Genomic DNA, 57,671 nt, shown 5'->3' with positions numbered 1-57,671 from the left:
GTGTAATTGATGGATTTTCGGACTTACGTGCCACTTTATCAATCTCATCAATATAAATGATTCCTTTTTCCGCTTTCTCTACATCATAATCAGCTGCTTGAATTAATTTTAGTAAGATATTTTCTACATCTTCCCCAACATATCCAGCTTCTGTTAAAGATGTTGCGTCCGCGATTGCAAATGGAACATTTAAAATACGCGCTAACGTTTGTGCCAGTAATGTTTTACCACTACCTGTTGGCCCGATAAGTGCGATATTACTCTTCGCTAATTCTACATCATCAATTTTGCTGTTAGAATTAATGCGTTTGTAATGATTATATACCGCTACCGCTAGTGCTTTTTTCGCGCTATCTTGCCCGATGACATACTCATCTAAGATTTCACGAATTTCTACCGGTTTCGGTACATCTTTGAATTCTACTTCTTCGTCCTTCGCAAGCTCCTCTTGTACAATTTCAGTACAAAGTTCGATACACTCGTCACAAATGTAAACACCTGGACCTGCCACTAACTTTCGAACTTGCGTTTGTGTTTTACCACAGAAAGAACATTTTAATTGCCCTTTTTCATCATTAAATTTAAACATATTTTCACACCCCTTACAAAGTGCTAACCTCTTGCCTTCGTATGTACACGATAAATGTATCGTATGTAAATACATATTATGTCACTACGTGGCGAGAAATACAAATAATATGACTAGTTATGTACAAATAAAAAAATTTTAAAACTTTTGAAATATGTATATTCGACTTGTAAAGGAACATTTCCTTCTCCATCGAAAAGTTTTATAAATATATTTCTATATTTATAAAACAAGGCACGATTAAAATCGTGCCTTGTTATTTTATTATGCAGCGTTTTCTACTAAGAAGTCTACAGCTTTACGCACTTTAAGATCTTCAGCTAAAGCGTCTACACTTCCAAGAGCTTGCTTGATAGCGTCTACTGGCATACCGTACATTTCAGCCATTTTTTCAACTTCTGCAGTTACTTCTTCTTCAGTAACCTCGATGTTTTCAGCTTCAATGATAGCTTCAAGAACAAGATTGATTCTTACACGTTTTTGTGCATCTTCTTTCATTTGCTCTTTTAATTTGTCAGCGTCAGTACCTGTGAATTGGTAGTAAAGCTCAAGGTTCATACCTTGTTGGCTTAAACGTTGCTCGAATTCACGAACCATACGATCTAACTCAGTGTTGATCATAGCTTCTGGAATTTCGATTTCAGCGTTAGCAGCAGCTAATTCTACTACTTCGTCACGTACTTTGTGCTCAGCTTCGTGCTTTTTGCCTTCTTCTAAGTTTGTGCGAAGTTTTGCTTTTAATTCATCAAGAGTTGCAACCGCTTCGTCTGCTTCTTTAGCGAACTCGTCGTTTAACTCAGGAAGTTCTTTTGTTTTGATTTCGTGAATTGTTACTTTGAATGTTGCTGGTTTGCCAGCTAATTCAGCAGCATGGTACTCTTCTGGGAATGATACTTCAACGTCTTTAGACTCACCAGATTTAAGACCGATTACTTGCTCTTCGAAACCTGGGATGAATGTACCAGAACCGATTGCTAGAGAGTAGTTTTCGCCTTTTCCGCCTTCAAATGCTTCGCCATCAACGAAACCTTCGAAGTCGATTACAGCTGTATCACCGTTTTCAACAGTTCCTTCTTCTTTAACAACTAGTTCAGCTTGACGCTCTTGTAAAGATTTTAATTCGTTCTCTACATCTTCGTCAGTTACAGTTGTTTCAACTTTTTCTACTGCTAAACCTTTGTACTCACCTAATTTAACTTCAGGTTTCACTGTAACTTTTGCAGTGAAGATAAGGTTAGCATTTTTTTCGAACTTCTCGATGTCGATTTCAGGATGATCAACTGGGAAGATACCAGCTTCTTCAATCGCTTCACCGTATGCTTTTGGTAAAATGATATCTAAAGCATCTTGGTATAAAGATTCAATACCAAAGCGTTGTTCGAATAATGGACGAGGCATTTTTCCTTTACGGAAACCTGGTACGTTAATTGTTTTTACTACTTTTTTGAACGCAGCGTCGATAGAGTTGTTTACTTCTTTAGCATCAACTTCGATTGTTAAAACGCCAACGTTACCTTCTAATTTTTCCCATTTTGTAGACATTTATTCTTTCCCTCCAACTATAATAATGTATGCACATACCTCTATAGATTAAAATCTTCATTATCTCTTTTTTGAAATAACAAATACACAAATAACCCTCTAGCAAAAGCTTTCAGATATAATGTTCCAATCTACTAATTGCCCAGAAGACAACTACGGTATATTTTGTTCGAGAATAATATGAAACATATTAAGTAAGAGAATTGCACTTCTCTTCTCTTACAAACAGGCAGATTTCTGCCTTTTGCAACCCTTACATTATAACATAGAATATGCTCGTTTCAAGAACTGAACGATTCTTTTTCATAATTATACGGGCAAATATCCTTCTCTTTCAACACGTAATAACCATTGATAGGCAATATGAAACTCTTCCAATTCGATATTATATGCTGCCATAAGCTCTTCTTCATCAATAGCCAATCCGAAACGCTTTCTTCCAATTCTCTCTAAAACAGCTGACCAAATCTCTTCTTTATCCATTAATAGAGCGAATGGGAAAACGCTAATTTGCAACTCTTTCCAATATGTAACCATCGCTTCAAATATATCGGGATAATTTTGCTCTAATCGGCTTGATAATTTATGTATAATGTTATTGGATTGCTCCTCATTATGACCTGTAAATGCTGGAATCACCTTAATCGTATTTCCAAACTTTTCTACCTCTATTTCTTCTTCTACCTGACTTTCTATCATTTTATACAAAATAGAAGTTTTCAAATAGGGGTGCTGCTCTTCGTCTATTAAAAATTTCTTTAAAACAGGTAATGCAAGATCTAAATCTTTTAACGAAAGTCGCTGAATCGCTCTTAGCTTCTGTCCAAAGTTTTCTCCAAAAATTTCATTAGTAAACTCATCCAATTCAAAGTTTGAATCCACTAGCGATGCGTCTCCCTCATTTAGCATACCTTCTGCAAATAAAGCAAGCTGCGCTAATTTTTCCTTTTGATCAGGCATTATATCTTTCGTTTGTAAAACCTTTTCAACAGTTTCAATAACACCTTCATAATCATTTGTTTGAACTAAAATTGTTACGTACGTTTCAAGAATATCACCAAATAAGACAACTCCTGTTTTAAGCAACTGTTCACATTTATCTTTCGCTTCTTCCATACGTTTTAATTCGAGTAAACAAATAACTGAAGCTAATTCCGTTTGTTCCGTTTCCGCATTATACTGACGTAATATTTCAAAGCAACGCAATGCATCTTCGAATTTCCGCTCTTTCAGCGCTAAAAAACCTTCATCAATATAGCGCTCTGATAGTTGTGGAAACAATACGACCGTATTTTCTTTTTTATCCATACGTCCGCCTCTTTTTCTTGATTTTAATTATGCTCAAAGTAAATATATCAAATGCGTAATGAGAACACAACATCCCTAAATCATTTGTTTGAAATATAAAAATATTTAATTTTTATATTCCGATACGAGTAAATCTCCACTAAAAATTAAAATTGTACAAATAAAAATCCCCAGCAACAAGCGCAGAGGATTCATCATTAATGGAAAGCTTTTATAATTGTGGGGTATATTACAAGGGTAATAATTTGGAGAACAATAATTGCCATAACAATCATGCTAAAATAGAAGATTGGTTTACTTCGCTTCATTAAAAACATAATAATAAGCATCGTACAAGCAAACAAACTTAAGAAGAACAAACTTGTTGTCGAACTAAGTATACCACTTGGGACAAAGAACAATAACACTACACTACAAGTACCTATAATTCCAAATAACCATTCCATTCATTCACTCATTCCCTTTCCCTCTCATAGCTGTTTTCTCTAAGCAATCAAATGTTTCACAACATCGACTACATACGTTAATTTCTCATACGCTACAAATCCAAAAGCAACCGTTAAGCCCGTTACAACTAACCCTTTCATCATTTCTTCCTCCTCGTTTTATCGTTGTTATCTTCATTATAAAAGATTAGCAATTTCTTACCATCGAACTACCTTACAGTTACCTTACAGAATTGTAAGATTTCAAAAAGGGATTGAAAAACACCTCATATCGCTTGAGGTGCTTTCACGAAATTTCTCTATAATCACTTGCAAAATTAGCTTTTTTCTCTTGGTTACTTTTCGGCGAATCGACTCTTAGACTAATAGATTTACTAAATAATTTAGGATCAAAATAATTATGCGTTACTTTTCTTAACTTACCTTCAGATATTTTCGTATTACAAGAAAACAAAAAATGAAAATCATGTTAATATATTTTTGTACAATTAAGAATTTAATTTACAAGGGGGATTATATATGTTCAAAAAAGTAGCTGCTGATGTTTTAGGGTTAAGCGATGTAGGTTCTGTCATTACACCGAAAGATTACGATAAAGTTGATGCTGATGATTACGTGATGCACGAAGATGAAGAGAAAATTTATTTTCTAATTAAATCCAAATCAGATGAATATTGCTTCACAAACAAAGGATTACTCCACCTAGATGGTACAAGCGCAACAAGTAAAAAACGCACACTGCGCCGCTATAGCTATAGTAAATATCAAATTAAAAACGTAGCACTTGAAACTGCAGGAACGATTGATTTAGATATAGAAATTAAGTTTCAAATGGGAGATGAGCATTACTCAATTGATGTTCATAAAAAACATATTGAAGAATTAAAAGATTTATATAAGGCTTTACTTAAAATTGAAGAAATTTCATACGACAACGACATTACATTACAATATGCACATAAAAGTTTAGATATGGCATCTAATGCTTTCAGCCGTATTTCAAACGCACAAGTAAACTTAGCAGAGCAATTTAAAGAGATGAACGAGATTGCCTTTAACTGGCTTGTTGATACGAAGAAACAATACAATGTGAAAGATTATGGTTTTGTATTTGAGAAGTTTATTAATAACTAATTTAAAACAAAAAACCTTGTTATCAAAAGATAACAAGGTTTTTTTAGCGTCCCAGGAGAGATTCGAACTCCCGCTCCGCCCATTCCATACTATTTTATATATTTTGATCGCAGTCTTAATATATCTTCTCCTTCGCGAATGCCTGCCGATCCCTTCCTCACATTTTTTACGACAGTCCAATTCGGATTAGTTTCATCACCGATGTTCTGTACTGTAAAGTTGCCGTCACCATATTTCCGTTGACCTTCTGCCAATTTCTCCGTTAAATCATTCTCTTTTGTTCTCGCCATCTTTGCGCCATCTCCCTTTTTATACAACCTTCTTAAACTGTCCAACTAATCACACGTCCAGTCAATTGGAGATTCTCGTTTTCCGCTTCTATTAATTGTAACACACTATCAGGGATAAGTTCCGATAACGGCTACTCAATCACACTAGAATGGTAAAAACTTTTATAACATTGCAAGTGAACAATTAGGAGAATCTGGATATGGATTTGAGTTCTACCATAAGCCTATTGATTCTTTAAATTAAATATGAGGAACAGGGCGCATAAAGTGTAACTTTAATCAACCCTCACCAATCGGACTTTTATGGACAGCCCGACCCCACCTAACTTCTTTGCTTCCGCTGAATTTTGAGGTGGGGGTCTTACTGCCCGGCAAATAGCGGGATAAACGGCGCTCTTTTTATTTAAGAAAAAGAAGTACATATGCAACTGCTTAATATCGAAGGAAAGGTCGCAGATATTAAGAATGAACTACACTTATAACCCAAACATCAATTTTTAGACAAACAAAAACCTTGTTATCAAAAGATAACAAGGTTTTTGTTAGCGTCCCAGGAGAGATTCGAACTCCCGACCGTACGCTTAGAAGGCGTATGCTCTATCCGGCTGAGCTACTGGGACATGGAGCGGGTGAAGAGAATCGAACTCTCGACCAGAGCTTGGAAGGCTCTTGTTTTACCACTAAACTACACCCGCATATGTTATTTTCTTTTCTTCGTTAGCGCCGTTGCCCTATCGACAATATTTATTATATGTATAACCATACATAAAGTCAACACCTTTTTTAAAAGAGGATAAATTTTATTATCCTCTTTTAAAAACTGCTTGTTCAACTAGTTGTCCGTCTAATGTTTCAAAACGAACTTCCATTTGATTTTCATCCATTTCTAATACAGCAAATGTCTTTTCTACACGCTGACGTGGTAATAAAATACTGCCTGGATTAATAAATAAAACGCCGTCGATTAATTCCGCACCTAATACGTGAGAATGTCCGAAGCATGCAACTTGCGCTCCTACTTCTTCCGCATGGTACGCTAGCGTTTGTAATGTCATTTTCACATTATGGCGATGTCCATGCACAACTAAGAAGCGAATTCCATTTACATCAGTTACAATTTCATCTTGAAAGTTAGCATAATCACAGTTTCCTTTTACAACACGGAAACCTTGCATTTCTTCATGAGCAGGCGTTAGCTCTGAATCACCGCAATGAATCATGATATCTACTTTCCCTTCATATTTCTCTTTCAACTGCTGTAATTCCTTCACAGAGCTATGACTATCGCTTACGATTAAAGCTTTCATCATACTCTCTCCCTTATTCTCCTAAAAACCATTCCGGGATTTTTTCTTCTAACTTACGAAGAGCACGACCACGGTGGCTAATAGCATTTTTCTCATCTGAACTTAATTCCGCCATTGCTTTTTTGTATTCTTCCACATAAAAGATCGGATCGTATCCAAAACCATTTTCTCCGCGGCGTTGTTCTAAAATAAATCCTTCACATGTCCCATTTACAATGACAGGCTTTTTATCACCTTCAGGGAAAGCAACTGCTAATGCACAATAGAAACGTGCTTTACGCTTTTCAAAGTCAATGCCATTTAATTCTTGTAACACTTTATCGATATTTGCTTGATCATTTTTCGGTTCACCAGCAAAACGCGCTGAATACACTCCTGGTTTTCCGTTTAAAGCATCTACAATAAGACCCGAATCATCCGCAATTACGATCGAATTCAGCTGTCTACTCAAACTATCCGCTTTTAAGATCGCATTTTCTTCAAATGTTTCACCTGTTTCTTCAACTTCTTCAATATGAGGAAAATCGTGTAATGATTTTACTTCTAAATCAAATCGCTCAAATAACTCAGCAAACTCACGTACTTTACCCATATTTTTTGTCGCTACAACAACTTGTTTCATACTTTCCACCTCTACTCTATATGAGATACGATGTCGCCTAAAGCTTCTTTTTGCATATCAATCAGTTGGAAAATGCCTTTTTCCGCAGCATCAAGTAGTTCATTTAACTGCGCTCTACTAAACGTCGCTTCTTCTCCAGTTCCTTGCACTTCAACAAATTGGCCTTTTCCAGTCATAATCACGTTCATATCAACGTCTGCTTTAGAATCTTCTGCATAGTTTAAATCTAAAACAACACCTTGCTCTTCAACAATCCCTACTGACGTTGCTGCTAAATAATCTTTTACTGGAATTTTAGATACTTTTTCTGCTTGTAATAACTTCTCAAAAGCTAGTACCATCGCTACATATGCACCTGTAATAGACGCTGTTCTCGTTCCACCATCTGCTTGGATAACATCACAGTCAATCCAAACTGTTCTCTCGCCAAGCGCTTCTAAATCAACTACCGCACGTAATGCTCGTCCAATTAGACGCTGAATTTCCATTGTACGTCCTGTTACTTTCCCTTTGCTTGACTCTCTAATTGTACGTTGTTCTGTTGCACGCGGAATCATCGCGTATTCAGCTGTTACCCAGCCCTTTCCTTCTCCACGCATAAACGGTGGTACACGCTCTTCAATTGTCGCTGAGCAAATCACCTTTGTATCCCCAACTTCAATTAATACAGATCCCTCTGGATGTTTTAAATAATTCGTATGAATATGTATATGGCGTAATTCTGTTTTCTCTCTACCATCTACTCGCATAAAAATAACCTCCTCTTAATTACTACTCGTTAGTATAGCCAATTTTAAATGTATGATATGTATACAATAAAAGAAGGAGAACCCAAAAAGCAATTCTCCTTTCTTACTTAAGTATATCAAATTATTCAAGATTAAAAACTACCTGTATTCACGTTTTCTGGACGATCTACAGGTTTTATTAACTTTCCGCCCTTTTCATCTATAAGATTTGCTTTTCCATTCACTTCAATAGAAACATTTTTCACACCTTTCTTTTCTGTTAAAGATAAAACTAACGACTTCAATACGTAATTTGAAATCATATTTTTATCTGGGTTTACAAATATATTTTCATTAAAGTTTAATGTAAGATTTCCGTCTTGTAATTTCGGATTCGTAATAAGCTTAACGCCTGGATTAAAATCATTCAGGAGCGATTGATGAATCGGACCTTTTACAAGCTCATCTATAATTGCTGCATAATCATTTTCTTTTCCTTCAGCAACGCGGCGCGTTACTGGTACGTAATATTGCTGTTTATTATTATTTTGCGCCATAAAATACAGTGTGACTGGTTTTGTATTTGTTACATCTGCTACTTGTTCATCATCGAAGTTAATACCATTTGCACGGCTCACTCCTTCACCAAGCGGTGTACCACCAACAGGCATCTTTGCCAATTTCTCACCATTTATTTGGAACTGCACTTGTTTTATCTCTGTAAATTGCGTCAACGTCCACGCTATAGATTCAACGATTTGCCGCTCTTCTTCTTTCACATAGTTTTTCATTTCTTTAGAGAAATCAATAACTGCCGTCCCGTCCTTTTTCAAATCTAAGGTCATCGTTGTATTCGCCGGAATGACTGCACGAAACCCATTCGGTAATAAATTCGTTACTGGTCCATCTTTCACAAGGTATTCTAACGTTTGCTTCACAGTCTCATTTGCTTTCGGAGTAGGTATAGCTAATGTTTGTGGTACAACATAACCATTTTTATCAACAAGGTATAGTTCTCTATTTACCATTTGCCCTTGCTTATCTTTTTTAGCTACTTCTTTCTTCCCACCCTCTGTATACGTAACTTGTTTTGGCGGATCAATTTGTTCAGTTGCTTTCTCCTGATTTATAAAGCCACACCCTGTTAGTAAAACAGCGCTCACAGTAGCACCAACAACCCATTTAAAAGTGGATTTAGGCATGCCATTCCCCCCTAAAATCTAAGTTTGTACTATTATGTATACGAGCCGTTTCACATTTTAGAACAAGCTGTGCCTCTTATATAGTGAAACTTTAATCAGTGGGAGTTTTGTTCATTCCCCACATAACTTCTTTTCTTCCGCTGAATTTTGAGGTGGGGGTCTTACTGCCCGGAAAATAGCGGGATAAACAAAAACTCCTGATTTCTCAGGAGCTTACTTATATGAATTCTACTATTATTCTTTTTCTAAATGAATATGCTTCACATTTTCAATCGGTTGACCGAACCATTTTGATGCAATTTCTTTAAACAAGCCTATTTTTCCTGTTGTTAAGAAGAGATGATCGCTTTGTTCTTCTCCTTCATTCAACATTTTACTATGATATAAGATTGTACTTACTTCACGTGCTGTTTCATCACCAGAACTAATTAGTTGTACTTTATCTCCCATTACTTTTTTAATAACAGGTCCTAAAATCGGATAATGTGTACACCCTAATATAAGAGTATCAATATCGGTACTTTTCAGTGGTTGCAGCGTTTCTCTTACAACTTCGTACGCCATTTCACTTTCGAAATTCCCACTCTCTACAAGTTCAACGAAAGGTGGACAAGCTAAACTTTCTACCATAACACGGTTATTAATAGACTTTAACGCCTCTTCGTATGCACCACTTTTCACGGTTCCAATCGTTCCAATAATCCCAACATGATACGTGTTTGTCACTTTTAAAGCTGTACGTGATCCTGGGTGAATAACTCCTACTACTGGAATTGGTAATTGTTTTTGCATCTCTTCTAATACAACTGCAGTTGCTGTATTACACGCAATAACTAACATTTTAATATTTAAATCTAGTAAATGCTCCGTCATTTCCCACGTAAATTGACGCACTTCTTCTCGAGAACGTGGACCATAAGGACAACGTGCTGTATCTCCTAAATATATGATACGCTCTTTCGGCAACTGACGAATTAATTCCTTCGCTACTGTTAAACCGCCAACTCCTGAATCGATAACACCGATTGCTCTATTCAACTTCATCACCCGTTTTCTCATTCATCATCTTTTATGTTTATCATTATATTTTACACACTTTAAGTTCGCTCACTTCAAATGCTTCTGTATGAAAATTTTCATTTGCCCATGTATAGACTAGGACCTTTTTTATTTTGCTCCTTTTTTTCGTAATTTGCAAGACAGAAAAATAACCGACCTTCTATAAGAAAGTCGGTTTCTTCTATATAAGGTGCATATTCATTGCTCCATCTTTTTTTGAAAAGAAGACATTCCCATTAATAAGAAGAAATGAGCAGAAATTAAAATGACGAGCAAAATAAAATTCAATCGATAACTATTTGTAGATTCCATAATTTTGCTCGCTACAGCTGGTCCAAATGCCATACCGAAAAAGTTAATTAAATTATATAAACCAAGACCAACTCCAACTTTAGCTGGATTTAATGTTTTGGGTATAAATGTGTTTAATGATACTTGAATTGCCGAATAACTCATAAATGTTAAAATAACCGCAAATAAAATAAAGAGTAAGTTCCCATTCGGAATAATCCCTAAAATTAAAAAGCCCATGATCATAACTACAGACGCTACATACATCATCCTCACATTCCCAAACGAAGGAATAATCTTTCCGGTAATAACACTAGATACAATACCAAAGAGAGATGCAACAAACAATACAATTCCAATAACGAATGGAGACAATCCGTGTCCTCTTCCTAACAGTAATGGTAATAATAATAAACTAGCACATAACGCCACATTAATGATAAATCCGACCGCTATTAAACGAAGTAATGGTTTATTTGTAAACAACTCAATATCAATAAACGGCGACTCTGTTCTCTTCATATGAGCCCTGAATAAAAATAGGAAAGCAACAGATAACACAAAAAGCCAACTATTAATATTCACTCCTAATAAAATGGTCGTAATCAATACAAATAATAAAACTGCTCCAATGAAATCAAAGCGAAACACTTCATCGGTATGTTGCGCCTCTTCTGGCATAAATTTTACGAGCAAGAAAATACCAATCATTGAAATAACCATAAATAAAAATAAATACGGCCACCCTAACGTATTTGTAATTGCCCCACCAACTAAAGGTCCAATACCAACCGCTAATGCAATAGAAGAACTAATCATTGCTAACGCACCCGGTTTTTTAGCTGGAGCAACTAATTTTGCCACCGCAATCATACTGAGCGCAATAAACGCTGCTCCCCCGCTCGCCTGCACTAACCTTGCGAAAATGATAATCTCATAAGATTGATTCACAAACCCAACAATAGAACCAGCTACAAATATGATAATAGAAATAATTAATAGCCTTTTTACACTGTAACGATCAGCCAGTTTTCCATATATCATCGAACCAATACCGACAACTAAAGAATACCCCACTACAACCCAACTTACTTTCGATTGACTAATTGATAAATCATTGGCAATATCCTCTAGCGCTACATTAAATAACACAGCGTTCATCGGTCCTAACAAAACAATAAAACATAATGTAAAAACAAACCATTTCGAATGGTTACTTATATCTTTCCCCATGTGTAACACTCTCCTGATTGCAATTTTAAAATTGTCAAACTATAGATGAAAAATGAAGTTATTTAAATGTTGTATCACCACTAAACAACTTCATTAAATGTATAAAAGGTACTACCTTATCGCGCGATAAAGTGAAACTTTAACCAGCCCTCATCAATCGGACTTTTACGGGCAGTTGATCCCCCACCTAACTTCTTTGCTTCCGCTGAATTTTGAGGTGGGGGTCTTACTGCCCGGAAAATAGCGGGGTAAATTGAATTCGACACGAAACAAGAATGTTGTTCGATATTCATGGAACTATCATAGTTTCAGCATTACAGTTTGTCAACGAAAAATATACAAACTAAACTAATTTAGCCTTTTTAGTTTACTTTGTTCGAAATTTATTATACACTAATTTCGAATCCGATATGAGAAGGACTGGCATGATTATTCAAATTTGCATTTTTTAACTTAATAAAACGAAACGAATACAGAACTTTTATATAGAAGAGACATTATAGGAGGATTATGATGAAGAAAAAAATGTTAGTTGTATTAACAAGTGTAGAAAAATATCCAAATTTAAATAGGGCTACCGGACTTTGGCTTGGTGAAGCTGTACATTTCGTAAAAAAAGTAGAAGAAGCGGGTTACGAAGTCGATTATGTCAGCCCACAAGGCGGTTATACACCAATTGATCCACATAGTTTAGCAATGGCGGAGAGCGTCGATTGGGAATGGTATCAAAAGAAAGAGTTTATGAATCGCCTCGGTTCTACAATGAAACCGAGTGAAGTGAATCCAGAAGACTACGCTGTTATTTATTACGCAGGTGGTCACGGGGTTATTTGGGACTTCCCAGAAAATAAACAACTTCAAAATATTTGCCGCAACATTTATGAAAACGGCGGAATTGTTTCTTCCGTTTGTCATGGAGCTGCTGGTTTATTTCATATTACATTAAGTAATGGGGATCGTTTAATTAGTGGTAAGAAGGTAACAGGCTTTTCAAATGAAGAAGAAAAATTAGCTGAATTAGATCAATTCGTTCCATTTTTAACAGAAGATGAACTCATTAAAAATGGAGGACTTTACGAAAAAGCCGCGCAACCGTGGGAAGCTTATGCTTTAGAAGATAATCGTGTTATCACTGGTCAAAACCCAGCTTCAGGTGGTCCAGTAGCCGAATTAGTATTAAAACAGTTGCAAAAATAATATGTACTAAAAAAGCAGATTTCCCTCTATTAAGGGAGATCTGCTTTTTTACGAAATCATTTGCAAAATAGCAATAACTTCTTTTTCAATTTCCGAATCATCAATTGCATCTATATACTCTGGTTTAAAAAGTTGATACTTCTTCAATTGATAAAAATCAAGTATCGCTTTCTTTAACGTAATATCGTACTGAATACAAAAAGAATGATCTATAATACGTCTTAACATCACATCATCTTGCACCATAAATAATTGTGCGTTCATCTTATTAAAGTAGCCTTGTTCCATACCCGCTTCAAAAAACATTTGCAAATTATGATTACGATTTTGTTGTGCAGCGACTAATTGATCCGACAAATGCGGATATGCTTCTTTCAAATCTTGCAAAAAAACATCCGAAATATATGTCACACATTTTAAAGAATGGATAAATGTCTTTTGGAACCGTTCTGTAAATGACATACTTTCATCTTGATTATCCGCATCACCTTCGAGTAGATAGTTCATGAAATCCTCTACTACCGCCTCAATAATTTCATCTTTCGAAGAAAAACGTTTATATAAAGTAGCTTTACTAATATCCATATATTTCGCAATTTCATCTATTTTCAATTGGCTAAAACTCGCCTTTCTAATAACGGGCTTGATTTTATTAATATAAGTATTTGCACATGCGACTTTTCTCATTTAAAAGAGCCTCCCCTTTTGTCCATACAAAATAGTATAGCAAATTCACGAATGATTATAAATGAAGTTATTATACTTATTACGCCTTTTTAGTTTATTACATTTTCATATACTATACATAAAAAACTATAATCCATTATCACCAACTGGACGGTTACAAACCAATTTTGAGGGGGGAATTTTAGGATAAAGTGAAACTTTAATCAACCCTCACCAATTGGGCTTTTACGGGCTGCTCGGCAAATAGCGGGATAAAAATACCCACTACCTTTGTTAGTAGCGGGTACTTTTTCTATAATTTATTTACAGCCCTTTTTATAGCCTTACCTATTTCCACGCTAGACTGTGGATTTTGTCCTGTAATTAAATGCCCATCTACTACCACATGCGGCGTAAAATTGGGAGCTACATAAAACAAAGCTCCTTCTTCTTTCAACTTACTTTCTAACAAAAACGGAACGCGCTTTTCTAAATGTACAGCTTTTTCTTCATCGTTTGTATAACCTGTTATACGCTTACCGGCAACAAAAAACGAGCTATCCTTATTTTTCACACCGACAAAGGAACTTACTCCGTGACAAACAGCCGCTACAATCCGGTTATCGTTATACATATTCTCAATTAAATTTGCTACATATGGATTACCTGGAAAATCTACAATCGCCCCGTGGCCACCACCAAATAAAACCGCATCATAATCCGAGAAATGAACATTTGAAATCGGCCTCGTATTTTGCAATAAAGAAGCTACATGCTTGAATTCACGAGGTATACCATTCGGAATAGACACTCTATCTATAGGTACTCTCCCGCCTTTTATTGACACAATATCAACATCAAACTTAGCCTTTTTAAATAAATGATAAGGAGCTGCGAGCTCTTCAAGCCACAAACCAGTCGGGTGTCCATTCATATCATGAGCACTTGTTGAAACTAACAGTATCCTTTTCAACTTATCCCCTCCTTATTACCTATTTATGTATGGAGTGTTCTTATCATTCATATAGCAAGTGAAGCAAACAAAAAAATAGCCGACTCTTTGTATAAAAGTCGGCTGCTTTCTTATAGTTCGAGCTCTCCCATACGAAGAAGCTCAACAACTGCTTGTGAACGTCCTTTAACCCCTAGCTTTTGCATTGCGTTTGAGATGTGGTTACGAACTGTCTTTTCACTTATAAAAAGTTCACCTGCAATTTCCTTCGTTGTTTTATCTTGAACCAGTAATTCAAATACTTCTCTTTCTCTCTTTGTGAGTAAAGGTTTAGATTGATACGCTTTTTCCTTCAACTGGTATAACCCTCCTTGCTTAAGCCAGAGCTGTGTATGTGTAAGTTGGGTGTTTATTTAGTCAAGATATTGTATGAACGAAATGTGCAGGTGGTGAATAAAAATGGGCTTTATTTCCCATGTTATTTTAGACTTTTATACATTGCTTACACTCTTTTTATCCACTTACTTTCCAACGCGCCATATTTGTTCTAGCAATATACTTACAACCGTACCTACAAATAAACCATTACCGAATATATATTGCATAACAGACGGCAAGGATTGGAGTGCTCCAGACGGTAAAAACATAACGCCACTTCCAAATAATACTGCCACTCCTAAAATCGTTACATTCCTTTCACTCATCGGCACTTGTTTTATATTATTAAATCCAATTCCAATTAATTGTACGAACGAAGCCATTAAAACAGCCGATGCGACAGCCGATGGTAAAGATGCTAAGTAACGAATAATACTTGGAAAAAGAGACATTACGACTAGTAACGCACATGCCATTAAGAACGATCGTATATATTTTTGTTTTGTTAAGCGTATAAATCCTGCCGTTGCTGGTAACGGAACGATACCTACAGTTGAAAATACGGAGGAAATGATATGCGAAATCCCTCCAACCCACGTACCATCCTTCAACTGTTTTTGTTCAATAGTTGCTTTATGAATGGTAGCTTGATTAATCGCTATAATAGCTGCCACTGTATTTGAAACTAAAATACATACCATAACGAAACTGGATACTGCCATACCAGTATTCCATTTTGGAAGTCCCCAAGCAAACATTTGTGGAAGTTGTACAAAATGAGTTACTTGAGATGGAACCGTCACTTTTCCTGCAATGAGAAAAATAATCCACCCGCTAATTAATCCTATTAAAACTGCATAACTTTTGATAAAACCTCTTCCAAAATTAGACAGTATAATAACGAACAAAAATATACTAAACGCAATTATCGCTGTAAATCCATCGATTTGAGAAATAGTAGCTGTAATTCCTAGCATTCCTTTTAAAAATACACCACTTAATTGTAAACATAATAAAAGTAAAAACGTCCCTGTCACAACTGGCGTAAATAAAAATAAAATACGTCCTATAAAACCAGTTACTCCTAATCCTATTAAAATAACACCGGAGATTATCATTCCTAACTCTAAAATTTGCAGTGTACTATGCAATTGATCTTGTCCGGCAGTTGCATAAGCAAGTACTGTAAATACACCAACCCAAGATCCAGCTGGTCCATCCGCAATTGGAAGTCTATGCCCAATCCATCCTTGTAAGAAAGAAGATATACCAACTACAAAAAACGTACGCTGCATTAAATAAAATATTTCTTCCGTCGTAAGATGAAATAATCCACCAACGACAATTGGTAGTGCGATTGAATTTGCTAATAGAAATATAAACCATTGCAAAGTTCCCATAATATGATTTTGGTTATGTTGATTGTCCAAAATGTCCATCCCTTCTAGCTTTCCTATAAAAAATATATTGTAAGAATAAAAAAGAAGAGTTCTATATTCACAATTAGAACCCTCCCCAAGGTATTTAAACGATTCTTCTACACAAGATTATTTAATTCCAGCTCATTTAAGCTTCCAACAACAATATTTCCTTTATACACAACTAAACTTTTTTCTGTTTGGCGTGCTACCGCTTCAGCAGTGCATGTCGCATTTGTCAAAACAAAGCTCGCTTCATCCCCTACATTCGGCCATACCCGCTTCCCTTCATTATTTAACGTTTCTTTTCCTCCCGTAATAAAGCGAATTGCTTTTCCTAAAGACCTTTCGTCACTCCATCCAAAACGCTCTGCTAATCGATTTGCCTTTTGAAGCATATCACCTGTTCCAAACGGTGACCAATGATCTGTAATGCTATCATTTCCTAATGAAACTTTAACACCTTTTTTATCTAATAACGGAATTGGAATTACTTGTTTACCAATTGGTACTGTTGAAGTAATATCAATATTTACAGCTGCGAGTCTTTCTGCCACTTCTTCAGCCTCTTTATCAGTAACACCACCAAGTCCAAGTGCATGACTAATTGTTACACGCCCTCGCCACCCTGCTTCTTCTGTTAAACTTGCCAATCTCTTCATCGTAAACGTTCCAAGATTATTCTCATCGTGTAAATGAATATCAACATCCGCATTAAATTCTACTGCGATATCCATAATTGTATGTAATGATTTTTCAATATCATTATCCACTGTAGCTGGATCTACTCCTCCGACTAGATGAGCACCCATACGCATCGCATCTTTCACGAGTTGCACAGAATTACTGCGCAATAATCCATGTTGCGGAAACGCAACAATTCTACTAGACACTCGATTTTTATATGTTTCTAATGCCGCTAACGTCGCCTCCAAATTACCAAGTCCAATAATCGGATCAACATTACAATGCGTTCTAATATTCGTTGCACCATTTCGCAGTAGTAACTCTAGCATATTTTCCGCTCTATCTTGAGCAGTTGCTAATTGCTTTAGTAAAATTTTTTCTTCTTCATTAAAACGTGTAAAAATACTTTCTGCTGGCTTACAAGCTTTCCAGGGGCCACTATAATATGTTTTATCAATGTGAATGTGCATCTCTTCGAAAGCTGGCAACATCAATAAGTGCTTAGCATCAAGCATTACTATATCTTCTTCTTGAACAACCCCTTCTATAATTTTTTTAATTCGTCCATCTTCAATGAGTAAACTACATAATTCTGTTTCTGTTCGCGAAATTCTCTCTTCTTCATATGTATACCTTGATTCAAGCATTACATTAGTCAACCAATATACTGTCATCCCTATTTCCCCACCCTTTATTAAAAATCACCTCATAACTACAAGTTTAATATCCACTGAAAATTAAGACAATTAATATGATCGTCTCTCAAAAAAAAATGTAATACAACCCCATAGTCTTCTCATAAATTTCCATATAGAATAAAAGTATGCAGTTTGATATAAAAAGGAGTTGATTGGAATATGTCAAAAAAGTTATGTAAATCCGAAACTGATAAAATGCTATTTGGTATATGTGGTGGTTTAGGAGAATATTTTGATATTAGCTCTACTCTTATTCGTATCATTTGGGTTATTGCTGTTTTATGTTTTGGGACAGGATTTTTAGTTTATTTCATTTGTTTATTACTTATGCCACGTTCGTACTAATGGTATCATTTCATATACTTAAGAAGAGCAAATCACCTATAGAATTCTATAGGTGATTTTTTCATGAAGAATATTTCATCGTTAAATGTAATACCGCCACTTCTTCTTCTTCATTTTTATAAACATGCTTCTTATTCGCTTCAAATTGGATGGAATCAAACTCATTTAATTCGTATACATCATTCTCCACTTGAATAGACACTTTCCCTTTCATTATCGTTACAAGCTCAATCGCACCTTCATGATGAGCTTCTGGTTCATATATACTATTTGATCGTAAACAAGCACGGTGCATTTCCATCCCTGTTTCTTTCGTATAACGGAACATCGTTTCTAAATGCCACGCTTGTCCTTCATCTACTGCAAATCCTTCTCCACAGCGCGCAACAGCTACAGGTTCTCCAACAACCATCAATCTGGATAAAGGAATTGATAACCCTTTCGTTATTTTCCAAATGACAGCTAGCGTCGGATTTGTTTCCCCTCTTTCAATTTTTCCTAATGTTAATTTACTTACTCCTGTTTTATGAGCTAATTCTTCTAAACTTAATTTCTGTTCATTTCGAATTTGTCTCAATAACTGTCCAACTTGTTGAATGACTTCTTTCGTTTGTATATCTTCATTTTCTTTCATATATAAAACCACCTTAAAGTATAAAATAGTTTACTTTTATTTAATTAAAGTATATCATACTATACATAATTATTTATTTTCGAAAGGAGTGCTATACTTTATGCGCGCAATTTTATTAGGTCTTTTATCATCTGCCTTTTTTTCTGCAACCTTTATTATTAATAGAGCAATGAATGTATCTGGAACGAGCTGGGCTTGGACAGCTTCCTTCCGTTTTTTATTTGCTCTTCCTATTTTATTCCTTATCGTTTTATTTCGCAAAAACTTTAGGGGATTATGGGAAGAATTAAAAAAACATCCATTAGCATGGATCGGATGGGGTTCCGTTGCAGGTATTGGTTTTTATTCTTTATTAAGTTTCGCAGCTGTCTTTTCTCCAGCTTGGCTCGTTGCTGGAACTTGGCAAGTTACGATTTTAGCTGGTTTACTACTATCACCACTATTTTTCGTGAAAATAGAAACAAAATCAGGTACGAAACTTGTACGTGGAAAAATTCCACTTCGTAGCTTATATGTTGCATTATTTATTTTACTTGGTGTAATTTGTATGCAAGCAACTGCAGCAGGCCATATTACAATGACTCAGTTCATTTCAGGTTTTTTACCTGTCGTATTAGCCGCTTTCTTATATCCGTTCGGTAACCGAAAAATGATGGAACTTGTTGGCGGACGCCTTGATACGTTCCAACGTGTATTAGGAATGGCTATTGGAAGTCTTCCTATAACAATTTTGCTTGGTGTATATGGATTTTCTACTACTGGCATTCCAACATCCAGCCAAATGCTTCAAGGGCTTTTATTAGCATTATGTTCCGGCGTTATTGCAACGATGACATTTTTCTTTGCTACTGACTTAGCAAAAGATAACCTCGCCTTACTCGGGGCAGTTGAAGCAACACAAGCTGGAACGATGGTATTTACCGTGCTTGGCGAAATCATTTTCTTAAATGGTTCATTCCCTGGAGGACTTTCCCTCATTGGAATGATTATTATTATGTTAGGAATGGTTGCAAATAGTATTTTAAACCGTTCTGTTCCAGTCGTTAAACAGAAAAAATCAGCATAAAAAAAGGGTATGGTTCTATAGAGATGAACCATACCCTTTTTTATTGTCCCCCTATTTCGCCTTATCAGAATAGTACTTCATTGGCTGTTTATACTAAAACTTATGTTATAATACGTTTCATGCGCATTAATAGGAGGTAAATTATGTTAAAAAAAGCAATCGCTGAATTTATTGGTACATTTGTACTTGTATTATTCGGAACTGGAGTAGCTGTCACTGGCGGCGGAATTGAAGGAATTGGAACATTAGGAATCGCTATGGCTTTCGGTCTATCTATTGTAGCTATGGCATATAGCATCGGAACAATTTCTGGATGTCACATTAACCCAGCAGTATCAATAGCTATGTTCATCAACAAACGAATGAACGCTATGGAACTTTGTTATTATGTATTAGCTCAAATTTTAGGTGGTTTATTAGGAACTGCAACGTTAGTAACAATTTTAAAATCTGCTAAAACACCTTTAGATAATTTAGGACAAAATGGTTTCGGAACTCTTGGTTTATCTGGAGCATTTTTAGTTGAGTTCATTTTAACTTTCGTATTCATTTTAGTTATCGTCGCTGTAACAGGTAAAAAAGGCAGTTCTTCTTTAGCGGGACTAGTAATTGGTTTCACATTAGTTTTAATTCACTTATTAGGAATTCCGTTAACTGGAACATCTGTTAACCCAGCTCGTAGTATCGCACCAGCTTTATTTGTTGGTGGAGAAGCACTTTCTCAACTATGGGTATTCATCGTAGCACCAATTCTTGGTGGTATCTTCGCAGCTATCGTAGGTAAATTCATTTTAAATACTGAAAAATAGAATTTTCAATATTTCTGAATAAAAAAAAGGCGAGCCCTCATTATGAGGAAGCTCGCTTTTTTATTCTTTCATTTTAGACTTTAAATTTGTAACTAATTGATCTACCGTTACATTTGCAAGTACGTTTTCCATCGCTTCTTGCGCTTGCATTAAAATAATTTCTAATACTGATTGAATATTAGCTCCTACTGGACATTCAATGTTGGGATTTTCATGGAAGGAAAATAGCTGTCCTTCTTCTACAACTTCCACTGCTTTATATACATCAAGTAATGTAATTTCTTCTAAATCTCGAGCAAGTGTCGTACCACCTTTACCAGCTTGTACATCAACAAGTCCTGCTCTCTTCAACATTCCTGTAATGCGACGAATCACAACTGGATTTGTATTCACACTACCGGCAATCCATTCAGAGGTACAGCGAGAGTTTCGATCTATCGCAAGTAATGTCAGCATATGAACACCTACTGTAAAACGACTACTAATCCCCATCTGCACACCCTCCTTTTTATTCATTCTATTAAAAGACAACTCTTATTATTATATACTATTTTTAATTTATACATAAAGAAAAAGCATGATTTCAATAGGAAATCATGCTTTTCTCTCATTATTGACGCTTTATAAATTTCGCTAAATCTTTAAATTTAACTTTATCTGAGTAATTCATTACGCCGTTTACGTAAATGCGGCTTGTAACAGCATTTAATACCGCAATTGTCGCCAATAAGACCGCTAATGTTATCGTAATTTCTAGCATACCTGCTTCACCAGCTACAATACGTGAGAAGGTAACCATCGGTGTAAAAAATGGAACGTAAGAACTTACAACAACGATAGTACTATTCGGATCACTTAATGATTTAATACTAATGAAGAATGCAGCCATAATTAAAATCATTACCGGGAAAGATACAGCTTGTAAATCCTCCGTCTTAGACACGACAGCTCCAGCAGCAGCATACATCATCGCATATAGTAAATATCCCGTAATGAAATAAACAAGAAACATGCTGATAACCTTTGCATCTAATTTCGTAAAGTCAATTGGAATACCAAATAGTGAGGCACTTTCTAAATCAACCCAACCCAACAAATATGGAATAAGATAACCACACGCCAATATGACAAGTTGCAATAACGCCGTTGAAACAACCGCTAAAATTTTCGCATACATCATTGTAAGAGGCTTCACTTTCGGAAGCATTACTTCCATTACACGTGACGCCTTTTCAGATGCAATATTCATTGCGATTGTATTTCCGAACGCTACAATAAACATATATAAAGCAAATGTAAAGAAATAGGCAATTCCGAAAGAAGATGTACGATCTTTTATCGCTTCTTGCTTTACTTGAATTTCTGTTTGTAATTGCTGTGCAATTTCTGGTGAAACATTATTTTTGGCAATCGTCACCATCGTATATTGTTGCTTTAAATATCCTGCCATAATTGCGGAAGTTGCTTGGCTTGGAAATCCATTATACATATATGTAATCGATGGAGCCCCACCCTTTTCCGTCACATGGAATAGACCATCTAAATCGCCATCTTCTACTTGCTTATGCAGTTTATCAAAATCATCCTTTGAACCCAGTGTTATTTTTGCTGATGGCAATAGCTTATTTAGCTCATCTTTTTGTACTTTATATGTGGAACTCTCTACTACAACTGCAATTTTATCTTTATCCTTATTTTTATCATCGCCTGAAGTAAAATGATTAAATGCAAAAATCCCAAACACAACTAAAAATAAAATCGCACTCGTAATTAATGATTTTTTAGATAAAAACGCTTCCCTAAAATAAAATGAAAATACGTGAGAAAATTTACGCATCGTTATTTCGCCCTCTCTACAAAGATTTCGTTTAACGTCGGCTCTAACATTTTAAATTGTCGTAAGCTAACACCTTGCTCTTGCAACTGTTGCAAAATCTCGAGAGCTTCCGCATCGCCTTGTACTTTCACATAAAGAAGGCCTTGTTGTTTTTCATACGATACATGTATAGCTTCTAATCCCTTTTCATTCTCTACTGTATCTTCAATCGTTAAATTACGGAAACCGTATTCTTTCTTAATATCACTTAGCTGTCCTTTTACGACTGCTTCACCTTTTTTCAAAATACATACATGTTGGCAAAAAGCCTCTACTTGTTCCATACGATGACTTGATAAAATAATCGTCTTTCCGCTCTGTACTTGTTCTTCAATAATACTAGCTAACATCCCGGCATTAACTGGATCAAGGCCACTGAATGGTTCATCTAAAATGAGAAGTTCCGGATTATGAAGAAGAGCAGCAATTAATTGGATTTTTTGCTGATTCCCTTTTGAAAGCTCTCCAGCCGTTTTAAATTTATATTCTGGTATCGCTAAACGCTCTAACCAGTGATCAATAGCGTGATCTACTTCTTTCTTCGACATCCCTTCTAATCTACCAAAATATCGCAGCTGGTCTATTACTCTACTTTTTGTATATAAACCTCTTTCTTCTGGTAAATACCCAATTGTTACGCCACTATTCCCAAATGCTTTTCCATCCCACGTAATCGAACCTTCATTAGGCGTTAATAATCCGAGAAGCATTTTGATTGTTGTTGTTTTCCCTGCACCATTTCGTCCAAGTAACCCTAGTACTTCACCTTTTGGTAACGAAATTTGTAAACCGTTAACAGCTTTTGATTCCCCAAATTGTTTCGTTAAGTTTTGAATTTGTAAACTCAAAGTTTAAAGCCTCCCCTTTAGTATCATTCGTACTCTCTTTCAAAGACTATGTTTATTCAAGACAAAATATAGCGCTACACTTCATCCTCTTATATGTAAACACCGTCATTAATCCATCATTTGTTCTATTTAGTTAAAATTGTAAATAATAAAGCGCTCTTTGTCAATTATAATTGTCATTACGACAATTAAACTTGTCAAAACAACTGTTATTATTTTGCTCATCTTTCTAATATAGGACATACTACTATATATATAAAAGACAATATGCAAATGTTCATATAAAAATATTATATTTTAATATATAATATAAAATGATTTTCTAACATCAAGGAGGATACATATGAAGATGAAGAGGGGCATTACCACTTTATTATCTGTAGCGGTTCTATCTACATCACTTGTAGCATGTTCAGGAACACCAGAGAAAACAGTGGCGAAAGAAGAGAAAGTAAAATTAACAGAACAACAATTAATGGCTGATTTATGGTATCAAACAGCCGGTGAAACGAAAGCACTTTACTACCAAGGGTACAACATTGGTCAATTAAAACTTGATGCAGTTCTTGCAAAAGGGACAGAGAAAAAACCTGCTATCGTACTTGATTTAGACGAAACTGTTTTAGATAACAGTCCTCATCAAGCAATGAGCGTAAAAACAGGCAAAGGTTATCCTTACAAATGGGATGATTGGATTAACAAAGCTGAGGCTGAAGCCCTTCCAGGCGCAATTGATTTCTTAAAATATACAGAGTCTAAAGGTGTAGATATTTACTATATCTCAAATCGTAAAACGAACCAACTAGATGCAACAATTAAAAATCTTGAGCGTGTAGGTGCTCCTCAAGCAACGAAAGAACATATATTACTACAAGATCCGAAAGAAAAAGGAAAAGAAAAACGCCGTGAACTCGTTTCTCAAACTCATGATATTGTCTTATTCTTCGGTGATAACTTATCTGATTTCACAGGTTTTGATGGAAAATCTGTAAAAGATCGTAACCAAACAGTAGAAGATTCAAAAGTACAATTTGGTGAGAAATTCATTATTTTCCCGAATCCAATGTATGGCGATTGGGAAGGCGCTTTATATGATTATGATTTCAAAAAATCAGATGCAGAAAAAGATAAAATCCGTCGCGACAACTTAAAATCATTTGAAGTAAAATAAAGAGGATGGCATTCGCCATCCTCTTTATTTTGCTTTCTCTGTTAAAGGCAAGATAAATACTTCCACACGTCTATTCTTTGCCTTTCCTTCTTGTGTATCGTTTGGAGCAATCGAACGGTATTCTCCGTAACCAATCGCACTAAATTTTTCTGGTTGTAATTCTTTATTTTGCAGTAATACTTGCATAAAATTAACTGCCCGCTGCGTACTTAATTCCCAATTCGACGCAAACTGTGCATTGGCAATAGGGACATTATCCGTATGACCGGATACTGTAATTTCACGAGGTGACGCTGAAACAAGTAAGCTAGACATTTCTTTTGCAATCCCTAAAGATTCTAATTTCACATCTGCTTTCCCCGAATCAAACAGTATATTTTCTAATATTGTCACCATTAATCCCTTTTCAGTTAATTTAGTTTGAAAAGAAGAGGATAATTGTTTTTCATTAATATATTGATCAATCTTTTTTTGTAATGCTTTCAATTCATCCATCTCTTTTTTTTCTTTAGCTCTAGCTTCTTCTTGTTTTTTTGCTTGTTCTGCCTCAAGGCTACTTGCCGATAATTCTTTTTCATCATTTGGCTTTTGATCACTTAAAAATTCTTTGTTACCTGTTCCCCCGGCTAATTCACTTCGAAAAGCAACTGCCATCTGTTTAAACTTCGCAGCATCTATACTACTCATTGCGAATAAAACGATAAACAATGCAAATAACAACGTTAACATATCAGAATATGGGATTAACCACGTTTCATCGATATGCTCATCATGTTTTTTCTTTTTGCCTCTTCTATTTTTCTTACTCCGCATTTTTTTCTGCTCCTTTTTCTAGCTTTTTACGCTCAGTTGCAGAAAGTGCACCTAAAATGCGGTTCTTCATAATAAACGGATATGTACCTTCTTGTAACATTAATAAACAATCAATGATTAAACGTTTTTTCTCAATTTCAGCTGAAGATTTTTGCTTTAACTTATTTGCAAATGGATGCCATAATACATACCCTGAAAAAATACCAAAAATCGTTGCAATAAATGCACCCGAAATAGCATGACCTAACTTTTCAATATCAGTTAAGTTACCAAGCGCAGCTACAAGACCGATAACAGCACCTAAAACTCCTAATGTCGGTGCATACGTACCAGCTTGTGAAAAAATAGCAGCTCCCTTTGCATGTCTTTCTTCAATTGCTTCTAATTCAGATTCCAAAATTTGCTCTAAATCTTCTGCGGATACGCCATCAATCACAAATTTCATACCGCGCAAAAGAAATTCATCTTGAATTTTGTCTAATTGTTGCTCTAAAGACAAAATACCGTATTTTCTACTTTCAGATGTCCAATGAACAAATAATTCTAGCAACTGTTCATAACTTAAATCCTTTTTATTTGAACCAAAAAGAACTTTAAATAGTTTTGGAACCCTTTTTAGTTGATTCATCGGAAATGCAATACATACTGCAGCAAATGTACCGATAAAAATAATTAATGCTGCGGCAGGATTTAATAAGGCTGTTACGTCAGCGCCCTTGACGACCATCCCTACTACCACTGCTAAAAATCCTAAAATAAGTCCAATAATTGTTGCAAAATCCATTCCCATTCACTCCTAGTCTATACAAGAAGTTCTTTATTCTCGATAATCGCTACATCTTCTTATGTATATATATTACATAAAAAATGCAATTCATGAAAGATAAGAAATGAATTATATAAAAAAATACTACAAATTCACACATTTTCTGACATTTTCTTTGCATTTCTATTACGTTATGACTCTTATATTTCTTTTCCAACAAACTAGACTTATAATAAAAAAAGATACATATTTTATTAAGAAGGGACTGTGATTACAAGGCATTATGAAAAAGATAATAATTATTTCTGCCACTACTATTGTAATCGGTATCACATCTTTCGCTTACTTTGGTTCTAAATCACCACTACATAATGAAGCGAAAGCTGTCGAAAGTCAAAAACATAATAACCACCCAAAAGAAGAGATTCCTGCTTTTCCAAAAGCTGATCATAATGCAAAGAAAATAGACAATGACTTTTCAGTTGTAACAAATCCAAAATCTAATCTTGTCTTAATTAATAAACATCGAAAACTACCAGATGGATACACTCCTGAAGACTTAACAAGACCAAACGTACCATTCACTAGTCCAAAAGATAAAGAAAAAACGCTACTACGCAAAGATGCTGCAGAAGCACTTGAAAACATGTTCAAAGCTGCAAAAAAAGAAGGGATTGATCTTACAGCTGTATCTGGTTATCGTTCATACAAACGTCAAAAATCGTTGCATGATACATACGTTAGACGTCAAGGAAAAGCTGAAGCTAATTCAGTAAGCGCAATTCCTGGTACAAGTGAACACCAAACGGGTTTAGCAATGGATATTAGTTCAAAAACAGCTAAATTTCAATTAGAGCCTATCTTCGGAGAGACAGCAGAAGGAAACTGGGTCGCGGAACACGCTCATAAATTCGGCTTTGTCATTCGTTACTTAGAAGATAAAACAGATACAACAGAATATGCATATGAACCATGGCACTTACGCTACGTTGGTAATCCATACGCTACATACCTATATAAACATCACTTAACATTAGAAGAAGCAATGGAAGACAAAAAATAAGAGAGCAAATTGCTCTCTTATTTTTCTTTCACTCTATCATTGTAGTAATTTCTTCTTCCATTCTTCAGGCCATGGTTCGCCTCTTCCTGTTTTTTTCGACGCTTGAACCATCATTCCACGACCTACTAAACAAACCTCTCCTTCTGCATTCTTCACCATATAATGTAAATCCAAAGAAGAATTCCCAACCGATCCTGCCTTTACATACACCTTCAACTGTTCATCATAATATATTTGCTTAATAAAATTACATTGTAAATCCGCAACAACGATCATCGTGTCTGATGATGTATGTGTCCACTCTTGCATAAATCCAAGTTCTTTAAACAACGCGATACGAGCTTCTTCAAAATAAGTAAAAGCAACGACATTATTTACATGTCCAAACATATCTACTTCACCAAAACGAACCTTTACAGGATTGTAAAATAAAAAACCACTTTCCCATTTCTCGAAGTCTTCAATATAAGAAATTCTCTTCAACGTTATCTCCTCTTCCTCTCAAAAAAAACAGAATAAACTGAAAAATACAGTTATAAATATTGCCCCTTCAAGATGAAGAGGCAATATTTATTAATAGTTATTATCGCTACCAAAGAAATCTTTGAACGATTGAATTGTTGTATCACGGTTTAATGCCGCAATTGAAGTTGTTAAAGGAATACCCTTCGGACATGATTGCACACAGTTTTGAGAGTTACCACAGTTCGCTAGTCCTCCATCTCCCATAATTGCACGTAAGCGATCTGCTTTATGCATTTCACCCGTTGGATGTGAGTTGAATAAGCGAGCTTGTGATAACGGCGCTGGTCCAATAAAGTCAGACTTACTGTTTACGTTTGGACATGATTCTAAGCAAACACCACATGTCATACATTTTGAAAGCTCATAAGCCCATTGACGCTTTTTCTCAGGCATTCTTGGTCCTGGACCTAGGTCATACGTACCATCAATTGGAATCCAAGCTTTAACGCGTTTTAGAGCATTAAACATGCGACTGCGGTCAACTTGTAAATCACGTACAACTGGGAATGTCTTCATCGGCTTTAAGCGAATTGGCTGTTCTAATTGATCAATAAGAGCCGTACATGATTGACGTGGCTTTCCGTTAATAACCATTGAACATGCTCCGCATACTTCCTCTAAGCAGTTCATATCCCATGCAATCGGAGTTGTTTGATTCCCTTTTGAATCAACAGGATTACGACGAATTTCCATAAGCGCCGAAATAATATTCATATTCGGACGATATGGAATTTCAAACTCTTGGTCAAACGCTTGTGCATCTGGTCCATCTTGTCTCGTAATGATGAGGCGGATTGTTTTCTCAGACATGTTGTTTATCCCCCTTCTCTTCACCCTTAGCAGCTACATCATGTTTTGAAGAATAATCACGTTTACGTGGTTTAATTAATGAAACATCAACGTCTTCGTAATGGAATGCTGGTGCATTTCCTTCTCCTTCAAATTTTGCCATCGTAGTTTTTAAGAAGTTTGCATCATCACGATTTGGGAATTCAGGTTTGTAATGCGCCCCGCGGCTCTCATTACGGTTATATGCGCCAATTGTAATAACACGTGCTAACTCAAACATATTTGCAAGTTGACGTGTAAATGAAGCACCTTGGTTACTCCATCTCGCTGTATCGTTAATGTTAATACGTTTGTAACGAGCCATTAACTCTTCAATTTTCGCATCTGTTTCTAATAACTTTTTATTTTCACGAACTACTGTAACGTTATCTGTCATCCATTCTCCAAGCTCTTTATGAAGAACATATGCATTTTCATTACCATCCATCGTTAAAATATTGTTAAATTTCTCTGTTTCGATTAATTCATTTTGCTCATATACAGTAGACGAAACAGCATCTGATGATTTAGAAAGACCTTTCATATATTCAATTGCGTTTGGTCCTGCTACCATACCACCATAAATTGCTGATAATAGTGAGTTTGCACCAAGGCGGTTACCACCGTGCATAGAATAATCACACTCACCTGCTGCAAATAAACCTGGAATACTCGTCATTTGCTTATAGTCAACCCATAGTCCGCCCATTGAATAGTGAACAGCTGGGAAGATTTTCATTGGTAGTTTACGAGGATCATCACCTGTAAATTTCTCATAGATTTCAATGATTCCACCAAGTTTAATATCTAGTTCTTTCGGATCTTTATGAGAAAGATCTAAGTACACCATGTTTTCACCGTTAATACCTAGTTTTTGCTCTACGCAAACATCAAAGATTTCACGCGTTGCGATATCACGAGGTACAAGGTTTCCGTAAGCCGGATATTTTTCTTCTAAGAAGTACCATGGCTTACCATCTTTATATGTCCAAACACGTCCACCTTCACCACGTGCAGATTCACTCATAAGACGTAATTTATCGTCTCCTGGAATTGCCGTTGGGTGAATTTGAATGAACTCACCATTTGCATAATATGCGCCTTGCTGATATACAGCAGACGCTGCTGTACCTGTATTAATAATGGAGTTTGTTGATTTTCCGAAAATGATACCAGGGCCCCCTGTTGCCATAATCACGGCATCAGCTCCGAAACTTTTAATCTCCATAGTTTGTAAGTCTTGTGCAACGATTCCTCGGCACACACCTTCATCATCAACAACAGCTCGTAAGAAATCCCAACCTTCATATTTCGTTACAAGTCCTGCTACTTCATGACGACGTACTTGCTCATCTAATGCGTAAAGTAATTGCTGTCCAGTTGTTGCACCAGCGAATGCTGTACGGTGATGTTGTGTTCCACCAAATCGACGGAAATCAAGAAGTCCTTCTTCCGTACGGTTGAACATAACACCCATACGGTCCATTAAATGAATGATACCAGGTGCTGCTTCACACATTGCTTTAACTGGTGGTTGGTTCGCTAAGAAGTCCCCACCATAAATTGTATCGTCAAAGTGGATCCATGGAGAATCCCCTTCACCTTTCGTATTTACGGCACCGTTAATTCCGCCCTGAGCACATACAGAATGTGAACGTTTTACTGGTACTAAAGAAAACAGTTCAACATTCACTCCTGCTTCTGCCGCTTTAATCGTTGCCATTAAGCCAGCCAAGCCACCGCCGACTACTATAAGTTTCCCTTTCATGCTCTCCCACTCCTTACTGATTTGCTAGCTGTGGATCGATGAACGCTAATAATGCACTCACACCTACATAAGATAGACCTAAGAAAATAGCTAATGTTACATAAGTAGAGATTCTTTGTGAACGTGGAGATACTGTAATTCCCCAGCTGATGCAGAATGTCCATAGTCCATTTGCAAAGTGGAAAATTGTTGAAACAACACCAACTAAGTAGAATGCAAACATAGCTGGATTGTTTAAAATATCTGCCATCATATCATAGTTTACCTCTTTACCTAACATTGCTTGAATACGAGTTTCCCAGACGTGCCAAGAAATGAAAATCAGCGTAACGATACCTGAAATTCTTTGGAAGACGAACATCCAGTTACGGAAATAACCGTAAGAAACCGCATTGTTCTTAGCTGTAAATGCAATATATAAGCCATATATAGCATGGTACAGTATCGGTAAAAAGATGATGAAAATTTCTAGCGCATACCGGAATGGAAGGAGCTCCATAAAGCCTGCAGCTTTGTTAAAAGCCTCTGCTCCTCTTGTTGCAAAGTTGTTTACAATTAGATGTTGCGTCAAAAAGACACCAACCGGGATGACCCCCATTAATGAGTGCCACTTACGAAACGTATACTCGCGGCCTTTCATGTCCCCATTACCCCCTTGAATGTTTGACTGCTGTTTTCAGATTAATTTATAACAATAATGTTTTTTCACTATTGGCATAAGAAAAACTGAAAAAATTATTCGAAATATTTCAGCATAATTTGATAACAAGTTCATTTTACCCCTATTTTTGTCGAAGCGTCAAGAAAACGTATACATAATTTGCATATAATTTGCCAATTCTTTTTTTCTTCTCAGATATTGAGATTTCCCTAAAGAAAAATCTGTTTTTATAAATGAAAAATGTTATATAATAATCCCTATAGAAAGAGGGGAATATTGTGAGTAAAAATACAATCGATATAACATCTTTAGAAGATGTTTCATTGAACGCCTTCGCTTATGAATTGCTACGTGAAGAATTACTACCTGATTTAATCGGCAACGATTTAGATGGTATTTTATACTGGTCTGGTAGAAACCTTGCAAGAAAATATCCGCTAGAAACAATTGAAGAAGTCATTCAGTTCTTTGAAAAGGCTGGCTGGGGCACTTTAAGCATTATTGAACATAAGCGTCGTGAAATGCAGTTCCAACTTAAAGGCACACTCATTGCAGAACGTCAAAAACAAAAAAGGCATTCTTCTTATCAACTAGAAGCTGGATTCATCGCTGAACAAATTCAAAAGCAACGGAACGTCGTTGCAGAGTCATATGAAGAAAAGAAAAAACGTTCTGACTCTATTACATTTCTTGTGAAATGGGATATAAAAGATCTCATTGAAGTGTAAGCATTACCTACAGTCAACTAGACATATCAGTTTAGTTGACTTTTTTGTATTTTCATTCACGTCAATTTATTTTAAATCTTCAGAAATTATAACAAAAAATAGAAGACATTGTAAACTACAACGTCTTCTTATCTGTTAAATACGTATAAATCGTCTCTGCAACATTTTTTGGCATACCTGCTTCGACAAATTCTGCTACAGAAGCTTCTTTCATCTTCTTTAATGAACCAAAATGTTTTAACAATACCTTTTTCCGTTTATCACCGATTCCTGGAATGTCATCCAATGCTGATTGAATGACAGATTTCCCGTGTAATTGACGATGGAATGTAATCGCAAATCGATGCACCTCGTCTTGAATACGCTGCAATAAATAAAATTCTTGGCTATTTCTCTCAAGCACCACAGGTTCCGGGGGATCTCCAATAATTAAATGGGAGGTTTTATGTTTGTCATCTTTTACAAGACCTGCCATCGGAATATATAATCCGAGCTCATTCTCTAAAATATCACTTGCAGCCGCCAAGTGGCCTTTTCCGCCATCAATAATAATCAAATCCGGTAAAGGTAAATTTTCTTTAAGCGCCCTTGTATAACGGCGTCTCACAACTTCCCTCATAGACTCATAATCATCTGGCCCTTGAACCGTTTTAATTTTATATTTCCTATATTCTTTCTTCGCTGGTTTCCCATCGATAAAAGCAATCATTGCAGAAACGGGATTTGTTCCTTGAATATTTGAGTTATCAAACGCTTCAATACGATACGGTGTTTCAATTCCAAGCTGCTTCCCTAAATGATCTACCGCTTTAATCGTTCGTTCTTCATCACGTTCGATTAAGTAAAACTTCTCTTCAAGAGCAATTTTTGCGTTTTTATTTGCTAATTCTACAAGGTCTTTTTTCTTACCACGTTTCGGCTGTGTCGCTTCCACTTCTAAAAAGCGCTCTACTAATTCCGAGTCTATACTTCCTGGAACGACAATTTCCTTCGGTTTAAAATGACTACTGTTTTCATAAAATTGGCCGATAAACGTTAAAAAGCCCTCTTCTGGTTCATCGTAAATCGGAAACATAGAAACATCACGTTCAATTAGCTTGCCTTTTCGAACGAAGAAAACTTGAACACACATCCATCCTTTATCCACTGCATATCCAAACACATCGCGATCCACTAAGTCACTCATAATCATCTTTTGTTTTTCCATAATCGCATCAATATGAGCAATTTGATCACGCAACTCTTTTGCACGTTCAAACTCTAGTTTCTCTGAGGCCTCATACATTTTTATTTCTAATTCTGAACGAACTTCTTTATGCCCACCATTTAAAAACTTAATAATTTCATCTACAATTTCTTTATTTTGTTCTTCCGTCACTTCTTTCACACAAGGCGCTAGACATTGATCCATATGATAATACAAACAAACTTTATCTGGCATATTCGTGCATTTCCGAAGTGGATACATACGATCTAGCAGTTTTTTCGTTTCATGAGCAGATTGTGCATTTGGATAAGGACCAAAATACTTTCCTTTATCCTTTTTTACATTTCGAGTAATGAGTAAGCGCGGTTGTTTCTCCGCTGTAATTTTAATAAAAGGATATGTTTTATCATCTTTTAATTGAATATTATATTTCGGATCATATTTTTTAATTAGATTTAACTCTAAAATAAGTGCTTCTAAATTCGAAGAGGTTACAATATATTCAAAATCAACAATTTCTCCTACAAGCCGCAGTGTTTTCCCATCATGTGAACCAGTAAAGTACGAGCGCACACGATTTTTAAGCACTTTTGCCTTTCCGACATATATAACCGTTCCTTGCTTATCTTTCATTAAATAACAACCAGGTTGATCTGGTAAAATAGCCAACTTTTCTTTCAAATGTTCGTGCACTCGTCTCCCTCCATTTCTACATGCTTAGCATTTTTATTTTCACTTGAAAACATACTATGCCAAAACACCCAACATACGTTCCTTTATTGTAACGGAAAGGATCTAAAAAAGAAAATAAAAAAAGCTACCATTTGGTAGCTTTTTTTATTTTAGAAGTGTTTAGAAACTAATTCTACTAACGCTTCTTTCGGTTTGTAACCTAACGCTTGATCAACTACTTTACCGTCTTTTAATACGAAAAGAGCTGGAATACTCATTACTTCGAATTGACGAGCAGTTTCTTGGTTTTCATCAACATCTACTTTTACTACTTTTACTTTTTCGCCTAATTCTGCATCGATTTCCTCTAATACAGGAGCGATCATTTTACAAGGTCCACACCAAGGTGCCCAGAAATCTAATAATACAACACCTTCGCTAGTTTCAGCTGCGAAGCTTTGGTCATTTGCGTTTACAATTGCCATTTTATTTCCTCCTTCAAGTATATTCTACCAAGAGTATATCATTAACTTATATACGTGGCGAATAATATGTATCGTTATGTATTGTAACAAAAAAATGTTCCTTTATACTATATAAAAATACGGATTAAATACTAAAAAGATGAGAGACAGGGGATCTCTCACCTTTTTCTATATATAGGGGTACTTCACTTGGAACTCAAGGGTACTTAAATCATGAATGTACTTTTAACTTTTTAAACTCTTCTGTTAAAAGAGGTACAACTTCGAACAAGTCACCGACAATACCGTAGTCAGCTACTTTGAAGATACTTGCTTCTGGATCTTTATTAATCGCAACGATTATTTTTGAGTTAGACATACCTGCTAAATGCTGAATCGCACCAGAAATACCACATGCAATGTATAAGTCTGGCGTAACAACTTTACCAGTTTGACCAATTTGTAATGAGTACTCACAGTATTCAGCGTCACAAGCACCACGAGATGCCCCAACAGCGCCGCCTAGTACGTCAGCTAACTCTTTTAATGGTTTAAATCCTTCTTCACTCTTCACACCGCGTCCGCCAGCGATAATAACTTTCGCTTCAGAAAGATCAACACCTTCTGCTGTTTTACGGACAACATCCTGAATGATTGTACGTAAATCTTTCACATCAACTGTAATAGAAGATACGTCACCGCTGCGAGACTCATCTTTTTCCAGAGTTGCAATGTTATTTGGACGCACTGTCGCAAATAAGATGCCGTCTGTTACAATCTTCTTCTCGAATGCTTTACCAGAGTAAATCGGACGAGTGAAGATAACATTTCCACCTTCAACCTCTAAAGCAGTTACGTCAGAAACTAAACCAGCTTCAAGCTTCGCTGCTAATTTTGGTGATAAATCTTTACCAAGTGCTGTATGTCCAAAGACAATACCTTCTGGATTTTCTTCAGCATGTACAGCTAAAAACGCTTGTGCATAACCATCAGATGTATATGATTTTAATTTATCATTTTCAACTGTCACAACGCGATCTGCACCGTAATGAATCAATTCATTTGCAAAAGAGGCAACGCTGTCTCCAACTAGAAGACCTACTACTTCACCGCCTTCTGCAATTGTTTTTGCTGCTGCTACCGCTTCAAACGAAACGTTACGTAGCGATCCATCACGAACTTCACCCATTACTAATACTTTACGAGCCATAGATTTTCCCTCCTGCATATATAATTTCGTATTTTATTAGATTACTTTCGCTTCTGTATGGAGCAACGATACAAGTTCTTTTACTTGATCTTGCAGCTCGCCTTGTAACACTTTTCCTGCATCTTTCTTAGGAGGCAAATAGATTTCAATTGTTTTTGTCTTTGCTTCCACATCATCTTCTTCTAAATCTAAATCATCTAATTCTAATTCTTCTAGTGGCTTTTTCTTCGCTTTCATAATACCTGGAAGCGATGGATAACGAGGTTCATTTAAACCTTGCTGTGCTGTTACTAACACTGGTAATGAAGTTGCAATCACTTCTGTATCACCTTCAACATCACGCTCAATCTTCACATTTGTACCGTCAATTTCAAGTTTTGTAATTGTCGTTACATACGGAATATTTAACGCTTCAGCTACGCGTGGACCTACTTGTCCAGATGCACCATCAATTGCAACGTTTCCACCTAAAATTAGATCTGCATCTTTATCTTTTAAATATTCAGCAAGCACTTTTGCTGTCGTGAACTGGTCACCATTTTCTACATCATCTTCAATATTAATTAATACCGCTTTATCACAGCCCATCGCTAATGCAGTACGAAGTTCTTTCTCACTATCTTCGCCACCGACTGTTACAACTGTAACTTCTCCACCTTGTGCGTCTCTTACTTGAATTGCTTCTTCAATTGCATATTCATCGTAAGGGTTGATGATGAATTCCGCTTCGCCATCGTAAATTGCACCGTTTTTAATTACGATTTTTTCTTCTGTATCAAATGTTCGTTTCATGAGTACGTAGATGTTCATTCCATTTACCCCCTTGTTTTTCAGAAAGATTCTATCAATTTTAATTTTCTGTTAATTTATATTAAAAAAATAATTGAACTACCTGCCACTAAATGAAGGTTTACGCTTTTCTAAAAATGCAGCTACACCTTCTCTTCCATCTTCACTCGTAAATACTTCACCAAAAATTTGTGATTCACGTTGTACACCTTCATAGTAATGAGACGATTTGGTCGTTTGCAATAACTCTAGTACAGCACGAGTTGTTGCTGGACTTTTTCCAGCAATTTGTTTTGCGACTTTAAGCGTATCATCTAAAAGTGATTCTTCAGAGAACAATCCGTTAACAAGTCCCCATTTCAATGCTTCTGCACCAGTAATTGGTGTACTTGTTAACATCATTTCACAAGCTTTTGCTTTCCCAACATAACGTGGTAAGCGCTGTGTACCTGCAAAGCCAGGAATTAATCCAAGTGTTAATTCAGGTAAACCAAGTTTTGCACTTTCAGTTGCAAAGCGCATGTGGCAAGACATAGCAAACTCAAGGCCGCCGCCCAGTGCCGCTCCATGAATTGCCGCAATAACTGGTTTTGAACATTTTTCAACACGCTCAAACGTAACTTGTCCAAGCTGTGCTAATTCTGTTGCTTGCTTCGCTTCAGTAACAGATGTAAATTCTTTAATATCTGCTCCTGCTGAGAAGAAACGTCCTTCACCGTGAATAACAACAACACGAATGTTATCATCCTTTTCCACTTGATCAATTAATTCAGTAACGTCATGCATAACTTGTGAAGACATCGCATTTGCTGGTGCATGATTTAACGTCGCCACCGCGATATGATCTTCAACTCTTACAGATAGGAATTTCAACATGATCCCTCCCATTATTGACGATAACCACAAGCTGCAATGAGTAGCCCATGTACCGTTTTTGAAAGTGCGACCAGATCATACTTATGATCGCTCATTACCCAATTGGTCACAACTTCATCTACTGTTCCAAAGATCATTTGTCTTGCCACGCGAACATTTAAATCTGCTTGAAATTCACCTTGTTTTATACCAGTCTCTAAAATCTCATCCATAACTTGTAAGTAGCCTTTTAATACTTCATTTATTTTAAGGCGCAAGTCTTGATTGGACTGCCTGAGCTCTAATTGCGTAACGATAGCAAGGGGATCATTTTGTGACAACAGCAAGAAGTGCGTTTCTACCAACATGAATAACTTCGATACAGCGCTTTCAATTCCTGCTGTTTTTTGACGAATTGTTTCGACAAAATCTCCCATCTTCTCTTGGAATAAGGATATTAATATATCTTCTTTATTTTTAAAATATAAATAAATCGTGCCATCAGCTACCCCAGCTTGCTTTGCGATTTTAGAAACTTGCGCTTGGTGGTACCCATTCTCCGCAATCACAATGACTGCCGCATCAATAATTTGATTGTATTTCGGTCTATTTTTCTTCACTTTACTGTCCCCTTCAAGAAGATGACTGAATGAATAGTCATTCATATTCTTATAATACTGACTATTTAGAAAAGTGTCAATCCTATTTTTTCAAAAAGAAAGGGCCTTAGCCCGTTTGCTCATCCTCATTCTTTCTCTTCTCTTCATCCATTAAAACACGGCGTAAAATTTTCCCTACTGTCGTTTTCGGCAATTCATCTCTAAACTCATATACTTTCGGCACTTTATAAGCCGCTAAATATTTACGTGCAAACTGATTTAATTCTTCCTCAGAGCACTCCGTACCTTCTTTTAACACAACAAATGCTTTAACTGTCTCTCCTCTGTACGGATCTGGAACTCCAATTGTCACTACTTCTTGCACTTTTTCATGCTCATATAATACTTCTTCAACTTCACGAGGATACACATTAAATCCACTCGCGACAATCATATCTTTCTTGCGATCTTTTACATAGAAGAATCCATCTTCATCCATGTATCCAACGTCACCTGTATGGAGCCAGCCATCTTGCAATACAGCCGCTGTTTCCTCTGGCTTATTCCAGTATCCTTTCATAATTTGAGGACCTTTCACTACAATTTCCCCTATTTCTCCTGGTGGTAATGCCTCACCAGTTTCAAGTGACATAATGATTGCCTCTGTATCTGGCCACGGAACTCCAATGCTACCCGGCACTCGCTTTTCCCATAAAAAATTACTATGTGTAACCGGAGATGATTCTGTTAAACCATATCCCTCTACTAGTTTACCACCTGTAACTTTTTCGAACTTTTCCTGTACTTCTACTGGCAGTGGTGCTGATCCACTAATACAAGCACGAATAGAAGAAATATCGTATTCTTTTAAAAGCGGGCTATTTAAAAGAGCGATATAAATAGTTGGAGCCCCTGGAAACAATGTCACTTTATGCTTCTTAATCGCTTCAAAAACCATTTTCATATCAAACTTTGGAATAAGGACCATTTTGTATCCTTGCATAATACTTAAATTCATAACAGCTGTCATACCATAAACATGGAAAAATGGAAGAACCCCAAGGACGACTTCTTCACCTTCGTTACAATTATATAACCAATGCACTCCCATCAAAGTGTTAGAAACGAGGTTTTTATGCGTTAACATAACTCCTTTTGGAAATCCGGTTGTTCCTCCTGTGTACTGTAAAAGAGCTAGATCATTTTCAGGATCACAAGGCACCTCAACATTCGTATTCACTTCTTTTTCTACTGAATTCCAAAGATGAATCGTTTCACTCTCTGATACTTTCACAACTAAATTCGACTGTTTTTTCTGCACAAATGGATACAATAGATTTTTAGGGAATGGTAAAAAGTCTGCAATACGAGTTACGATAATATGCTCAATTTTTGTAGCAGATTGAACATTCGTTACTCTTGGAAACACTAAATCGAGACAAAGAATTACTTTTGCTCCCGAGTCATGAAGCTGATATTCTAATTCCCTTTCTGTATACAGTGGATTGGTTTGTACTACGATACCTCCCGCAAGTAATGTACCGTAATAACCAATTACAGCTTGCGGACAATTCGGCAACATAATAGCAACTCGATCACCCTTTTCCACACCGAGCTTTTGAAGATAATTTGCAAACCTCTTCACCTTATCATGGAAGTCCGAAAACGTAATATCCTTCCCTAAAAAGTGAAGCGCTTTCTTTTCTGGGTAGCGAGAAGCCATCTGTTCTACATATCCATGAAGTGGCTGAATATCATAAGAAATCGTACTAGGAATTTCCTCTGGATAACTTTTCAACCATGTTTTTTCCACCTTCATTCCCCCTTCAAATACATAAAAAATAAAGTGAAACTTTAATCAGTGGGGATTTTTCAGCCCCACTGATTATTAGCCCACACCAATCGGGATTTTACGGGCAGTTAATCACCCAGCTAACTTCTTTACTTTCGCTGAATTTTGAGGCGGGATCTTACTGCCCGTTAATGCGGGATAAATGAATGTTCATTCATGATGGTTATTTTCATTATATTATAGTCACCATAGCGTTACAATCATAATATTCTGACTTTTTATAACTATGCTTTACTTCATTAACTTCTTATTATATGTAGAAACTCTCCTAATCTTAAAAGAGTAAGAGAGTTTGTCATTAACTTAATCTTATAATCGTTAATACCGCTCCTGGGGTAGTTGTTGATAATGTCGCAACAGCTAACAAACCAAATAATTGCAAACTAATTGCACTCCCCGCCGCAAGGGTCGTAATAATTGTCGCACTAAATGATGTCGTTGCTAATGCAGGAGAATTAATAGTCCCAGCAAGCGGTGCCCCATTAATTGTAATTCGTGAACTAACTAATAATGAAGCGGTTATATTAATTGTATATGAAATATAATAGTTCCCTGCATTTGCAACCGTAAATACTGTGTTCCCCCCAGACACTGTAATACCTGGACCGATATTCTGATTGTTTGGAAGCGGGACATTTGTTCCACCTAGTAGTACCGATATTGCTGTTCCCGACGTATTATTTGCAAATGCGTATGTTGCCGTTATACTTGTGCCTGTTGGGCCTGTCGCTCCCGTTGGGCCTGTTGCTCCTGTTATCCCTGTCGCTCCCGTTGCCCCTGTGTCGCCTGTTACTCCTGTCGCCCCCGTTGGGCCTGTGCCACCTGTTGCTCCTGTTGGACCCGTTGCCCCTGTTATTCCTGTCACTCCCGTTGGGCCTGTTGCTCCTGTTATTCCTGTCGCTCCCGTTGGACCTGTATCGCCTGTTACTCCCGTCGCTCCTGTTACTCCTGTCACTCCCGTTGCCCCTGTGTCGCCTGTTACTCCTGTCGCTCCCGTTGAGCCTGTTGCTCCTGTTATTCCTGTCGCTCCCGTCGGACCGGTTGGACCAACCTTAGGAACTGTCCCATCGCAACTAAAACAGCATGAATCAACATGTACACCATTTTGATTATTACACCCACAATATCCATTTATGTTATTGCTCCATGAAGACATGTTGATCACTTCCTTTACATTCGATCTTTTTAGCGTAATCACCGAATCAAAAAACACCTATCTAAATAACAAAGAAATACTTAGCCTAGTGGGGGATAAAACACAGATTTCCTCCATACATTCTAGTAATTATTACATGCGATTCACTCTCCTTTTGCTTGTACTTTCGCCCCATCTCCACAGATTATTAACCATACACATTACGCTTTCGTACACAGACAAGTTCCCATTTAAACTTTCCACATTCGCCAATCTTTTTAGTAAAGAGGCTGATTCTTCATAAATAGCAACTATAATATATAAAAATCCGTATAACTTGTTATTTCTAGTCAAAATTTTAAAAAAATATTGACACTTAAATTATCCTCATAGTATGATTTGGGTGTTGTAATTGATAACCATTTTCACTTATGGTGCTAGTTACAAAAAACACTTAATTTGGGGGCAGAAGATGAAGAAAATTATCAGTATTTTCATAGTAGTTCTTCTATTCGCTGTTGGATGCGGACAGCAAAAAGAGGAGAAAAAGGAAACAAAAGCGGACAATAAAAATCAAGCTATAACAATTAAACACGCTGAAGGGGAAACAAAGTTAGATAAACCAGCGAAAAAAGTAGTTGTACTTGAGTGGGTATATTCAGAAGACTTATTAGCACTTGGTGTTCAGCCAGTAGGGATGGCAGACATTAAGAATTATAATAAATGGGTAAATACAAAAACAAAACCAAGTAAAGATGTTGTAGATGTAGGGACACGTCAACAACCAAACTTAGAAGAAATTAGCCGTTTAAAACCAGATTTAATTATCACAGCTTCATTCCGTAGTAAAGCAATTAAAAATGAATTAGAGCAAATTGCACCAACAGTTATGTTTGATCCATCAACAAGCAATAACGATCACTTTGCTGAAATGACAGAAACATTTAAACAAATTGCAAAAGCAGTTGGAAAAGAAGAAGAAGGTAAAAAAGTATTAGCTGATATGGATAAAGCCTTCGCTGATGCAAAAGCAAAAATTGAGAAAGCAGACTTAAAAGATAAAAACATCGCAATGGCACAAGCATTTACTGCTAAAAACGTACCAACATTCCGTATCTTAACTGACAATTCTTTAGCTTTACAAGTTACAAAAAAATTAGGTTTAACAAATACTTTTGAAGCAGGAAAATCTGAGCCAGATGGTTTCAAACAAACAACTGTAGAATCATTACAAAGTGTACAAGATTCAAACTTCATTTACATTGTAGCGGATGAAGATAACATTTTTGACACTCAACTAAAAGGCAACCCTGCTTGGGAAGAATTAAAGTTCAAAAAAGAAAACAAAATGTATAAATTAAAAGGCGACACTTGGATTTTCGGTGGTCCTGAGTCTGCAACATCTTTAGCAACACAAGTAGCAGATGTAATGACAGCGAAGAAGTGATTACACAATGAATAGCCTACAACATACACTTCGAGCAAGTCTTGTATTCGGAGGAGGAGCAGCTCTCTTGCTCCTCCTTTTCTTTATTCATATCGGACAAGGTCAAGCAAACATTTCCTATAGTATGATTATTGATGCTCTTATCTCACCGAACCAATCACTAGAGCATCAAACTTTAATTATGCTTCGATTACCTAGGGCCGTAATTGCCATTTTAGCTGGAGGTGCTCTTGCTGCATCTGGGGTCATTTTACAAACATTAACGAAAAATCCACTTGCTGAATCCAGTACAATGGGTATTCACTCTGGCGCATATTTCTTTCTAGTAGCGGCTACAATTTTTTTACCAAAAGGTCTGCAAATTAATTCACTTCTTTTCACATTTATCGGCGGTGCTATTACCGCTTTATTTGTATACCGTATTTCTGGTGGAAAAAAGGGAACCCCACTTAGAATGGCACTAGCTGGTATGGTCGTTACATTAATGCTTTCTGCCTTTACTGGAACGATGCAGCTTTTCTATGAAAATGAAACAGCTGGTTTATTTTTATGGGGAGCTGGATCTCTTATTCAAAATAACTGGGATGGCGTTCAATTTGCTTTTCCATTTATCATTATTTCTTTCCTAGTTTTACTATTTATGTCTCGTAAACTCAACATTCTCTTACTTGGTGATGATGTCGCTGTTTCTCTTGGTGAAAAAACAGCAGTAACACGTCTTATCGCCTTCATTGCTGCGATCTTTTTAACAGCAGTAATTGTAACTGTTGTTGGACCAATTGGATTTGTTGGCTTAGTTGCACCACATTTAATGCGTCTTATTGGCTACCGTCAACACTTTACTCTCCTTCTCTCTTCTTTCTTATGGGGAGCTGTACTATTACTTGGAGCTGATGTCGTTGGTAGACTAATAGATCCAACTGGGGCTGAACTTCCTGTCGGAGCAGTCACGGCAATGATTGGATCACCTTGGCTTATTTACTTAGTCTATCGAATGATGAAATCGAAACAATATATGAATGATAACGGAGCGAATGCAGCTGGAGCTAGTTCTCGCTATTACTCTTATAAAAAGGTAATCATTATCTCTATCACACTTTGCATTGTGACAATTACTCTTGGTGTTACAATCGGTAGTAACGCTTATATCGAAAGTATTACAAATGTTATATCAGGACAATTAACACAATTTGATAAAAATATGATGATGAACCTTCGTTTACCAAGAATGCTCGTTGCTGCTATTGCTGGCGCATGCCTTGCAATAAGTGGGCTTGTTTTCCAAGGTATATTACGAAACCCACTCGCCGATCCTTCTATTATTGGTATTTCATCGGGAGCTGGTGTTGGTGCTTTAACTATTATGTATGTCTTTCCCGCACTTCCTGGTTTCTTCCTACCAATTGGTGCATTTATCGGCGGACTACTTGCAGTTGGAATTGTTCTCTTCTTCTCATGGAAATCAGGATTTAGCCCAACAGCCCTTGCTTTAATAGGAATTGGTATTTCAGCTCTCGGTTCAGCGATTATTCAAATCTTTATCGTTAGAGCAAATTTGAACGTTGCTGCTGCTTTAACATGGCTATCAGGTAGCACGTATGCAAGAGGATGGAATCACTTAGAAAATATCATTCTATATCCATCGCTAATTCTTGTATTCATTATCTTTTTCTTAATAAAACAACTTGATGTTCTCGTACTTGGAGACGATTTAGCAACGGGACTCGGGCAACCAGTAAATAAAACGCGCCTTGCCCTCATTGTGTTAGCAACACTACTTGCATCTGTAAATATCGCAGCTGTCGGTACAATTGCCTTTCTAGGTCTTGTTGCGCCACACTTAGCACGAATCGTCGTTGGTATGAATCATCAAAGATTATTCGTTTGCTCCGCACTATTTGGAGCAATCCTTCTTTCCATTGCTGATTTACTCGGACGAACAATTGCATATCCGAAAGAAATTCCTTCTGGACTTGTCGTTGCTGTACTTGGAGCACCTTATTTCTTATGGTTGATGAGGAAGAGTGGGAAGAAGGTTAATTAAAAAGGAGGCTTCGTTTTAGAAGCCTCCTTTTTATATACTAAATAAAGTGAAACTTTAATTAGTGGGGGGTTTCTTCATCCCCGCTGATTATTAGCCCACACCAATCGGACTTTTATGAGCAGTGGATCTCCCACCTAACTTCTTTGCTCCAGCCGAATCTTGAGGTGGAAGTTTTACTGTCCGACGAATAGCCGGATAAATTACTCTGATCTCACTAATTTCACAGATTTAGTACTCCCCATAAACTCATGATGTACAGTTAATGTGTTCTCCTCAATTTTCAAATCAGCCTTATGCTTTATTTCCCCCACTAAAAATACAAGCTCTACAGAAATAATCCCTTGGTCCACACTTAATATTCGAAAGTCTCCTATAGTAGTCCCTTTCCCAAAAATATTATGTTCCATAAATTCTCCGCCTGTTTTCTCACTATTAATAGATTCTATTTCCAACCCAACTGGCCTGTCTGTACTTTCTGATGACATCCAAGACCCCTTTAACTTTCCAATATCAGCCTCTTTTTTCTTTTCATTTTTTAACTCTTCCTCTTTTTTCTTAACTTCTGCTTGTTGAGTTAGTAAGCCATCGATTTGCTTATTCAGCTCTTCGGCCCGTTGATTTTCCGAAATAAATTGTTGATTTTGGCCAGTATCGTTAACAATTTTATTTACTATCCCTTTAGCCTCTTCATACTTTTTATCACTCTTTAACTTCTCTGCCTTTTCCAATTGACCTATATATTGACCTTTTAACTCTTTATGCTCTATGAGCGAATCTTTTTGTTCTTTCGCTTGACTTTGAAGGATTGCGGAACCATCTTTCATCTTTTCTACTTCTTGAAACAAACCTATTGCTTGTTCTATATTTCCACTCGATTTCTCTTTTATCGAACTTATCATCTTAGTAGTTTGGTCTTTTAATACCTTTGCTTCTTTATCATCCTTTTTCTCTTCTAATGCTAGCTCAAATGATGCTACTGCCGTGTCATATTCTTTACTCGCTAACGCCAATTTCCCTTGATCCATTGCTTTTTTATAGGTTTCATTGCTACATCCTACCATTAAAAATAAAATTATGATTCCTAAAATCAATCTTTTCATAATATCTCCCTAAATTAATATAATTCTATATACACTCAATAGTATCATAAAATTTATATATAAAATTTTAAATACCATCATTAAAACATAAAGGGAACTTGTCATTTCTTCTCGAACTTAATCTATGAACATAAGTAGAGGGGGATAACAATAATGTACCAAACAATTGAAGGCTTTTTACAATCATGGACATACGAAGCAGAGTCTACTCAGAAAATGCTTGATTCATTAACCGATGCATCTTTATCACAGGAAATTGCACCTGAACATTGGACTTTAGGAAGAGTTGCTTGGCATATCGTGACGGCAATTCATGTGATACTATCTGGCACAGGGCTAAAGTTTGAAGGAGAAACGAAAGATTATCCTGTTCCAACTTCTGCAAAAACAATTGCAGATGAATACCGTAAAGTAAACGCGGCTTTTGTTGAAACACTTCAAAGTAAATGGACTGATAAAGACTTAGCTACTATTAATGACTTCTTTGGTCGCCCTATGCCGAATTCTATATTTTTAATGACACTCATTAATCATCAAAATCACCACCGCGGGCAAATGACGGTTTTAATGCGACAAGCCGGCTTAACAGTTCCTGGCGTATATGGTCCCGCAAAAGAAGAATGGGCTGCGGCTGGAATGGAAGCTCCTAAAATGTAACGACAAAAAAGACAAGATGTTTACATATCTTGTCTTTTTCTGTAACTTGTTTCATGTGAAACTTTATAATGCATCTTCACTCTCAATATTTTTAATCCCAAAATAAGCAATCACCATACCGATCGCTGCAAATGTGAATTGAAGAGGTAGAAAAGTCGCTATCGGAAATATTGGCTGGTTATTAATTGCGATTGACACAACAATAATAGATGAAACAATTGTAGTTGGCACTGAACGTTTACGCATTCCGAAATATAGCGGGATTAAACTTATTCCCGCAGTTGCAATGGCTAAAGGAACAAGATTTATTCCTTCTTGCACTAATTGATCTACTGTAAATGGATTAGGAAGAATTGAAAAATAGCTATCTATCCCAAAGAAAACTCCTACTATTAAAATGTTAGATACAATAACTGTTATAAATGTTAATGTCGCTGTAATGACCAACTTACTAATCATCATTTTTCTCCGATTAATAGGATAAGAAAACATAAGTATTATTGTTTTATTTTTATATTCACCAATTATTAACCTTGCGATTAACACACTACCAAAAACAATAAATGTTGCTCTTACTAATGTACTAGCCGTTAACAACATCATCTGCGGATCTCTTATTTCCGGATCACCTTCTACTTGAGCAACGATGCTCGTAAAGATCATTAATGCCAGTATAGTAATATTTACAATAACTGCCCCTTTTACGTACCAGCCAAGCTTAAATTTTTTCAATTCTAGCTTCATAAGACGTAACATGATAGTCCTCCTTTCCCCTGAAACACCTTAACCCCCAAAACCACACTAGCAATTGTAATAAGTAAAATTGCAATTACTATTATCTTTTTCACCATTCATACCCCAGTTCGTTGTTGTTTTAAGCTTACTTCATGCCACATCAACCTTGTCGATTTTACGATAAGATAGATAACTAATGAAAATCCCTAATAAACAGAGCACAATTGGGATAGCTATAAAATCAAACATACTTACTTGACCGTTTCCAGCCCCAACGTTACCACTAATCAGCATACCAATTATTACTGCGGAAGTAATCGTTGTAGGTGTCGATTTCTTTCTCATTCCAAAAAATAAAGGAATTAAACTTATACCAGATATCATAAATGCACTTATAATAGTAGCTGGAACGATAGCTATTATTTCGCCTATCGTAGCAGGTGTTTCAATCAGTCCCATCATTGGACTCACAAAATAAACGAGCAAACTAATAATGAAAGTAGCGATAATCGTGCTCACAAAACAAAAACAAAAAACAATTGTTAATTTCGCCCTCATTAGCATTTTCCTTTGCAGCGGGTACATAAACGATAGTTGCATTGTTTTGTTCTTATACTCGTCTATTACTAACCGTGATAAAATGACCGAACTAAAAATAATGAATGTTATCCTAATAAAAGTGTTTATTAAAACCATTTGTTGCGTGAAGTCAAAGAAGAGCACGTCTCCCTCGGCTTTAATTCCCAACGCCATAAGGCTTACTGCAGCGAAAATTGCTATAATACAAATTGCTACCCCTTTAAAGTAACTAGATAATTTATGTTTCTTCCATTCGAGCTTCATTAATCTAAGCATACAAACCACTCCTCCATTCTTTATATAACTGTCTTTATGCTGCTAACATTCTAATTCCAGCAGTAACGAAGCTTAACATTCCTATCACTAGTAGAATTAACAACCATTTCCGCTCTGGTTTTCTATAATATAAAATTCCACTTATTAGCATTACGATAAATCCACTTACCAGGTTCAGCCACAGTCCATTAAGCATGAATACCTTCTCCATCCATTACATTTAAGAAATATTCTTCTAAGGAACTATGTTTCTTATTAATACTTTCAATTTCCACATCGTTCATAATAAGTGCTTTTGAAATGGCCTGCTGAGACACTGACGTATCATACACACGAATCATGGTTCCACTCATTATTTTGTAGTTTTTTATACCAAGTTTATCTTCTAAAATATAAGCTGCACGTTTCACATCAGGAACAGTGATTTCAATGTACTCTGTTTGCTTTCCGTTAATACTCTTCATTGAAACTTCTTTTATTAGTTTTCCATTTTGAATCACACCAATTGTATCGGCCATTAATTCCATCTCACCTAAAATATGACTAGAAACTAATAATGTAATACCGTATTCTTTGCAGAGCATTTTAAATAAGTCTCGTAACTCTTTAATGCCAATTGGATCTAAACCGTTAATTGGTTCATCTAAAATGAGCAATTCTGGCTTTGTCACGATTGCCCTTGCAATACCGAGTCGTTGTTTCATTCCTAATGAAAAATCTTTTACTTTTTTATTATCTACCCCTTGTAGTTTCACTAAATGTAAAGCATGGTCAATTGCATTTTTATCGTAGTAGCCCATATATTCACAATGCAGGTCTAAGTTTTCTTTCGCCGTTAATTTATCATAAAAGATTGGGTATTCAATAATTGTCCCCATTCTTTTTAATACTTCATACGATGTATCTGTTAATTTCTCACCGAAAATTTCTATATCACCACTCGTCGGTTTTATTAAATTTGTAATCATTTTCATAATCGTTGTTTTACCAGCACCGTTTGGTCCTAAAAAACCATAAATTTCTCCTTTTTTCACATGCATGTTAACACCGGAAATAACTTCTTTCCCTTTAAACACTTTCGTTAACTGGTTTGTTTTTACTATATATGTCATGTTACTTTCCCCTTTCGCAATACTCTATATTTCTATAATAGACAACAGAAATCTCTTTTTTCTTACCCGTTCCTTACAAATTCCTTACGCTGAAAAAAAGCTTGTAGAATTTACTTCTCTACAAGCTAAAACAGCATCTTTTTTAATACAACTGTAAAAATTGTTTTTTCATAGGGCTTACTAGAAAGATGTATTTCTCCGTCCATCGCTTCCACAAGCCGTTTCGTAATCGTTAATCCTAGACCGCTTCCTTGGTACGATCTATTTCTTGAATCTTCAAGTGTGTACATTCGCTCAAACACTTTATCAATATGAGATTCATCAATTCCTTTTCCTTTATCCCATACGTCTATATACACACTCGTTTCATCATCTCTTAAAGTCATACCGAGTGTCTTTCCATCATCTCCATATGTAATTGCATTTGATATTAAATTATTCAATACTCTGCCTAATACTTCTACATTTCCAAGTGCGTATATATTTCTTTCTGGTATATCAATATGAACCTGAAAACCTTTCGTCGTCACTAAATCATAAAAAGATAAAATCTTCTCGCGGCAAACTTCATTCATATTTACTTTTGTCATTTCAATTGCTTTGTCACCAGATTCTAATTTTGCCAAATCAAAAAACTTATGAATTAGCTCCATCACTTCTAATGTTTTCGTATGCACTTTTTCAAGTAATATTTGTTGTTCTTCTTCACTTATCGTTTTATCCTTATTTAACATTTCTGTATATCCAAGAATAACTGTTAGTGGTGTTTTCAAGTCATGCGAAATATTTGAAAGCATTTTTCTCATCGAAATTTCTACTTTGGCATGATCTGCATTCGTTTTCTGTTTTGCATCTAATAATTGATTAATTGCCACTAATAATTTTTGCAATTCTAGATCATCTGTCATAACGAGTAACGTCTCGCCTGTTTTGTCATTTACAATACTTTCTAACTTTTCATATGTGTATCGTAAATTTTTACTACTATTTTTTCTCATTTTATATTGCATATAAATGACACATAACAATATAAAAATAATACCTATTAACAAATTGACCATATTACATCACTTCCAACTTATAGCCGATGCCCCATAACGTTTTAATATATTCTGGATTAGATGGATCACTTTCAATTTTCTCACGCAATCTTCTCATATGAACATTAATAACGTTATCATCACCGTAATACTCTTCATTCCAAACTAACGTATATATTTGCGCTTTTGTAAATACACGATTTTGATTTTTTACGAACAGTTTTAAAATCTCAAATTCTTTTAAAGTGAGCTTGAGAGGGTTCCCGTTTTTTTCTACAGTAAAATTAATTGGATCGATTGTTAAATCGCCAATCTGAATCATCTTTTCTGTTGTTTCTGTAGCCGAGTATTTCGTAGACCGCCGAATCCCTGCTTTTACACGTGCAGCCAATTCAATCATAGAAAATGGCTTACAAATGTAATCATCTGCTCCAAGTCCTAAGCCAACAGCTTTATCAACATCTGTATCTTTTGCCGACATCATTAAAATCGGAACAGCACTTTTTTCACGAATAATACGTACAACCTCTAATCCGTCTAACTTCGGCATCATTATATCAAGGATCACTAAATCAAAAGATGATTTAAAAAAGGTTTGCACCCCTGCTTCCCCGTCAGACGCCATCGTAACTTGAAAGCCTTCCTTTAATAAATATTTTTCCACCATCTCTTGAATTGAAATATCATCTTCAACTAATAAAATATGATGTGACATATGTCTATCCCCTTTTTTTACAAACATTAACATATCAATTGTATCGCAACGAATGAATGCTGGAAACAGTTATATGAATTTTCAAACCAACTTCCCTTCCTTCCTTAACAATGATATGATGAAATTCACTACGATTGTTCATAATTAACTTTATATAAAGGAGACTTATCATGTCAGAAAACAAAAAAGTAAGCTTAGCTGATTTAATGCGTGAACAACTTGCTAAGAAAAAGCAAGGAAATGGAAATGGTCAAAATGCAAAAAATCAAAACCAAGAAACGAAAAAATTACAAAACCAACAAACAAAGAAGACAAACAACCAACGTAGACGTACAGGTGTGTAAATGAACGGACAAAAACGTTCTAATATCGCACCCGGTCTTGAAGTTGATATTGTATTAAAACAAGATCAACGAACAGGCAAATTAACACGTGGCATTGTAAAAGATATTTTAACAAACTCCCCTTCCCATCCACATGGCATTAAAGTGCGATTGCAGGACGGGCAAGTCGGTAGAGTACAAAATATCGTTCAATAAGAAAAGGAGCTCAAGTAAACTCGAGCTCCTTTTTCTTTATTAACCTTTAATTTTCTCGATGAAAACTACTTTTAAATAGTCTCCTTCTTTAAATTGATCAATGGTACGGAAATCTTCTGGTAAAGAATGTTCTTCTAATATTTTATATTTGCCATTCATTTCTTTAAAGGCTGTATCGATAAAGCCTTTAAACTTTTTCATATCGAATGCACTACAATTTGTAGAAGCAACGATAATACCGTTATTTTCTGTAATAGCAATTGTTTCTTTCAATAAATTTTTATAATCTTTTGCTGCACTAAATGTATATTTTTTTGATCGGGCGAAGCTTGGAGGATCAAGTACGACCATATCAAATTTCATCTTTTTCTTAGCTGCATATTTGAAGTAAAGAAATACATCTTCTACAATAATATCTTGTGCTTCATAATCAACTTCATTGACACTAAACTGCTCAATCGTTTTACTTAAACTACGATTTGCAAGGTCAACACTCGTCGTTTTACTCGCTCCGCCAAGCGCTGCAAATACAGAGAAAGCACCTGTATAAGAGAACATATTTAACACTGTTCTTCCCTTTGCATATTTATCACGAATTTGTTTTCGAACGTTACGTTGATCTAAAAATACTCCAACCATTGCCCCGTCATTTAAATAAACAGCGAAGTTCACACCGTTCTCTTTTACGATAAGCGGGAACTCACCGCGCTCTCCTGCTACGAAATCATCACCCTCAATATATTTCCCTTTCGTATCAAAACGCTTCTTCTCATAAATGCCTTTAAAGTTTGCTACTTTTTGCAGAGCTGCTATAATCTCATCTCTGAAAGTATAAATCCCTTCACTATACCAACTTACTACGTAGTAGCCGTCATAATAATCGATAATTAGTCCGCCAAGACCATCACCTTCACCGTTTAGGGCGCGGAATGCTGTCGTATCACTTGATTTATAAAATTGTTTTCGTTTATGTAAGGCAGATTTGATTTTACTTTCAAAGAAAGATTGATTAATTTGTTCACTCTCTTTTCTCGTTAAAATCCAGCCGTATCCTTTATTTTGTTTTCCATAATAACCTTTTCCGACAAAGTTGTTCTTCTCATCTACTACTTTGATGATTGTCCCTTCTTCACGAACATCGTTTAAATTTTGAATTGCATCTTTTAAAATAAGTGGATATCCACTTTTAATTTCTTTTATAAATTTCGGTTTTATTTTTATAGTTACTTCTGATCGCATATAATAACTTCCTTTCCATTTGCATGCTTTCTCTATAGGAAGCATTTAAAAAACGAGCCTGAAAAAACAGCCTCGTTTCACTATACCATATTATTGCTTTGCTAGTACAACTCGCTCATTCTCGCACTTAACCGCCACATATTTACTACGTTTTGAAATGGAAATCTCACTGTCCAAAATAATAGAAAAAAATTATATATTTCACATTTACCATTGACAATGATAATGATTTTCATTATCATTTAATGTATATGAGTTCTTGAAAATATAGCTACATTTATAGGAGGAATAAACATGATTATTGTTACAAATACAGCTAAAATTACAAAGGGAAATGGACATAAATTAATTGAGCGTTTTAATAAAGTAGGTAAAGTTGAAACGATGCCAGGCTTTTTAGGTCTAGAAGTTCTTTTAACGCAAAATACAGTTGATTATGACGAGGTAACAATTAGCACTCGATGGAATGCAAAAGAAGATTTCCAAGGTTGGACAAAGAGCGCCGCATTTAAAGATGCTCACTCACATCAAGGTGGAATGCCAGAATATATTCTTGATAATAAAATTGCTTACTATGATGTAAAAGTTGTACGTATGCCAATGGCTGCAGCACAGTAAAAACAGTTCTTTTTTAAAGTATAGAATATGAGAAGCGTTATCTATCACTTCTCATATTCTATACTTTTTTCTTTAATTTCTTTTTACTAACTTTGCGTGTATAACTAGCCTTCCAGCCTCTGGATCAAGCGCATAGTCACAAGTAGAAAGTGTTACGATTTCATCATTAGCCGTCAATTCCGTATCCGTTTTGTACAGTGATTTTTCTTGAACTTCCTTTAAGAACGATGTATATACTGCATCATTTTCAAAATTCGTTTCAATGTAATAAAAGTCCGTTGTTGTCGTATATACTGAAAAAACTTCAACGTCGTATCCTTCAAATAATGTATCGTAATATAATTTACGATGGGACATGAAAAAGTCTTCATCCAACATTTTTTTTAAACTACCAAACATAGAACCGTCTTTCATACGATGGCCATATAAAATCGTATTTCGATTTTGAGATTTCACATCATTACGATGGTCCATAAAAATGCTTCCCGCTCTCATATCTTCACCTTTATAATTACGAAATAAATAGTAATCATTATCTTTTGCTTGAACGATTGGATAATTAATTTGTGTATCATCCATCGTAATCCATCCGACTATCTCTGGATTAATTTTCTGGAGATCCTGAAACTGTTTACGTACCTCTCCGTCTTCCGATTTTTCTTCCATTGGACTTCTTTTATAAATATGTTGTGCCTCAGCCATTACTTTACGATTTTCATAATAATCCATGAAAATCCCACCCAACTCATACATTGAATAGAAAAAGATTCCTAAAAACGCAATTGTAAGTATGCGTTGAAAAAAAGAATTCTTTTTCCGTCCGTTCTTGCTATTCAAATTATCACCTCAAAACGGATTATACTCAGCCTTTAGATTCCCATAGGTACCATATACAATCCAGTATCTTCATCCTGTTTTACAATGACATCTACACCATATATTGCTTTAACCATCTCTTCTGTTATTACATCATTAGGATTACCTTTCGTAATGATCTCTCCATCTTTCATAACGATAATATGGTCGCTATAACGAATGGCTTGATTAATATCATGTAATACCATTACAATCGTTAATCCATACACTTCATTTAACTCTTTCACTAATTCTAATATTTCTAGCTGATAGTAAATATCTAAATAGGTTGTCGGTTCATCTAAGAAAAGCATTGGTGTATTTTGAGCTAATGTCATTGCGATCCAAACTCGCTGCCTCTCTCCACCGGATAAAGCATAGATTGGCTTATCACGCTTACTTTGTAAATTCGTACATACTAGTGCACGCTCTATCGCTTCTCTATCTTCATCTGTTTGCGGAGAGAAAATATTTTTATATGGCATACGCCCAAAGCTTATTAGCTTTTCCACTGTAATATCTGCTGGAGCCTCATTTTGTTGGTGGACAACTGCTAGCTTTCTAGCAAACTCTTTCGGTTTATATTCACTAATCGCTTTCCCATCAAGTATTACTTCTCCACTGCTAGGAACGTGATTTCTAGACATGACACTAAGTAATGTTGATTTCCCGCATCCATTCGGGCCAATGATTGTTGTAATTTTCCCAATTTCTATTTCACTACTAACAGACTTTAAACGATTTGTTACGTTATCATATGAAAAGGTTACATTTTTAATTTCCATGAACTTTATCACTCTTTCTAAGCAAGAATATTAAGAATGGACCACCAATAACCGCCATAATTGTTGCTGCTGGAATTTCATTAGGTGGCACAATTAACCTTCCAATCGTATCCGCCGTCAAAATTAATAACGCCCCTGCAAGAGCAGAAAATGGAATTAATACTTTATGGTCTGAACCGACCAATTGTCTTGAAATATGCGGAACTAGCAATCCTACAAAAGCAATAACACCTGCAATCGCTGTTGATACTGCCGCTAAGAGTACTGCAATGGCAGAAATAATAAGACGAACTCTCGTCACGTGCAAGCCTAAGTTTTTCGCAGTCTTATCTTGTAGCGATAATAAGTTACACCAAGCTCCTACGAACAGAGCAAGAATAAGACCAATCGTTCCATAAGTCACCATTATTTCTACATCGCCCCACGTCTTCATTGTTATGTTAGAAGTCGTCGTTTGCTTAATACTTTTAATAAAATACCCACAAATCGTAACGAATGATTCATTTAATCCAGTAAACATCGCATTAATGGCAATACCAATTAAAATAATGCGAAGTGGGCTTAACCCTGACTTCCATGAAAACGAATAAACGAGATAACACGCAAGCGCACCACCTAAAAAGGCGAATACGGGGGTCCAGAAAAAGAATTGCGGGAACAAAGTAATAATAACGAGTGTCATAAAACTTGCTCCTGAAGATATACCGATTACCCCAGCATCAGCGAGTGGATTCTTCATAACAGCTTGAAAAAGCACCCCTGAAACAGCAAGAGCCGCTCCAGTGAACAGCGCAATAATAATACGAGGGAAACGTAAATCTTTAATGACTTCAACATCTTCATTTCCACCTATAAATATCCCTTGTACAAGTTCAACAATACCTACTTCTAAACTCCCTTTCATCGCTGACAATGATGTCATAACAATGAGCAATGCAGTAACAATGAGGAAACTCCAAGTTTTTTTATTCATTCTACTCTTCCTTTATATTAAAATGCATCACGGATACATCATTTTTTTCAATTCATCTAAAGCTTCAATTGCTGCTAAATTGCCTGTCGTTCCAAATAAACGCTCTTCTAAATCATAAACACGGTTATTTTTAACCGCAGCAAAGTGTTTCCAAATATCATTTGTTTTAAATTCTTTATCAAACATTTTTACAACCTCATCAGGCATACCATGAGCTGCTCGTAAAATAATATCTGGATCAGCTTTCTTTAAATACTCTGTATTAGAAGCTAAATATTCTACTTGTTCACCTTGCACAATATTTTTACCACCTAATTGTTTTACTAAATCTCCAATATAAGAATGCTCTGTTGCTACTAAATAACTTCCCGGCACACCTAATAAAATAAGCACTGTCGGTTCTTTCTTTCCTTTTACTTCCTTTTGAATGCTAGCAACCTTTTTATCTAACTTAGTTACTACTGCTTCAGCCTGTTTTTCACGTCCATATTTCTTACCTAAATCGCTAATAGAACTTTGCATATTTTTTAAACTCGTTAAATCTAAAAAGTTTGCTTTCATACCCACACCATCAAAAACTGGCTTTAATTCGTATTCAAGTGTTGTCACAGATAACACTTCTGAAGGCTTTAATGACTTTACCTTTTCCATATCTGGACTCATTGGATTCCCAACTTCAGGTAAACCTTTATATCGCTTCGGTAAAGTTTTAGAACTTGTTGGAACACCGACTAAATCTACTTCTAACGCATCCATAATTTCAGTAACAGCCACTGTTGTTGCAACAACGCGCTCTTTACTCTCACTCTTTACCTGCTTTGCTGTTTCTTTTTTTGGTGACGAGCACCCGGCTATACTCATTAACAAAATGATAGCCATTAGTACACTTACGATTTTCTTCACTCTCAATCACCACTCCCTTCCATACAATATGAAACAAGTCTTGATGCACGCGAACATGCATCAAGACTCCAAAAATTACAATCTACCTGCTCTATATTTACGAACTAGTAAAGCAAGTGAACCTAGCAGTAACACCATATATAAACCAAGTTGTGCTGTATCTGCAGTTTTTGAGTTTTTCTCTTTTTTTGAATCATTTTTTGTATCTTCTTTTTTCTTCTGACCATCTGCATTTCGGTTAAAATCAGGAGTACCTACTGTTTTTACATTATCTACTTTCGGTGTAGTCACTGGATTTTCCGGTTCATTCTTCGGTTCCTCTTTAATAGTTCCTAACGCGCCGATATTATTTGTATCAAATTGAATTTGTACATCGTAGAAATGATGATAGTTCATCTCATCGATGTCTACCTTTACTTTTGCGTTTAATTTTTTAAATAGATCTTCTACTTCAAACTGTACTACTCGCGTATTTGCATTTTTATCTTCGCTTACTACTTTCGCATCAGCGAATAGTTCCTTGTTTTCCGTTTGGAATTTCGTAATCCACGCACTATTTTTCAGCGTCATCTCAATGTATTTTTTACCATCTTTTACGATTAATTTCGCTGGATTTACAACATAGTCATGCATCTTTGAAATTTCATCTGTTTTATCTTTTAATACTTTAAATGTAATATCATATTGGCCATCTACTAAATTTTTCGGATCAACTATTACTCTCGGGTTATTATTTCCACCTTGGTTGTTGTTTCCACCTTGGTTCCCTAAAGCTTTAATACTGTCTTGATCAAATACAAATTGAACATCGTAGAAATGGTGATAATTCATTGAATCAATATCAACTTTTACTTTTGCATTTAATTTTTTAGACAAATCGTTTACTTCTACTTCTACTACTCTTGTATTTTGTTCTTTATTTTCACTTAACACTTTTGCATTAACGAAAGAACCATTCTTCTCAAATTCAAATTTCGTAATCCATGTACTATTTGTTAATGTAAACGATACGTATTTCTTACCATCTTTTACTTTTAATACACCTGGGCTTTTTGTGTATGTGTTCATCATTGAGATTTCATCTGTTTGATCTTTTAACACTTTAAAGCCAATGCTGTATTCACCATCTTTAAGAGCTTTTGGATCAATTGTTGTGTTATTATCTTGGTTATTGTTTCCACCTTGATTGTCGTTTCCACCTTGGTTATCTAACGGCTTAATGCTACCTTTATCAAATGAAAATTGAATATCGTAAAAATGGTGATAATTCATTGAATCGATATCTACTTTTACTTTTGCATTTAACTTTTTCGATAAATCTGGCACTTCTACTTCCACTACGCGTGTATCAGCTTTTTTATCTTCACTTATTACATTTGCATCAACAAACGAACCATTTTTCTCAAATTCAAATTTTGTAATCCAAGAACTGTTCGTTAACGTAAATGATACATACTTCTTACCATCTTTTACTTTTAGCACACCTGGACTTTTTGTATATGTGTTCATCATTGAAATTTCGTCTGTTTGATCTTTTAACGCTTTAAAATTGATGCTGTATTCACCATCTTTAATTGTTTCAGCATCTGGTTTTTTATTTTCATCTGGTTTTTCTACTTCTGG

Annotated in this window: 61 protein-coding genes and 2 tRNA genes (1 of these 63 running past the window's edge); 14 read left to right on the top strand and 49 right to left on the bottom strand. The window is 35.8% G+C overall.

What is annotated here, in order from left to right; genetic code table 11:
- From clpX to CN409_RS20675, 4 genes are all read right to left on the bottom strand, one after another.
- Positions 1 to 589: the 5' end (the start) of an ATP-dependent protease ATP-binding subunit ClpX gene (gene clpX, locus CN409_RS20690; RefSeq protein WP_000472289.1), read on the bottom strand. It extends 671 nt beyond the left edge of the window; the window shows 589 of its 1,260 coding nt (coding positions 1–589); the start codon lies at positions 587 to 589; its stop codon lies off the left edge, out of view.
- Between the two features lie 264 nt (positions 590 to 853).
- Positions 854 to 2,131, bottom strand: coding sequence for a trigger factor (gene tig / locus CN409_RS20685; RefSeq protein ID WP_000105215.1), 1,278 nt, complete (start codon positions 2,129 to 2,131; stop codon positions 854 to 856).
- 309 nt (positions 2,132 to 2,440) lie between these two features.
- The gene (locus tag CN409_RS20680; RefSeq protein WP_000358275.1) at positions 2,441 to 3,439 is read right to left on the bottom strand and encodes a hypothetical protein; all 999 of its coding nucleotides are present in this window, start codon (positions 3,437 to 3,439) and stop codon (positions 2,441 to 2,443) included.
- A 197-nt stretch (positions 3,440 to 3,636) separates the two neighbouring features.
- Positions 3,637 to 3,885, bottom strand: a complete 249-nt coding sequence (locus CN409_RS20675; RefSeq protein WP_001983650.1) for a hypothetical protein — start codon at positions 3,883 to 3,885, stop codon at positions 3,637 to 3,639.
- Positions 3,886 to 4,404: 519 nt separating this feature from the next.
- Between CN409_RS20675 and CN409_RS20665 the strand changes: the two genes are divergently transcribed.
- Complete coding sequence (locus tag CN409_RS20665) at positions 4,405 to 5,019, top strand: PH domain-containing protein (RefSeq protein ID WP_000475202.1); 615 nt, start codon at positions 4,405 to 4,407, stop codon at positions 5,017 to 5,019.
- Positions 5,020 to 5,108: 89 nt separating this feature from the next.
- Here CN409_RS20665 and CN409_RS20660 read toward each other — a convergent pair whose 3' ends face one another.
- From CN409_RS20660 to CN409_RS20615, 9 genes are all read right to left on the bottom strand, one after another.
- Positions 5,109 to 5,309 carry a hypothetical protein gene (locus tag CN409_RS20660; RefSeq protein WP_000124591.1) on the bottom strand — a complete coding sequence of 67 codons (201 nt, stop codon included), beginning with the start codon at positions 5,307 to 5,309 and terminating at the stop codon, positions 5,109 to 5,111.
- A gap of 546 nt (positions 5,310 to 5,855) precedes the next feature.
- Positions 5,856 to 5,929 (bottom strand) — tRNA-Arg (locus CN409_RS20655).
- 1 nt (position 5,930) lies between these two features.
- Positions 5,931 to 6,004: transfer RNA gene (locus CN409_RS20650), tRNA-Gly, on the bottom strand.
- A gap of 108 nt (positions 6,005 to 6,112) precedes the next feature.
- On the bottom strand, positions 6,113 to 6,616 hold the full coding sequence (locus CN409_RS20640; RefSeq protein ID WP_000645510.1) for a metallophosphoesterase: 504 nt from the start codon (positions 6,614 to 6,616) through the stop codon (positions 6,113 to 6,115).
- A 13-nt stretch (positions 6,617 to 6,629) separates the two neighbouring features.
- Positions 6,630 to 7,238, bottom strand: a complete 609-nt coding sequence (locus CN409_RS20635; RefSeq protein WP_000815946.1) for an XTP/dITP diphosphatase — start codon at positions 7,236 to 7,238, stop codon at positions 6,630 to 6,632.
- An 11-nt stretch (positions 7,239 to 7,249) separates the two neighbouring features.
- Positions 7,250 to 7,987, bottom strand: coding sequence for a ribonuclease PH (gene rph / locus CN409_RS20630; protein WP_001261763.1), 738 nt, complete (start codon positions 7,985 to 7,987; stop codon positions 7,250 to 7,252).
- 131 nt (positions 7,988 to 8,118) lie between these two features.
- On the bottom strand, positions 8,119 to 9,168 hold the full coding sequence (gene gerM, locus CN409_RS20625) for a spore germination protein GerM (protein ID WP_097890899.1): 1,050 nt from the start codon (positions 9,166 to 9,168) through the stop codon (positions 8,119 to 8,121).
- A 234-nt stretch (positions 9,169 to 9,402) separates the two neighbouring features.
- The gene (racE, locus tag CN409_RS20620; RefSeq protein WP_000774005.1) at positions 9,403 to 10,212 is read right to left on the bottom strand and encodes a glutamate racemase; all 810 of its coding nucleotides are present in this window, start codon (positions 10,210 to 10,212) and stop codon (positions 9,403 to 9,405) included.
- Between the two features lie 213 nt (positions 10,213 to 10,425).
- A complete protein-coding gene (locus CN409_RS20615; RefSeq protein ID WP_000513862.1) occupies positions 10,426 to 11,751 on the bottom strand; it encodes an MFS transporter in 1,326 nt (441 codons plus the stop codon).
- Positions 11,752 to 12,264: 513 nt separating this feature from the next.
- Here CN409_RS20615 and CN409_RS20610 point away from each other — a divergent pair.
- Complete coding sequence (locus CN409_RS20610) at positions 12,265 to 12,948, top strand: type 1 glutamine amidotransferase domain-containing protein (protein ID WP_000728522.1); 684 nt, start codon at positions 12,265 to 12,267, stop codon at positions 12,946 to 12,948.
- 48 nt (positions 12,949 to 12,996) lie between these two features.
- Here the strand turns inward: CN409_RS20610 and CN409_RS20605 are convergent, their stop codons facing one another.
- From CN409_RS20605 to CN409_RS20585, 5 genes are all read right to left on the bottom strand, one after another.
- Positions 12,997 to 13,635: a TetR/AcrR family transcriptional regulator gene (locus CN409_RS20605; protein ID WP_001233010.1), complete on the bottom strand. Its 639-nt coding sequence runs from the start codon at positions 13,633 to 13,635 to the stop codon at positions 12,997 to 12,999.
- Between the two features lie 292 nt (positions 13,636 to 13,927).
- Entirely contained in the window at positions 13,928 to 14,548 is a 621-nt protein-coding gene (locus CN409_RS20600; RefSeq protein WP_044784586.1) for a type 1 glutamine amidotransferase domain-containing protein, read from the bottom strand.
- Positions 14,549 to 14,697: 149 nt separating this feature from the next.
- Complete coding sequence (gerE, locus tag CN409_RS20595) at positions 14,698 to 14,922, bottom strand: spore germination transcription factor GerE (protein WP_000659484.1); 225 nt, start codon at positions 14,920 to 14,922, stop codon at positions 14,698 to 14,700.
- A 165-nt stretch (positions 14,923 to 15,087) separates the two neighbouring features.
- Entirely contained in the window at positions 15,088 to 16,383 is a 1,296-nt protein-coding gene (locus CN409_RS20590; RefSeq protein ID WP_086397222.1) for a purine/pyrimidine permease, read from the bottom strand.
- A 98-nt stretch (positions 16,384 to 16,481) separates the two neighbouring features.
- A complete protein-coding gene (locus tag CN409_RS20585) occupies positions 16,482 to 17,723 on the bottom strand; it encodes an amidohydrolase family protein (RefSeq protein WP_000219575.1) in 1,242 nt (413 codons plus the stop codon).
- Positions 17,724 to 17,906: 183 nt separating this feature from the next.
- Between CN409_RS20585 and CN409_RS20580 the strand changes: the two genes are divergently transcribed.
- Positions 17,907 to 18,092, top strand: a complete 186-nt coding sequence (locus CN409_RS20580; protein ID WP_000038411.1) for a PspC domain-containing protein — start codon at positions 17,907 to 17,909, stop codon at positions 18,090 to 18,092.
- Between the two features lie 61 nt (positions 18,093 to 18,153).
- On the opposite strand, the gene CN409_RS20575 is transcribed toward CN409_RS20580, so the two are convergent.
- A complete protein-coding gene (locus CN409_RS20575) occupies positions 18,154 to 18,726 on the bottom strand; it encodes a helix-turn-helix domain-containing protein (RefSeq protein ID WP_000661914.1) in 573 nt (190 codons plus the stop codon).
- Between the two features lie 100 nt (positions 18,727 to 18,826).
- Between CN409_RS20575 and CN409_RS20570 the strand changes: the two genes are divergently transcribed.
- Both CN409_RS20570 and CN409_RS20565 read left to right on the top strand, forming a co-directional pair.
- Complete coding sequence (locus CN409_RS20570; protein ID WP_001201632.1) at positions 18,827 to 19,792, top strand: DMT family transporter; 966 nt, start codon at positions 18,827 to 18,829, stop codon at positions 19,790 to 19,792.
- 143 nt (positions 19,793 to 19,935) lie between these two features.
- Positions 19,936 to 20,601 carry an aquaporin gene (locus CN409_RS20565; RefSeq protein WP_000913211.1) on the top strand — a complete coding sequence of 222 codons (666 nt, stop codon included), beginning with the start codon at positions 19,936 to 19,938 and terminating at the stop codon, positions 20,599 to 20,601.
- A gap of 60 nt (positions 20,602 to 20,661) precedes the next feature.
- Here CN409_RS20565 and CN409_RS20560 read toward each other — a convergent pair whose 3' ends face one another.
- The 3 genes from CN409_RS20560 to CN409_RS20550 all read right to left on the bottom strand — a co-directional run bounded on the left by CN409_RS20560 (position 20,662) and on the right by CN409_RS20550 (position 23,325).
- A complete protein-coding gene (locus tag CN409_RS20560; protein ID WP_000512998.1) occupies positions 20,662 to 21,093 on the bottom strand; it encodes an Rrf2 family transcriptional regulator in 432 nt (143 codons plus the stop codon).
- 118 nt (positions 21,094 to 21,211) lie between these two features.
- Positions 21,212 to 22,438, bottom strand: coding sequence for an ABC transporter permease (locus CN409_RS20555; protein ID WP_001224985.1), 1,227 nt, complete (start codon positions 22,436 to 22,438; stop codon positions 21,212 to 21,214).
- A gap of 2 nt (positions 22,439 to 22,440) precedes the next feature.
- A complete protein-coding gene (locus tag CN409_RS20550; protein WP_000058118.1) occupies positions 22,441 to 23,325 on the bottom strand; it encodes an ABC transporter ATP-binding protein in 885 nt (294 codons plus the stop codon).
- A 343-nt stretch (positions 23,326 to 23,668) separates the two neighbouring features.
- On the opposite strand from CN409_RS20550, the gene CN409_RS20545 reads away from it, so the two are divergent.
- A complete protein-coding gene (locus CN409_RS20545) occupies positions 23,669 to 24,496 on the top strand; it encodes a 5'-nucleotidase, lipoprotein e(P4) family (RefSeq protein WP_000782773.1) in 828 nt (275 codons plus the stop codon).
- Between the two features lie 24 nt (positions 24,497 to 24,520).
- Here the strand turns inward: CN409_RS20545 and motB are convergent, their stop codons facing one another.
- A complete protein-coding gene (motB, locus tag CN409_RS20540; RefSeq protein WP_001256733.1) occupies positions 24,521 to 25,309 on the bottom strand; it encodes a flagellar motor protein MotB in 789 nt (262 codons plus the stop codon).
- Positions 25,299 to 26,093, bottom strand: a complete 795-nt coding sequence (gene motA / locus CN409_RS20535; protein WP_000344851.1) for a flagellar motor stator protein MotA — start codon at positions 26,091 to 26,093, stop codon at positions 25,299 to 25,301. Before motA ends, motB begins: the two co-directional genes overlap by 11 nt.
- 265 nt (positions 26,094 to 26,358) lie before the next feature.
- On the opposite strand from motA, the gene CN409_RS20530 reads away from it, so the two are divergent.
- A complete protein-coding gene (locus tag CN409_RS20530; RefSeq protein ID WP_000720194.1) occupies positions 26,359 to 27,138 on the top strand; it encodes a M15 family metallopeptidase in 780 nt (259 codons plus the stop codon).
- Positions 27,139 to 27,174: 36 nt separating this feature from the next.
- On the opposite strand, the gene CN409_RS20525 is transcribed toward CN409_RS20530, so the two are convergent.
- From CN409_RS20525 to sdhC, 4 genes are all read right to left on the bottom strand, one after another.
- The gene (locus tag CN409_RS20525) at positions 27,175 to 27,621 is read right to left on the bottom strand and encodes an acyl-CoA thioesterase (protein WP_000822726.1); all 447 of its coding nucleotides are present in this window, start codon (positions 27,619 to 27,621) and stop codon (positions 27,175 to 27,177) included.
- A 90-nt stretch (positions 27,622 to 27,711) separates the two neighbouring features.
- Positions 27,712 to 28,473: a succinate dehydrogenase iron-sulfur subunit gene (sdhB, locus tag CN409_RS20520; protein WP_001291827.1), complete on the bottom strand. Its 762-nt coding sequence runs from the start codon at positions 28,471 to 28,473 to the stop codon at positions 27,712 to 27,714.
- Positions 28,466 to 30,259 (bottom strand): succinate dehydrogenase flavoprotein subunit, encoded by a 1,794-nt coding sequence (gene sdhA, locus CN409_RS20515; protein ID WP_000676742.1) that lies wholly within the window; start codon positions 30,257 to 30,259, stop codon positions 28,466 to 28,468. Before sdhA ends, sdhB begins: the two co-directional genes overlap by 8 nt.
- A 13-nt stretch (positions 30,260 to 30,272) precedes the next feature.
- Positions 30,273 to 30,899, bottom strand: a complete 627-nt coding sequence (sdhC, locus tag CN409_RS20510; protein ID WP_000678354.1) for a succinate dehydrogenase cytochrome B558 — start codon at positions 30,897 to 30,899, stop codon at positions 30,273 to 30,275.
- A gap of 299 nt (positions 30,900 to 31,198) precedes the next feature.
- On the opposite strand from sdhC, the gene CN409_RS20505 reads away from it, so the two are divergent.
- Positions 31,199 to 31,648 carry a YslB family protein gene (locus CN409_RS20505; protein WP_000042214.1) on the top strand — a complete coding sequence of 150 codons (450 nt, stop codon included), beginning with the start codon at positions 31,199 to 31,201 and terminating at the stop codon, positions 31,646 to 31,648.
- A gap of 115 nt (positions 31,649 to 31,763) precedes the next feature.
- Here the strand turns inward: CN409_RS20505 and uvrC are convergent, their stop codons facing one another.
- From uvrC to CN409_RS20465, 8 genes are all read right to left on the bottom strand, one after another.
- Positions 31,764 to 33,548 carry an excinuclease ABC subunit C gene (uvrC, locus tag CN409_RS20500; RefSeq protein WP_000544290.1) on the bottom strand — a complete coding sequence of 595 codons (1,785 nt, stop codon included), beginning with the start codon at positions 33,546 to 33,548 and terminating at the stop codon, positions 31,764 to 31,766.
- Between the two features lie 149 nt (positions 33,549 to 33,697).
- Positions 33,698 to 34,012 carry a thioredoxin gene (trxA, locus tag CN409_RS20495; RefSeq protein WP_001018943.1) on the bottom strand — a complete coding sequence of 105 codons (315 nt, stop codon included), beginning with the start codon at positions 34,010 to 34,012 and terminating at the stop codon, positions 33,698 to 33,700.
- Positions 34,013 to 34,223: 211 nt separating this feature from the next.
- A complete protein-coding gene (gene etfA, locus CN409_RS20490; protein WP_000101957.1) occupies positions 34,224 to 35,201 on the bottom strand; it encodes an electron transfer flavoprotein subunit alpha in 978 nt (325 codons plus the stop codon).
- A 36-nt stretch (positions 35,202 to 35,237) separates the two neighbouring features.
- Entirely contained in the window at positions 35,238 to 36,011 is a 774-nt protein-coding gene (gene etfB / locus CN409_RS20485; RefSeq protein ID WP_001029028.1) for an electron transfer flavoprotein subunit beta, read from the bottom strand.
- Positions 36,012 to 36,089: 78 nt separating this feature from the next.
- Positions 36,090 to 36,866: an enoyl-CoA hydratase gene (locus CN409_RS20480; RefSeq protein ID WP_000911292.1), complete on the bottom strand. Its 777-nt coding sequence runs from the start codon at positions 36,864 to 36,866 to the stop codon at positions 36,090 to 36,092.
- 11 nt (positions 36,867 to 36,877) lie between these two features.
- Positions 36,878 to 37,465 carry a TetR/AcrR family transcriptional regulator gene (locus CN409_RS20475; protein ID WP_000742213.1) on the bottom strand — a complete coding sequence of 196 codons (588 nt, stop codon included), beginning with the start codon at positions 37,463 to 37,465 and terminating at the stop codon, positions 36,878 to 36,880.
- A 106-nt stretch (positions 37,466 to 37,571) separates the two neighbouring features.
- Positions 37,572 to 39,257, bottom strand: coding sequence for a long-chain-fatty-acid--CoA ligase (locus CN409_RS20470; protein ID WP_000416317.1), 1,686 nt, complete (start codon positions 39,255 to 39,257; stop codon positions 37,572 to 37,574).
- 337 nt (positions 39,258 to 39,594) lie between these two features.
- Entirely contained in the window at positions 39,595 to 40,452 is an 858-nt protein-coding gene (locus CN409_RS20465) for a BclA C-terminal domain-containing protein (RefSeq protein ID WP_086390965.1), read from the bottom strand.
- 451 nt (positions 40,453 to 40,903) lie between these two features.
- Here CN409_RS20465 and CN409_RS20455 point away from each other — a divergent pair, with 451 nt between their 5' ends.
- Both CN409_RS20455 and fhuB read left to right on the top strand, forming a co-directional pair.
- Complete coding sequence (locus CN409_RS20455) at positions 40,904 to 41,878, top strand: ABC transporter substrate-binding protein (RefSeq protein ID WP_016099004.1); 975 nt, start codon at positions 40,904 to 40,906, stop codon at positions 41,876 to 41,878.
- A 7-nt stretch (positions 41,879 to 41,885) separates the two neighbouring features.
- Positions 41,886 to 43,922, top strand: coding sequence for a Fe(3+)-hydroxamate ABC transporter permease FhuB (gene fhuB / locus CN409_RS20450; protein ID WP_001087104.1), 2,037 nt, complete (start codon positions 41,886 to 41,888; stop codon positions 43,920 to 43,922).
- Positions 43,923 to 44,122: 200 nt separating this feature from the next.
- Here fhuB and CN409_RS20445 read toward each other — a convergent pair whose 3' ends face one another.
- The gene (locus tag CN409_RS20445) at positions 44,123 to 45,022 is read right to left on the bottom strand and encodes a tetratricopeptide repeat protein (RefSeq protein WP_000825582.1); all 900 of its coding nucleotides are present in this window, start codon (positions 45,020 to 45,022) and stop codon (positions 44,123 to 44,125) included.
- 153 nt (positions 45,023 to 45,175) lie between these two features.
- Between CN409_RS20445 and CN409_RS20440 the strand changes: the two genes are divergently transcribed.
- Positions 45,176 to 45,679 (top strand): DinB family protein, encoded by a 504-nt coding sequence (locus CN409_RS20440; RefSeq protein WP_097890894.1) that lies wholly within the window; start codon positions 45,176 to 45,178, stop codon positions 45,677 to 45,679.
- Positions 45,680 to 45,742: 63 nt separating this feature from the next.
- Here the strand turns inward: CN409_RS20440 and CN409_RS20435 are convergent, their stop codons facing one another.
- From CN409_RS20435 to CN409_RS20410, 6 genes are all read right to left on the bottom strand, one after another.
- The gene (locus tag CN409_RS20435; protein WP_000945191.1) at positions 45,743 to 46,435 is read right to left on the bottom strand and encodes an ABC transporter permease; all 693 of its coding nucleotides are present in this window, start codon (positions 46,433 to 46,435) and stop codon (positions 45,743 to 45,745) included.
- A 129-nt stretch (positions 46,436 to 46,564) separates the two neighbouring features.
- A complete protein-coding gene (locus CN409_RS20430) occupies positions 46,565 to 47,269 on the bottom strand; it encodes an ABC transporter permease (RefSeq protein ID WP_000945208.1) in 705 nt (234 codons plus the stop codon).
- Positions 47,270 to 47,303: 34 nt separating this feature from the next.
- Positions 47,304 to 47,465 (bottom strand): hypothetical protein, encoded by a 162-nt coding sequence (locus CN409_RS31945; RefSeq protein ID WP_000931814.1) that lies wholly within the window; start codon positions 47,463 to 47,465, stop codon positions 47,304 to 47,306.
- Positions 47,458 to 48,381: an ABC transporter ATP-binding protein gene (locus CN409_RS20420; protein ID WP_000221121.1), complete on the bottom strand. Its 924-nt coding sequence runs from the start codon at positions 48,379 to 48,381 to the stop codon at positions 47,458 to 47,460. Before CN409_RS20420 ends, CN409_RS31945 begins: the two co-directional genes overlap by 8 nt.
- Before the next feature lie 125 nt (positions 48,382 to 48,506).
- Positions 48,507 to 49,442 carry a HAMP domain-containing histidine kinase gene (locus tag CN409_RS20415; RefSeq protein WP_000247674.1) on the bottom strand — a complete coding sequence of 312 codons (936 nt, stop codon included), beginning with the start codon at positions 49,440 to 49,442 and terminating at the stop codon, positions 48,507 to 48,509.
- Between the two features lies 1 nt (position 49,443).
- Complete coding sequence (locus CN409_RS20410) at positions 49,444 to 50,136, bottom strand: response regulator transcription factor (RefSeq protein ID WP_000018046.1); 693 nt, start codon at positions 50,134 to 50,136, stop codon at positions 49,444 to 49,446.
- Positions 50,137 to 50,306: 170 nt separating this feature from the next.
- Between CN409_RS20410 and CN409_RS31940 the strand changes: the two genes are divergently transcribed.
- Both CN409_RS31940 and CN409_RS20400 read left to right on the top strand, forming a co-directional pair.
- A complete protein-coding gene (locus tag CN409_RS31940) occupies positions 50,307 to 50,480 on the top strand; it encodes a hypothetical protein (protein ID WP_001293576.1) in 174 nt (57 codons plus the stop codon).
- Complete coding sequence (locus tag CN409_RS20400; RefSeq protein WP_001014310.1) at positions 50,481 to 50,675, top strand: YwbE family protein; 195 nt, start codon at positions 50,481 to 50,483, stop codon at positions 50,673 to 50,675.
- A gap of 39 nt (positions 50,676 to 50,714) precedes the next feature.
- On the opposite strand, the gene CN409_RS20395 is transcribed toward CN409_RS20400, so the two are convergent.
- Entirely contained in the window at positions 50,715 to 51,914 is a 1,200-nt protein-coding gene (locus tag CN409_RS20395; RefSeq protein ID WP_001255945.1) for a class I SAM-dependent rRNA methyltransferase, read from the bottom strand.
- A 294-nt stretch (positions 51,915 to 52,208) separates the two neighbouring features.
- Between CN409_RS20395 and isdG the strand changes: the two genes are divergently transcribed.
- Positions 52,209 to 52,532: a heme oxygenase gene (gene isdG, locus CN409_RS20390; RefSeq protein ID WP_000587818.1), complete on the top strand. Its 324-nt coding sequence runs from the start codon at positions 52,209 to 52,211 to the stop codon at positions 52,530 to 52,532.
- A 72-nt stretch (positions 52,533 to 52,604) separates the two neighbouring features.
- Here the strand turns inward: isdG and srtB are convergent, their stop codons facing one another.
- The 5 genes from srtB to CN409_RS20365 form a co-directional block, all read right to left on the bottom strand.
- A complete protein-coding gene (gene srtB / locus CN409_RS20385) occupies positions 52,605 to 53,369 on the bottom strand; it encodes a class B sortase (protein ID WP_097981781.1) in 765 nt (254 codons plus the stop codon).
- Between the two features lie 32 nt (positions 53,370 to 53,401).
- Positions 53,402 to 54,172: an ABC transporter ATP-binding protein gene (locus CN409_RS20380; RefSeq protein WP_000403765.1), complete on the bottom strand. Its 771-nt coding sequence runs from the start codon at positions 54,170 to 54,172 to the stop codon at positions 53,402 to 53,404.
- Complete coding sequence (locus CN409_RS20375; protein ID WP_001036829.1) at positions 54,162 to 55,145, bottom strand: FecCD family ABC transporter permease; 984 nt, start codon at positions 55,143 to 55,145, stop codon at positions 54,162 to 54,164. The genes CN409_RS20380 and CN409_RS20375 overlap by 11 nt, the downstream gene beginning before the upstream one ends.
- Positions 55,146 to 55,172: 27 nt before the next feature.
- Positions 55,173 to 56,054, bottom strand: a complete 882-nt coding sequence (gene isdE, locus CN409_RS20370) for a heme ABC transporter substrate-binding protein IsdE (protein ID WP_001264109.1) — start codon at positions 56,052 to 56,054, stop codon at positions 55,173 to 55,175.
- 69 nt (positions 56,055 to 56,123) lie between these two features.
- Positions 56,124 to 57,671 (bottom strand): NEAT domain-containing protein (locus tag CN409_RS20365; RefSeq protein WP_141527721.1); only part of this gene is annotated, 1,548 nt, incomplete at its 5' end.

The sequence above is a fragment of the Bacillus sp. AFS012607 genome, from assembly GCF_002558005.1.
Lineage (GTDB): Bacteria > Bacillota > Bacilli > Bacillales > Bacillaceae_G > Bacillus_A > Bacillus_A thuringiensis_S.
The sequence above is the reverse complement of the archived record's forward strand: the minus strand, read 5'-3'. Positions and strand labels throughout refer to the sequence as shown.

Excerpts from the sequence above, each read along its gene's own strand:
- tig (WP_000105215.1), bottom strand. The coding sequence starts at position 2,131 with ATGTCTACAAAATGGGAAAAATTAGAAGGTAACGTTGGCGTTTTAACA.
- CN409_RS20395 (WP_001255945.1), bottom strand. The coding sequence starts at position 51,914 with ATGCGATCAGAAGTAACTATAAAAATAAAACCGAAATTTATAAAAGAA.
- CN409_RS31945 (WP_000931814.1), bottom strand. The coding sequence starts at position 47,465 with ATGCTTAATGGACTGTGGCTGAACCTGGTAAGTGGATTTATCGTAATG.
- CN409_RS20445 (WP_000825582.1), bottom strand. The coding sequence starts at position 45,022 with ATGAAAAGATTGATTTTAGGAATCATAATTTTATTTTTAATGGTAGGA.
- CN409_RS20480 (WP_000911292.1), bottom strand. The coding sequence starts at position 36,866 with ATGTTGAAATTCCTATCTGTAAGAGTTGAAGATCATATCGCGGTGGCG.
- CN409_RS20440 (WP_097890894.1), top strand. The coding sequence starts at position 45,176 with ATGTACCAAACAATTGAAGGCTTTTTACAATCATGGACATACGAAGCA.
- CN409_RS20615 (WP_000513862.1), bottom strand. The coding sequence starts at position 11,751 with ATGGGGAAAGATATAAGTAACCATTCGAAATGGTTTGTTTTTACATTA.
- CN409_RS20375 (WP_001036829.1), bottom strand. The coding sequence starts at position 55,145 with ATGAATAAAAAAACTTGGAGTTTCCTCATTGTTACTGCATTGCTCATT.
- CN409_RS20665 (WP_000475202.1), top strand. The coding sequence starts at position 4,405 with ATGTTCAAAAAAGTAGCTGCTGATGTTTTAGGGTTAAGCGATGTAGGT.
- CN409_RS20660 (WP_000124591.1), bottom strand. The coding sequence starts at position 5,309 with ATGGCGAGAACAAAAGAGAATGATTTAACGGAGAAATTGGCAGAAGGT.
- CN409_RS20570 (WP_001201632.1), top strand. The coding sequence starts at position 18,827 with ATGCGCGCAATTTTATTAGGTCTTTTATCATCTGCCTTTTTTTCTGCA.
- CN409_RS20565 (WP_000913211.1), top strand. The coding sequence starts at position 19,936 with ATGTTAAAAAAAGCAATCGCTGAATTTATTGGTACATTTGTACTTGTA.
- CN409_RS20410 (WP_000018046.1), bottom strand. The coding sequence starts at position 50,136 with ATGTCACATCATATTTTATTAGTTGAAGATGATATTTCAATTCAAGAG.
- fhuB (WP_001087104.1), top strand. The coding sequence starts at position 41,886 with ATGAATAGCCTACAACATACACTTCGAGCAAGTCTTGTATTCGGAGGA.
- CN409_RS20590 (WP_086397222.1), bottom strand. The coding sequence starts at position 16,383 with ATGGACATTTTGGACAATCAACATAACCAAAATCATATTATGGGAACT.
- CN409_RS20675 (WP_001983650.1), bottom strand. The coding sequence starts at position 3,885 with ATGGAATGGTTATTTGGAATTATAGGTACTTGTAGTGTAGTGTTATTG.
- CN409_RS20465 (WP_086390965.1), bottom strand. The coding sequence starts at position 40,452 with ATGTCTTCATGGAGCAATAACATAAATGGATATTGTGGGTGTAATAAT.
- CN409_RS20435 (WP_000945191.1), bottom strand. The coding sequence starts at position 46,435 with ATGTTACGTCTTATGAAGCTAGAATTGAAAAAATTTAAGCTTGGCTGG.
- CN409_RS20380 (WP_000403765.1), bottom strand. The coding sequence starts at position 54,172 with ATGGAAATTAAAAATGTAACCTTTTCATATGATAACGTAACAAATCGT.
- CN409_RS20640 (WP_000645510.1), bottom strand. The coding sequence starts at position 6,616 with ATGAAAGCTTTAATCGTAAGCGATAGTCATAGCTCTGTGAAGGAATTA.
- CN409_RS20400 (WP_001014310.1), top strand. The coding sequence starts at position 50,481 with ATGAACGGACAAAAACGTTCTAATATCGCACCCGGTCTTGAAGTTGAT.
- etfB (WP_001029028.1), bottom strand. The coding sequence starts at position 36,011 with ATGAACATCTACGTACTCATGAAACGAACATTTGATACAGAAGAAAAA.
- CN409_RS31940 (WP_001293576.1), top strand. The coding sequence starts at position 50,307 with ATGTCAGAAAACAAAAAAGTAAGCTTAGCTGATTTAATGCGTGAACAA.
- etfA (WP_000101957.1), bottom strand. The coding sequence starts at position 35,201 with ATGGCTCGTAAAGTATTAGTAATGGGTGAAGTTCGTGATGGATCGCTA.
- sdhC (WP_000678354.1), bottom strand. The coding sequence starts at position 30,899 with ATGAAAGGCCGCGAGTATACGTTTCGTAAGTGGCACTCATTAATGGGG.
- CN409_RS20600 (WP_044784586.1), bottom strand. The coding sequence starts at position 14,548 with ATGAATGGACACCCGACTGGTTTGTGGCTTGAAGAGCTCGCAGCTCCT.
- CN409_RS20635 (WP_000815946.1), bottom strand. The coding sequence starts at position 7,238 with ATGAAACAAGTTGTTGTAGCGACAAAAAATATGGGTAAAGTACGTGAG.
- CN409_RS20680 (WP_000358275.1), bottom strand. The coding sequence starts at position 3,439 with ATGGATAAAAAAGAAAATACGGTCGTATTGTTTCCACAACTATCAGAG.
- CN409_RS20575 (WP_000661914.1), bottom strand. The coding sequence starts at position 18,726 with ATGAAAGAAAATGAAGATATACAAACGAAAGAAGTCATTCAACAAGTT.
- CN409_RS20580 (WP_000038411.1), top strand. The coding sequence starts at position 17,907 with ATGTCAAAAAAGTTATGTAAATCCGAAACTGATAAAATGCTATTTGGT.
- gerM (WP_097890899.1), bottom strand. The coding sequence starts at position 9,168 with ATGCCTAAATCCACTTTTAAATGGGTTGTTGGTGCTACTGTGAGCGCT.
- racE (WP_000774005.1), bottom strand. The coding sequence starts at position 10,212 with ATGAAGTTGAATAGAGCAATCGGTGTTATCGATTCAGGAGTTGGCGGT.
- motA (WP_000344851.1), bottom strand. The coding sequence starts at position 26,093 with ATGGATTTTGCAACAATTATTGGACTTATTTTAGGATTTTTAGCAGTG.
- CN409_RS20545 (WP_000782773.1), top strand. The coding sequence starts at position 23,669 with ATGAAGATGAAGAGGGGCATTACCACTTTATTATCTGTAGCGGTTCTA.
- CN409_RS20605 (WP_001233010.1), bottom strand. The coding sequence starts at position 13,635 with ATGAGAAAAGTCGCATGTGCAAATACTTATATTAATAAAATCAAGCCC.
- CN409_RS20420 (WP_000221121.1), bottom strand. The coding sequence starts at position 48,381 with ATGACATATATAGTAAAAACAAACCAGTTAACGAAAGTGTTTAAAGGG.
- CN409_RS20430 (WP_000945208.1), bottom strand. The coding sequence starts at position 47,269 with ATGCTTAGATTAATGAAGCTCGAATGGAAGAAACATAAATTATCTAGT.
- CN409_RS20585 (WP_000219575.1), bottom strand. The coding sequence starts at position 17,723 with ATGACAGTATATTGGTTGACTAATGTAATGCTTGAATCAAGGTATACA.
- CN409_RS20415 (WP_000247674.1), bottom strand. The coding sequence starts at position 49,442 with ATGGTCAATTTGTTAATAGGTATTATTTTTATATTGTTATGTGTCATT.
- CN409_RS20455 (WP_016099004.1), top strand. The coding sequence starts at position 40,904 with ATGAAGAAAATTATCAGTATTTTCATAGTAGTTCTTCTATTCGCTGTT.
- CN409_RS20530 (WP_000720194.1), top strand. The coding sequence starts at position 26,359 with ATGAAAAAGATAATAATTATTTCTGCCACTACTATTGTAATCGGTATC.
- trxA (WP_001018943.1), bottom strand. The coding sequence starts at position 34,012 with ATGGCAATTGTAAACGCAAATGACCAAAGCTTCGCAGCTGAAACTAGC.
- CN409_RS20610 (WP_000728522.1), top strand. The coding sequence starts at position 12,265 with ATGAAGAAAAAAATGTTAGTTGTATTAACAAGTGTAGAAAAATATCCA.
- sdhB (WP_001291827.1), bottom strand. The coding sequence starts at position 28,473 with ATGTCTGAGAAAACAATCCGCCTCATCATTACGAGACAAGATGGACCA.
- CN409_RS20555 (WP_001224985.1), bottom strand. The coding sequence starts at position 22,438 with ATGCGTAAATTTTCTCACGTATTTTCATTTTATTTTAGGGAAGCGTTT.
- rph (WP_001261763.1), bottom strand. The coding sequence starts at position 7,987 with ATGCGAGTAGATGGTAGAGAGAAAACAGAATTACGCCATATACATATT.
- CN409_RS20560 (WP_000512998.1), bottom strand. The coding sequence starts at position 21,093 with ATGGGGATTAGTAGTCGTTTTACAGTAGGTGTTCATATGCTGACATTA.
- sdhA (WP_000676742.1), bottom strand. The coding sequence starts at position 30,259 with ATGAAAGGGAAACTTATAGTAGTCGGCGGTGGCTTGGCTGGCTTAATG.
- motB (WP_001256733.1), bottom strand. The coding sequence starts at position 25,309 with ATGCGGAGTAAGAAAAATAGAAGAGGCAAAAAGAAAAAACATGATGAG.
- isdG (WP_000587818.1), top strand. The coding sequence starts at position 52,209 with ATGATTATTGTTACAAATACAGCTAAAATTACAAAGGGAAATGGACAT.